The organism is Bacillus sp. DB-2, from assembly GCF_003315125.1.
Taxonomy (GTDB): domain Bacteria; phylum Bacillota; class Bacilli; order Bacillales; family Bacillaceae_G; genus Bacillus_A; species Bacillus_A mycoides.
Genome location: NZ_QNRN01000003.1, coordinates 374690 through 432360, shown reverse-complemented (window position 1 = coordinate 432360; position 57671 = coordinate 374690). Strand labels below are relative to the sequence as shown.

General features: G+C 38.0%; 58 protein-coding genes, 1 tRNA gene, 1 other RNA gene, 1 pseudogene and 1 riboswitch (1 of these 62 cut by a window edge). Of the genes and pseudogenes, 16 read left to right on the top strand and 45 right to left on the bottom strand.

The genetic code is table 11. The annotated features are described in order from the left end of the window. Positions 1-1174 carry the 5' portion of a DUF4077 domain-containing protein gene (locus DET63_RS07640; RefSeq protein ID WP_088040404.1) on the bottom strand. The gene continues 329 nt to the left of window position 1, outside the view, so only the first 1174 of its 1503 coding nucleotides appear in the window; the start codon lies at positions 1172-1174; its stop codon lies off the left edge, out of view. Between the two features lie 34 nt (positions 1175-1208). After that, on the bottom strand, positions 1209-2267 hold the full coding sequence (locus DET63_RS07635; protein WP_002068235.1) for an endonuclease/exonuclease/phosphatase family protein: 1059 nt from the start codon (positions 2265-2267) through the stop codon (positions 1209-1211). Positions 2268-2486: 219 nt separating this feature from the next. Further along, a riboswitch (Fluoride riboswitch) is annotated at positions 2487-2546 on the top strand. A 54-nt stretch (positions 2547-2600) separates the two neighbouring features. Here DET63_RS07635 and crcB (DET63_RS07630) point away from each other — a divergent pair. Together crcB (DET63_RS07630) and crcB (DET63_RS07625) are read left to right on the top strand one after the other, a co-directional pair. Next, on the top strand, positions 2601-3005 hold the full coding sequence (crcB, locus tag DET63_RS07630) for a fluoride efflux transporter CrcB (protein ID WP_002143706.1): 405 nt from the start codon (positions 2601-2603) through the stop codon (positions 3003-3005). After that, positions 3002-3358, top strand: coding sequence for a fluoride efflux transporter CrcB (gene crcB, locus DET63_RS07625; RefSeq protein ID WP_113936297.1), 357 nt, complete (start codon positions 3002-3004; stop codon positions 3356-3358). Before crcB (DET63_RS07630) ends, crcB (DET63_RS07625) begins: the two co-directional genes overlap by 4 nt. A gap of 199 nt (positions 3359-3557) precedes the next feature. Here crcB (DET63_RS07625) and DET63_RS07620 read toward each other — a convergent pair whose 3' ends face one another. From DET63_RS07620 to DET63_RS07585, 8 genes and pseudogenes are all read right to left on the bottom strand, one after another. Further along, complete coding sequence (locus DET63_RS07620) at positions 3558-3782, bottom strand: DUF3947 family protein (RefSeq protein WP_113936296.1); 225 nt, start codon at positions 3780-3782, stop codon at positions 3558-3560. 100 nt (positions 3783-3882) lie between these two features. Then, positions 3883-4116 carry a DUF3955 domain-containing protein gene (locus DET63_RS07615; RefSeq protein ID WP_078204922.1) on the bottom strand — a complete coding sequence of 78 codons (234 nt, stop codon included), beginning with the start codon at positions 4114-4116 and terminating at the stop codon, positions 3883-3885. Between the two features lie 156 nt (positions 4117-4272). Continuing rightward, positions 4273-5466 carry an MFS transporter gene (locus DET63_RS07610; RefSeq protein WP_113936321.1) on the bottom strand — a complete coding sequence of 398 codons (1194 nt, stop codon included), beginning with the start codon at positions 5464-5466 and terminating at the stop codon, positions 4273-4275. Continuing rightward, a complete protein-coding gene (locus DET63_RS07605) occupies positions 5459-7021 on the bottom strand; it encodes an ABC-F family ATP-binding cassette domain-containing protein (protein ID WP_113936295.1) in 1563 nt (520 codons plus the stop codon). The genes DET63_RS07610 and DET63_RS07605 overlap by 8 nt, the downstream gene beginning before the upstream one ends. Before the next feature lie 434 nt (positions 7022-7455). Then, entirely contained in the window at positions 7456-7971 is a 516-nt protein-coding gene (gene speG / locus DET63_RS07600) for a spermidine N1-acetyltransferase (protein WP_113936294.1), read from the bottom strand. A 137-nt stretch (positions 7972-8108) separates the two neighbouring features. Next, positions 8109-8312: pseudogene (locus DET63_RS07595) on the bottom strand (phosphate-starvation-inducible PsiE family protein); the annotation flags it as partial. Positions 8313-8503: 191 nt separating this feature from the next. Further along, complete coding sequence (locus tag DET63_RS07590; RefSeq protein ID WP_002139191.1) at positions 8504-9097, bottom strand: DUF4367 domain-containing protein; 594 nt, start codon at positions 9095-9097, stop codon at positions 8504-8506. 29 nt (positions 9098-9126) lie between these two features. Further along, complete coding sequence (locus DET63_RS07585; protein WP_113936293.1) at positions 9127-9624, bottom strand: hypothetical protein; 498 nt, start codon at positions 9622-9624, stop codon at positions 9127-9129. A gap of 230 nt (positions 9625-9854) precedes the next feature. Between DET63_RS07585 and DET63_RS07580 the strand changes: the two genes are divergently transcribed. Next, complete coding sequence (locus DET63_RS07580) at positions 9855-10328, top strand: DUF4362 domain-containing protein (RefSeq protein ID WP_113936292.1); 474 nt, start codon at positions 9855-9857, stop codon at positions 10326-10328. Between the two features lie 99 nt (positions 10329-10427). On the opposite strand, the gene psiE is transcribed toward DET63_RS07580, so the two are convergent. The 3 genes from psiE to DET63_RS07565 all read right to left on the bottom strand — a co-directional run bounded on the left by psiE (position 10428) and on the right by DET63_RS07565 (position 11679). Further along, positions 10428-10832, bottom strand: coding sequence for a phosphate-starvation-inducible protein PsiE (psiE, locus tag DET63_RS07575; protein ID WP_113936291.1), 405 nt, complete (start codon positions 10830-10832; stop codon positions 10428-10430). A 71-nt stretch (positions 10833-10903) separates the two neighbouring features. After that, positions 10904-11215, bottom strand: a complete 312-nt coding sequence (locus DET63_RS07570) for a winged helix-turn-helix transcriptional regulator (RefSeq protein WP_113936290.1) — start codon at positions 11213-11215, stop codon at positions 10904-10906. A gap of 32 nt (positions 11216-11247) precedes the next feature. Beyond that, positions 11248-11679 (bottom strand): Lrp/AsnC family transcriptional regulator, encoded by a 432-nt coding sequence (locus DET63_RS07565; RefSeq protein ID WP_002016035.1) that lies wholly within the window; start codon positions 11677-11679, stop codon positions 11248-11250. Between the two features lie 167 nt (positions 11680-11846). Here DET63_RS07565 and DET63_RS07560 point away from each other — a divergent pair, with 167 nt between their 5' ends. The 3 genes from DET63_RS07560 to DET63_RS07550 all read left to right on the top strand — a co-directional run bounded on the left by DET63_RS07560 (position 11847) and on the right by DET63_RS07550 (position 14320). Further along, positions 11847-12428 (top strand): beta-class carbonic anhydrase, encoded by a 582-nt coding sequence (locus DET63_RS07560; protein ID WP_113936289.1) that lies wholly within the window; start codon positions 11847-11849, stop codon positions 12426-12428. 34 nt (positions 12429-12462) lie between these two features. Continuing rightward, on the top strand, positions 12463-12912 hold the full coding sequence (cynS, locus tag DET63_RS07555) for a cyanase (RefSeq protein ID WP_113936288.1): 450 nt from the start codon (positions 12463-12465) through the stop codon (positions 12910-12912). Between the two features lie 127 nt (positions 12913-13039). Further along, positions 13040-14320 carry a purine/pyrimidine permease gene (locus DET63_RS07550; RefSeq protein ID WP_113936287.1) on the top strand — a complete coding sequence of 427 codons (1281 nt, stop codon included), beginning with the start codon at positions 13040-13042 and terminating at the stop codon, positions 14318-14320. A gap of 552 nt (positions 14321-14872) precedes the next feature. On the opposite strand, the gene DET63_RS07545 is transcribed toward DET63_RS07550, so the two are convergent. The 12 genes from DET63_RS07545 to DET63_RS07485 all read right to left on the bottom strand — a co-directional run bounded on the left by DET63_RS07545 (position 14873) and on the right by DET63_RS07485 (position 26789). Continuing rightward, complete coding sequence (locus tag DET63_RS07545; protein WP_002139178.1) at positions 14873-15625, bottom strand: iron ABC transporter ATP-binding protein; 753 nt, start codon at positions 15623-15625, stop codon at positions 14873-14875. Then, the gene (locus DET63_RS07540) at positions 15622-16686 is read right to left on the bottom strand and encodes an iron chelate uptake ABC transporter family permease subunit (RefSeq protein ID WP_002089519.1); all 1065 of its coding nucleotides are present in this window, start codon (positions 16684-16686) and stop codon (positions 15622-15624) included. The genes DET63_RS07545 and DET63_RS07540 overlap by 4 nt, the downstream gene beginning before the upstream one ends. Then, positions 16683-17699, bottom strand: coding sequence for an ABC transporter permease (locus DET63_RS07535; protein ID WP_044439322.1), 1017 nt, complete (start codon positions 17697-17699; stop codon positions 16683-16685). Before DET63_RS07535 ends, DET63_RS07540 begins: the two co-directional genes overlap by 4 nt. 19 nt (positions 17700-17718) lie before the next feature. Next, positions 17719-18732, bottom strand: a complete 1014-nt coding sequence (locus tag DET63_RS07530) for a siderophore ABC transporter substrate-binding protein (RefSeq protein WP_002089526.1) — start codon at positions 18730-18732, stop codon at positions 17719-17721. Positions 18733-19215: 483 nt separating this feature from the next. Further along, a complete protein-coding gene (locus tag DET63_RS07525) occupies positions 19216-19893 on the bottom strand; it encodes a response regulator transcription factor (protein ID WP_113936286.1) in 678 nt (225 codons plus the stop codon). Between the two features lie 382 nt (positions 19894-20275). Then, positions 20276-20630, bottom strand: a transfer-messenger RNA (tmRNA) gene (ssrA, locus tag DET63_RS07520). A 125-nt stretch (positions 20631-20755) separates the two neighbouring features. After that, positions 20756-21223, bottom strand: coding sequence for an SsrA-binding protein (gene smpB / locus DET63_RS07515; RefSeq protein ID WP_002034685.1), 468 nt, complete (start codon positions 21221-21223; stop codon positions 20756-20758). Between the two features lie 214 nt (positions 21224-21437). Next, positions 21438-23858 carry a ribonuclease R gene (gene rnr, locus DET63_RS07505; RefSeq protein WP_395921855.1) on the bottom strand — a complete coding sequence of 807 codons (2421 nt, stop codon included), beginning with the start codon at positions 23856-23858 and terminating at the stop codon, positions 21438-21440. Between the two features lie 222 nt (positions 23859-24080). Further along, on the bottom strand, positions 24081-24821 hold the full coding sequence (locus DET63_RS07500; protein WP_162836430.1) for an alpha/beta hydrolase: 741 nt from the start codon (positions 24819-24821) through the stop codon (positions 24081-24083). Between the two features lie 161 nt (positions 24822-24982). Further along, positions 24983-25216, bottom strand: coding sequence for a preprotein translocase subunit SecG (gene secG / locus DET63_RS07495; protein WP_002016062.1), 234 nt, complete (start codon positions 25214-25216; stop codon positions 24983-24985). A gap of 506 nt (positions 25217-25722) precedes the next feature. After that, a complete protein-coding gene (locus tag DET63_RS07490; protein ID WP_113936283.1) occupies positions 25723-26415 on the bottom strand; it encodes an LrgB family protein in 693 nt (230 codons plus the stop codon). Further along, the gene (locus DET63_RS07485; protein ID WP_002016064.1) at positions 26412-26789 is read right to left on the bottom strand and encodes a CidA/LrgA family holin-like protein; all 378 of its coding nucleotides are present in this window, start codon (positions 26787-26789) and stop codon (positions 26412-26414) included. Before DET63_RS07485 ends, DET63_RS07490 begins: the two co-directional genes overlap by 4 nt. Positions 26790-27073: 284 nt before the next feature. On the opposite strand from DET63_RS07485, the gene DET63_RS07480 reads away from it, so the two are divergent. Further along, a complete protein-coding gene (locus DET63_RS07480; RefSeq protein ID WP_113936282.1) occupies positions 27074-28024 on the top strand; it encodes a nucleoside hydrolase in 951 nt (316 codons plus the stop codon). A gap of 50 nt (positions 28025-28074) precedes the next feature. Here the strand turns inward: DET63_RS07480 and eno are convergent, their stop codons facing one another. The 16 genes from eno to DET63_RS07390 form a co-directional block, all read right to left on the bottom strand. Beyond that, a complete protein-coding gene (eno, locus tag DET63_RS07475) occupies positions 28075-29370 on the bottom strand; it encodes a phosphopyruvate hydratase (protein WP_000103948.1) in 1296 nt (431 codons plus the stop codon). A gap of 30 nt (positions 29371-29400) precedes the next feature. Then, positions 29401-30930 (bottom strand): 2,3-bisphosphoglycerate-independent phosphoglycerate mutase, encoded by a 1530-nt coding sequence (gpmI, locus tag DET63_RS07470; RefSeq protein ID WP_002129880.1) that lies wholly within the window; start codon positions 30928-30930, stop codon positions 29401-29403. Then, on the bottom strand, positions 30927-31682 hold the full coding sequence (tpiA, locus tag DET63_RS07465; protein WP_002159914.1) for a triose-phosphate isomerase: 756 nt from the start codon (positions 31680-31682) through the stop codon (positions 30927-30929). Before tpiA ends, gpmI begins: the two co-directional genes overlap by 4 nt. A 32-nt stretch (positions 31683-31714) precedes the next feature. After that, entirely contained in the window at positions 31715-32899 is a 1185-nt protein-coding gene (locus DET63_RS07460; RefSeq protein WP_113936281.1) for a phosphoglycerate kinase, read from the bottom strand. Positions 32900-33038: 139 nt separating this feature from the next. Beyond that, positions 33039-34043, bottom strand: a complete 1005-nt coding sequence (gene gap / locus DET63_RS07455; protein ID WP_002016071.1) for a type I glyceraldehyde-3-phosphate dehydrogenase — start codon at positions 34041-34043, stop codon at positions 33039-33041. Between the two features lie 26 nt (positions 34044-34069). Beyond that, positions 34070-35098: a gapA transcriptional regulator CggR gene (cggR, locus tag DET63_RS07450; RefSeq protein WP_044738071.1), complete on the bottom strand. Its 1029-nt coding sequence runs from the start codon at positions 35096-35098 to the stop codon at positions 34070-34072. A gap of 135 nt (positions 35099-35233) precedes the next feature. After that, complete coding sequence (locus tag DET63_RS07445; RefSeq protein ID WP_002089547.1) at positions 35234-35479, bottom strand: glutaredoxin family protein; 246 nt, start codon at positions 35477-35479, stop codon at positions 35234-35236. A 9-nt stretch (positions 35480-35488) separates the two neighbouring features. Then, positions 35489-36796, bottom strand: a complete 1308-nt coding sequence (gene rpoN / locus DET63_RS07440) for an RNA polymerase factor sigma-54 (RefSeq protein WP_113936280.1) — start codon at positions 36794-36796, stop codon at positions 35489-35491. Between the two features lie 259 nt (positions 36797-37055). Next, positions 37056-37131 (bottom strand) — tRNA-Arg (locus DET63_RS07435). Positions 37132-37492: 361 nt separating this feature from the next. Continuing rightward, positions 37493-37693 (bottom strand): hypothetical protein, encoded by a 201-nt coding sequence (locus tag DET63_RS07430; protein WP_002129884.1) that lies wholly within the window; start codon positions 37691-37693, stop codon positions 37493-37495. Positions 37694-38009: 316 nt separating this feature from the next. After that, positions 38010-41315, bottom strand: coding sequence for a phage tail tape measure protein (locus tag DET63_RS07425; protein WP_235661765.1), 3306 nt, complete (start codon positions 41313-41315; stop codon positions 38010-38012). 107 nt (positions 41316-41422) lie between these two features. Further along, on the bottom strand, positions 41423-42511 hold the full coding sequence (locus tag DET63_RS07420) for an SU10 major capsid protein (RefSeq protein ID WP_113936279.1): 1089 nt from the start codon (positions 42509-42511) through the stop codon (positions 41423-41425). A gap of 62 nt (positions 42512-42573) precedes the next feature. Further along, positions 42574-43173 carry a hypothetical protein gene (locus DET63_RS07415; protein ID WP_113936278.1) on the bottom strand — a complete coding sequence of 200 codons (600 nt, stop codon included), beginning with the start codon at positions 43171-43173 and terminating at the stop codon, positions 42574-42576. Next, complete coding sequence (locus tag DET63_RS07410; protein ID WP_113936277.1) at positions 43170-43658, bottom strand: hypothetical protein; 489 nt, start codon at positions 43656-43658, stop codon at positions 43170-43172. The genes DET63_RS07415 and DET63_RS07410 overlap by 4 nt, the downstream gene beginning before the upstream one ends. Further along, positions 43658-43909, bottom strand: coding sequence for a transcriptional regulator (locus tag DET63_RS07405; RefSeq protein WP_113936276.1), 252 nt, complete (start codon positions 43907-43909; stop codon positions 43658-43660). Before DET63_RS07405 ends, DET63_RS07410 begins: the two co-directional genes overlap by 1 nt. 787 nt (positions 43910-44696) lie before the next feature. Then, complete coding sequence (locus DET63_RS07390) at positions 44697-45335, bottom strand: helix-turn-helix domain-containing protein (RefSeq protein ID WP_113936274.1); 639 nt, start codon at positions 45333-45335, stop codon at positions 44697-44699. A 1395-nt stretch (positions 45336-46730) separates the two neighbouring features. On the opposite strand from DET63_RS07390, the gene DET63_RS07385 reads away from it, so the two are divergent. Further along, positions 46731-47339, top strand: coding sequence for a recombinase family protein (locus DET63_RS07385; RefSeq protein WP_113936273.1), 609 nt, complete (start codon positions 46731-46733; stop codon positions 47337-47339). A 2007-nt stretch (positions 47340-49346) separates the two neighbouring features. Here DET63_RS07385 and DET63_RS07380 read toward each other — a convergent pair. The 4 genes from DET63_RS07380 to DET63_RS07370 form a co-directional block, all read right to left on the bottom strand. Beyond that, positions 49347-49733, bottom strand: a complete 387-nt coding sequence (locus DET63_RS07380; protein WP_113936272.1) for a hypothetical protein — start codon at positions 49731-49733, stop codon at positions 49347-49349. A gap of 84 nt (positions 49734-49817) precedes the next feature. Further along, complete coding sequence (locus tag DET63_RS07375; RefSeq protein ID WP_103945293.1) at positions 49818-50054, bottom strand: hypothetical protein; 237 nt, start codon at positions 50052-50054, stop codon at positions 49818-49820. Between the two features lie 112 nt (positions 50055-50166). Then, positions 50167-50343: a hypothetical protein gene (locus DET63_RS30155; protein ID WP_172452018.1), complete on the bottom strand. Its 177-nt coding sequence runs from the start codon at positions 50341-50343 to the stop codon at positions 50167-50169. Between the two features lie 843 nt (positions 50344-51186). Then, entirely contained in the window at positions 51187-52155 is a 969-nt protein-coding gene (locus tag DET63_RS07370) for a tyrosine-type recombinase/integrase (protein ID WP_113936271.1), read from the bottom strand. Between the two features lie 584 nt (positions 52156-52739). On the opposite strand from DET63_RS07370, the gene DET63_RS07365 reads away from it, so the two are divergent. From DET63_RS07365 to clpP, 8 genes are all read left to right on the top strand, one after another. Next, positions 52740-52946: a DUF1657 domain-containing protein gene (locus DET63_RS07365; protein ID WP_000216167.1), complete on the top strand. Its 207-nt coding sequence runs from the start codon at positions 52740-52742 to the stop codon at positions 52944-52946. Positions 52947-53052: 106 nt separating this feature from the next. Continuing rightward, entirely contained in the window at positions 53053-53541 is a 489-nt protein-coding gene (locus DET63_RS07360; protein WP_113936270.1) for a YhcN/YlaJ family sporulation lipoprotein, read from the top strand. A gap of 28 nt (positions 53542-53569) precedes the next feature. Then, positions 53570-54046: a stage V sporulation protein AC gene (spoVAC, locus tag DET63_RS07355; protein ID WP_002034730.1), complete on the top strand. Its 477-nt coding sequence runs from the start codon at positions 53570-53572 to the stop codon at positions 54044-54046. Further along, entirely contained in the window at positions 54047-55063 is a 1017-nt protein-coding gene (spoVAD, locus tag DET63_RS07350) for a stage V sporulation protein AD (protein ID WP_002089557.1), read from the top strand. It abuts the gene before it with no gap. Further along, the gene (gene spoVAE, locus DET63_RS07345) at positions 55060-55410 is read left to right on the top strand and encodes a stage V sporulation protein AE (protein ID WP_000575919.1); all 351 of its coding nucleotides are present in this window, start codon (positions 55060-55062) and stop codon (positions 55408-55410) included. Before spoVAD ends, spoVAE begins: the two co-directional genes overlap by 4 nt. Before the next feature lie 9 nt (positions 55411-55419). Next, on the top strand, positions 55420-55626 hold the full coding sequence (locus tag DET63_RS07340) for a DUF1657 domain-containing protein (RefSeq protein WP_113936269.1): 207 nt from the start codon (positions 55420-55422) through the stop codon (positions 55624-55626). Positions 55627-55646: 20 nt separating this feature from the next. After that, entirely contained in the window at positions 55647-56516 is an 870-nt protein-coding gene (locus DET63_RS07335) for a DUF421 domain-containing protein (RefSeq protein ID WP_113936268.1), read from the top strand. Between the two features lie 240 nt (positions 56517-56756). Continuing rightward, positions 56757-57338 (top strand): ATP-dependent Clp endopeptidase proteolytic subunit ClpP, encoded by a 582-nt coding sequence (gene clpP / locus DET63_RS07330; RefSeq protein ID WP_001049163.1) that lies wholly within the window; start codon positions 56757-56759, stop codon positions 57336-57338. Positions 57339-57671: the final 333 nt, after the last annotated feature.

Genomic DNA, 57671 nt, shown 5'->3' with positions numbered 1-57671 from the left:
GCACTTCTACTTTACTTGCTTGATTACTAAACTCCTTCAAAATCCCTTGAATTCTCCCCGCAGAACGATTCGATTCTTCAGCAAGCTTTAATACTTCATTCGCTACAATAGCAAAACCTTTTCCATGCTCGCCTGCCCTTGCAGCCTCAATATTTGCATTTAAAGCTAGCAAACTCGTCTGACTTGAAATATTCGTGATTACATCTACAATTTCATTAATTTGTTTCGATTGTGTCATTAATTCTCTAAATATCGTTCCTGATTGTGAAACAACATCATTTAAACTTCTCATGTTAGCTTCAAAATTTCTTAAAGTATTTACACTACCCTTTGAGATTTCCAAACTTTTATCAACACGCATCGACGCATTTCTTACTTGAGAGATGATTTGGTCAATATTTCCCTCCATATCATTCAATACTTCTACTGAACGTGACATCATCTCTGATTGCGATTGAGTTCCCACTGCTACTTCTTCAAAAGCAAAGTTAATTTCACTCATTGACTCCATCGATGTATTCATATTTTGTCTTAAATGATTGAAATTACTATCTAACTTCACAACAGTCTCCTCAATAAGCCTTTGCGTTTCTTCTAACTCCTGAGCTTTCTTCATCACCGCTTGCTTCTCATCCCTTAAACGAGCCAAAAGATTAGAACCAATCTTTGTGACACCCCACATAGCGATCGTTACAATCGCTAACAAGCTTGCGAAATTTGCAGCTTCAGATGACGCTGTATACGCAAAAAATTGATTTGGCCAATAACTACAAAGTATAAATGTAACAACAACTGCTACCCCGCCAAGGATTAAAATAAGACGTTCACTCAAATAAATAAGTGAAACCGCTAATGTAAAATAGATCATTTGAAATACAGCTGGGCTTTCATTAAAAGCTTGTACCATAATGAAAGACATAATAAGTAGCATACATGTCATGATGTATTTATACATTGCTTCCATACTTTCTATAAAAGTAAGCAGCGTTCCAAATACTACGATAGAAATACCACACATCCAAAATGCTATTGCTCTCTCTGTAAAAATATATCCGTAATACCCAATCGCGATTATCCCAAGGAAGAAACTACAAATCGTGATAAACAACAATAAATGATTTTTCTGCGATTCTTTCTCAAGGTTAGAAAAACAAGTTCTCTTTAACCACTCCATATATGAAGCCCCACCTTCTACTCATACGTATCGATTACTTCAGCTTGAATACCGCACTCACTGGGTTATGATCGCTATTTTCAAACTTCAAATCTTTCCCTTGTACATTTACAATTTCAACATTCGGTGAAACGATAAAGCCATCAATAATCGTGACAAAGTTTTCACCTTCCACGTATTTCTTTACATCATCTCTCACAGTCATAACAGACGGATCTACAGCCCACTTAAAGCCACCATCAGTAAAGTCCTTCGGTAATTCTACTAACCACTCAGGACGCTCTTTCACAAACTTAGGATCGCTTAACTGAACGTTAGAAAGTAATTGATTCCAGTCTCCGCCCATTATGACATAATCACCATTTTCATAATGCTTGTTCATATATTTTTTTAAATATTCTACTTGCTGTTTTCTAATTTTCCCGCCTTCATCATAAGCAGATAAATGTAGATTTACGAGTCTAACAAATTTCCCATTATTAACAGGTATTTTATGTTCAACAATCGCTCGGTCTAAATCAAATAAACGCTTTGGCCACGGCTCCATTCCAGGAAGCTGAAATCTCTTCGCTGTTTGAACCGTATATTTAGAAAATGTACTTAATCCAGCTTCAGCATATCCCATTGGATTTGTTATTGGCACCGGAACCCATTTCGTATCGTAGTTCTTTCCGAATGACGAAGCATAATCAGGTAATCCTTTTTTCAAAAATTCATGCCCATTTACATCAAATGATCGCATTGATTTTATATCTGTTTCTTGTAATAGTGCAAAATCACTATTCTCATTTTGTAAAAACGAAAGCATATTCTTTAAGTTAGTTTCCGTTTGTTCTTTACTACTTGAACCAGACCCTTTTCCCCCATCCATAAAGAAGTCTTGATCCTTATCTAGTCCAGCATATCCAATATTAAATGTTGTAACTTTAAATTCATTTCCAGGCGCAATTACGCGCTCCTTATTGTTTTCCACCTTCAAGCTTATAACATCAGCCGGCTGTTCTTTTGTAAGTGTCATATACGCTAAAAACCCACCTACAACTCCCACCCCTACTAAAATACATATAAGTACTATTTTTAATAATTTTTTCAAACAAACGACTCCTTTTCTAAAACATACGATTTTACTTTTCTTTATTTTCAGTTAAATAAAAAAATGACAGACATACGAAACATTTTATCACACCGAAAACCTTATATCACTATATTTAGTTTATAAGTAATGATTCCTTATCTTAAACTATTATATAAATACAAAATGCACTAACTTCTCCACTGGAAATTAAACGCAATGTTTAGTACACTATATGTAATAATCATAGGCGATGGAGTTCGCCATAACCGCTGCTTAGCTAATGACTCCTACCAGTATAACTACTGGTAGGAGTCTATTTTTTTGAGCAAGCTATTTAAAGAGGTGAGAAAATTGATTTATATTATCGTTGGCATCGCCGGCATATTAGGAGCCCTTTCCCGCTATTATTTAGGTCTTACTATTCATACATTTTGGCATCATTCTTTTCCATTAGCTACATTACTCATTAACTTAGCCGGCTGCTTCTTATTAGCATGGCTAACTACGTATATCGCCCGGCTAAACATCTTACCTTCAGAGGTTATCACAGGCATCGGGACTGGATTCATCGGTTCCTTTACGACGTTTTCAACATTTAGTGTAGAAACTGTGCAATTAATCAATCATTCTGAATGGAGCACGGCTTTCTTATATGTATCATGTAGCATACTTGGCGGTCTCATTATGTCTGGACTTGGCTATACACTAGGTGATTTCTTAATTAAGAAGTCACTTACGGAAGGTGATCACTTATGATGGAAGCTTTATTAGTAGCAACTGGAGGATTTTTCGGTGCGATTACACGATTTGCAATTAGCAATTGGTTTAAAAAAAGAAATAAAACATCCTTTCCAATTGCTACATTCCTTATTAATATAACAGGAGCGTTTTTACTCGGGTATATAATTGGCCGCGGAGTCTCTACAGGATGGCAATTATTATTAGGTACTGGATTTATGGGCGCATTCACTACATTTTCAACATTTAAACTAGAATCCGTTCAGCTCTTCAACCGTAAAAACTTTGGCGTACTATTTATATATATAAGTACCACTTATATAATCGGTATCGCCTTTGCATTCCTTGGAATAAAGATAGGCGGAATATAAAAAAGAAAGCGACTGATAAGAGTCGCTTTCTTTCATAAAAAGTATGTCCCGCCATACGGAATGGAAAATAAAGTGAAACTTTAATCAGTGGGGGTTTTGTTCTTACCCACTGATTATTAGCCTTCACCAATCGGGCGTTTACGGGCAGCCCAACTCCCACCTAACTTCTTTTTTCCTGCCGAATTTTGAGGTGGGAGTTTTACTGCCCGTTAATGCGGGATAAACCAGCTGGATCCACATCGTAATGTACAATTTGCATCGGAAGCTGTGAATACAGCATATACTGACTTTGCATCATTTGTGCAAGCTGTGCTTGTTGCTGCATTTGAATAACTTGATTCGCAGCATGAATGGTCCCCTGTGCCCCGGCTAGCGTTATAGCTGCCCCTACTTGTCTACCATTATAAAAATAATGATTCATCATTATTCAGCTCACTTATTATTTTTCTTCCATATGGTATGTTTCTATTTCATAGTGCGTATTTTGTCCCGATTGATGAACCCCTCACTAATTAAACTTCACTTTATCTATTACTTTTTCTCAGCTTTGAAGTAATAAATCCAAATAGTAATACACCAATACCACTAAAGAACAATACATAACTTATCGGTACTAGGAAAAAGAAAGGTTCTTCAAGAAATCCATCCGCTCCTACTTTACTGTTTGAAGCATGTATAGTTAAAGAAATAATCGCTAAGATCATGAAAGAAATAGCTACTACGTATTTATTTTTCATTTTACATTCTCCTCTATTCATATAATTCTTCTTAATTAACATCATATTATCCAAAATAAAATCATTAGTCAATAACAATTTATCGTTTTACAATAAATTGTTATTGACTAGAATAAAAACAAAAGGTTTATGAAGCATCTTAAATTGCCTCACAAACCTTTTATAGACAATAATTATTTACACTTCAAACTTCCTGCTTAATACAACATACATTGAACACAATAATACGAATATCCCAGCATAAATTAACAAAACCTCTACACTAAACACATCAGCCAAAGGACCAAATATTATCATCCCTAAAGGAAGCGCGCATGAGTTAGCAATTTGCACAAGGCTAAACATCCGCCCGTGCATAGAAGGTTCTACTTTCTCCTGCAATAACACAGTAACTGGCGTATTAAAGCATGGCATTGTTATACCAATTAAAAAATTAAAGATTAAATACATAATAAATATCGGTGCAATTCCTAGTCCTATCATAAGCAGACCATATAAAGCACAGGCTAGCGCTGTTGTATGCATACGATTACGGAAGCCACCCCACGCTGCAATTAATACTCCACCAGCTGCTGCACCAGCACTAAATGTCATCTCACTAGCAGTAAGTCTCCACATCTCCGCCCCGTAAGAACGAGTTACCATTAACGGTGTTAAAAAGGCAGCTGGACTTATTAAAATCATGACAATGATTAATAAAACGAGTAGCCTTTTAATAAATACATTTTCTTTTAAATAAGCAAATCCCTCTTTTATCCCTTGTAGATTAGATTTTTGCTTACTCTCTGCATTCACATGTCCTTCCACTTGAATAATAAACATCATACTAATTCCGATCATAGCCGTAATAACATCAATAAAAAATGTTGTTTCAATGCTAGCAATAGAAAGAATTGCGGCACTTGCCGCTGGTGAAAGAAACATAATTAAAGATGTAATACTGCTATTTATCCCATTTACTTTCATAAGGTTTTCTTTCGGAACGATTTGTGGAATTAACGCATTCACAGCTGGCGTTTGCACCCCTGTACCAGCTGAGCGAATGAGTAGTACTATAAAAAGTAACCAAATACTTTTATATCCTGTTAAAAATAAAATTGCCAAAACTAACGTAGCAATTGCTATAATCCCATCCGATAACATAATCATCTTTTTACGGTCATAACGATCAATCCACACACCTGCAAACAAAGATATCGCAATTTGTGGTAGGAAACCGCAAACAGTTGAAATGGTCAACATCACTCCTGATGATGTTGTAAGGGTGATATACCATATGATCGCGTACTGTACGAGAGATGAACCGAACAACGAAATCGTTTGAGCGGTCAAAAACATTATTATTTTCACTTTCCAATCATTATCATTTATCATCTTTTTTACTCTCCTCAATTAAACCGCTCTCTATGTTGAAAATACTATCTGTCCAATCAAGATAAAAACTCGCTTCGTGAGATACGAGTATAATGCTGCCCTTAAACTGCATTAATGCCTTTTGCAAAGATTCCTTCGCTTCTGCATCTAAATGATTCGTCGGCTCATCTAAGATTAAAAAATTACACGGTGATAATAACAATCCACACAGTTTCACCTTCGATTGTTCACCACCACTTAACGTACGAATTTCTTGCGAAACATGAGTATCTTTCACACCACACGCAGCTAAATGATGACGTATTTCCTTCATATTCAGTTTAGGAAACTGTTCTGAAATAATTTGAAGTGGCGTTAAAGAATCATTGCTCCAATTTAAATCTTGCTCATAATATCCAATCTTTATTTGCTCTGAAAATTGAAATTCTCCAGAAATACTAGAAATAGTGCCAACGATTGTTTTTAATAAAGTAGATTTCCCTACTCCATTAAATCCTGTAATAACAAATTTTTGTCCTCCTACTACCGAGAAATTCAACTTTGGTAATAAAGCAAACTCATATCCAACCTCAAGGTCATTTACTGTCAAAACCGTCTGTGCTGAAATTGAAAGCTCACGAAAATGAATAGATGGTTTATGAGTAAAATTCGGAGGTGCAATTCTTTCCATACGCTGTAGCTGTTTTCTGCGTCCTTGCGCTATTTTTGAATTCACTCCAGCAATATTTCTACGAATATACTCTTCCGTTTTTTCAATTTTCTTTTGCTGTGCATCATATTGGCGAATATAATCTTTTCGCAAATGCTCCTTTTGTCTTACAAAATCTGAGTATTTTCCGTAATACTTCTTCACCGTTCCAAACTCTACATCACATATGCAAGAAGTCACTTTTTCTAGAAAATCAAAATCATGTGACACTACAATAAACGCTCCTTCAAAACTCATTAAATAATTAGCAAGCCACTCAACATGCTCTTTATCAAGGAAGTTCGTCGGTTCATCTAGTAATAAAATATTAGGCTCTTCTAATAAAAGCTTCGCTAAAATTACTTTTGCACGTTGTCCCCCGCTTAGTTCAGCGATTATACGATTCATGCCAATAGCATCAATACCTAAGCCAGCTGCAATTTTATTAATTGTGCTATCTAACGAATAAAAATCACGAGCCTCAAGTTGTTCTTGATATGCGGCCGCTTTTAACAATTTGTCAGGATCACCTGTCATAGCACTTTCTTCATACAATTTGTTCATTCTATCTTCCATTTCAAACAAATCATGAAAAGCTCTCTTTAAATATTGTGAAATGGTATAATTTCCATCAATTTCTGCATATTGATCAAGATGCCCAATTTGAATATTAGGCTGCCACTTTATGTCTCCCTTATCAGGAATTATTTCTTCAATTAATATTTTCATTAACGTACTTTTCCCTGCACCATTCTGTCCAACAATCCCCATATGTTCTCCTTTATGCAAATCAAAAGAAGCATTTTCATATAAGGCTTTATCTATAAAGCTATGTGATAAACTTTCAACTTTAAGTAAACTCATCCGTATTCCTCTTTTCCTGAAATTAAAAAAAGCAGAGAGATAGCGTCATTCGACACTAGCCCTCTGCTTCGTGGTTTTTTCCTATACTACTCCAATTTTTGTAAATCTCATTGGAATAGCATACACAAAGGGCCATAGACAAAGCATTGTCTATGGCCCCTTAATCTATTTTATACATCAGCTAAAAACCATAACCAAATAAGCATAGATACACTATACTTTTCAGAAAAGTTATTCAGCCGATGAATATAGGGACTTTATGCCCCATGATTAAGCTCCGTACAACGCTTCACCGTATACATTTGTGCGGAGCAAAGTTTTCTAATGAGTTTTACAAATTTTATATAAAGCATATTCTGCACCTTCCTTAATACTTAAAAGGGATTTTAGCATACGTTTTTATGAAGCGTCAACATCAATTACAAATCATTCAACTACTTCTTTTCAAAATATTGCTTCTGAAACATACACATTCTTATCGCATTATGGTAGTTACCATCAACGAAAAATTCGTCTTGTAACTCACCTTCCACGATAAATCCCACCTTTTTATAAACATGTACAGCCTTTTCATTCTCTTTATCAACAACTAAATAGAGTTTATGCATATTTAATACAGAAAAAGCGTAATCCATCGCTAAACGCGTCGCTTCCGCTGCATAACCATGTCCTTGATAATTCGGATCAATAATAATCTGGAATTCAGTTCTTCGATGAATATAATCAATTTCCACTAACTCAACTAATCCAACCATCTCATTATCTTTCTCCAGGATAAAACGGCGTTCACTTTGATCGTGGATATGTTTATCATATAAATCCTGTAGTTCTACAAAAGCCTCATACGGCTCTTCAAACCAATAAGACATAATATGTGCGTTATTATTAAGTTCGTGCACGAACTTTAAATCTTCCCGTTCTAAAGGACGTAACTTTAATTCCTGACTCATTTCTATAACCTCCAAGTAAAATAACCTCTTCACTTAATTTCTCAATTTTTTTCGATTTCAAACGCCCTAATTACATTGTAAACCTTCAAGTAACTTGAAGGTCAAGGTACAAAGAGTAGTGCAAACTTATGTCTGCATTACTCTTTTCTCAAATCTCTCATATTCGATATGTATAAATCAATGACTAAGACAAGAATGGACCTCGCATATAATAACGTCTCCATCGGTTCCTCATAAGATACAATAATTAATCGAATTAATGCCGTAATTCCAATATAAATAAAATAACGTAACGGAAAATGATAATTCGATTTAAAATACTTAATAATTAACGCGATGAATCAATACAAACGAGAAATTTAATTGAGCTGTTAGAAAACCCATATAGATTAGACCACTTTTAAATTACATTTCTACGGACCTTCTCACTAAAAGGTAATGCTTTCTTATAAAAATAGAGATCCCCCGAATTATAGGACTTTTTAAAGCACCCACAATCCAGGGTATTCTTTCTCTATTTTGTTTCTTTTTATTATTCTATCGAGTTAGCAATTTCAATCAATTCTTCAGTAGTAAACTTACCTACATCTTTTTCACCTATTAAAGCATAATATAAATTATCTTTTGGATTATTGAATGCCAGGACTTGAGCTGCATCACCTTCTGCATAGGTTGCTTCTATACCATTACTCAATCTTACAATTTTTGTATCATAATCTGTTGTATCAATGTTTGTTTCAGTCCCTATTACATTAAAAGTTACTCTTTGAGAAGCATCATCATTTTCATATCTATGAGTATAAAATTTTGTGCCCTCTGAAGACTCAGATAAAGATGTTGCTACATAGTCTCCAGCTTTATTATCCATAAAATTAGTATTTTTAATACCATAAGTTGTTTCGCCTAAAATACCTGTACTTTTTTGGTCGTCTCTAAAGATTACTTTCTTAGGAAGTTTTACATCTTTAGATACCGACTTATATAATTCTCTATCTGTATTTAAAACATATGCTTCTACCTTTTCTTCGCTAGCCTGTACTTTTTCTTCCATTCCACTGGCTAAACACATACTAGTAGCTAATCCGCCAAATAAAATCACAGCTAGTAACTTTTTATTAAATTTCATTTAGGTCCCCACCTTTTCATAATATAAATTTAATATTTAAAGATCTGTACATATCTGTATTGAACTCCATTACCAGCTCCAGAACTACGAGCATCTGTATTTATATGCAAGTTAACTGATGTTATATTTGGTGAATTAGGTCCCCAAAATGGGTCTGGATTATTTCGTAACATTTTATTATAGACGCTTAAAGGATAGTGCACATTAGAACTAGTTTTACTTTGCGCCCAAAAACTTTGTATATAAGGGTCACCAGAATCAATACTGGTGCGTAACTTTACCCCTATTAAACGTTTGTCTTTACTAATAGTACTTGTCATTGATAAATTCCCACTACCACCACCGCCAGAAAAACCGGCACTATTTGTATAAGAACCACCACTAGATCCAACATTATACTGCTTATACTTATCTACATAACTACCTGCACTAACTGACCCTAAAGACGAAAAACCTATAAAAGTTGCTAATGCTCCAATTCCACAAATCTTTTTTGCCTTTGGATTCCCAAAAAACTTGTTAAACATGAATCACATCACTCCTTTTTAGATTTTTGTGTTACAAAAACATCATAAACTACTATAAAAATTTAATGTCGAAATTTACAACTTATTAACGAAAAAATGAAAAAAATGCAGATATTTACGGTAAGTTAATAAAAAAATAAATTATGCTTAATCTAGGCTAACTCTATGTAAGATAAAATATTATTACAAATATAATTTATTGCTAAAAATTAAGAAAAGGGGCTGAATTTATGAAAATACAATATAGAAAGTATGCGTCACCTTTAATCTCGCTAGCCTTATTTACTCTCATTGGTTGTGCTAATAATGAGAAAAACAACAATAAAAACGAGACATATACTTTTGAAGCTTCCAAAAAACGTGGTGATATTATTGAAAAAGACGATAAAGTTTATAGCATAGAGAAATTAGATACTTTCGTAGAAAACTATAATTTAAATAAAGACGATTCAGTTAGAATCACTAAATTTAATAACAAGAACGAGCCTACTATCATTGATTTAACTGTAAAAAAAGAAAAGGGATCTACCTCCATTTATTATGATGTCGACTACACAAAAACAAGTGAGAAACATAACGAAAATAAAGATATTCAGTATTCAAATAATATATGTCAAAAAATAAAGAAAGATATTGAAGACAACAAAGTAACTTATAAATTAGAATGTCCTGACATTATCAATTTGATTACAGCCTCAAAATAATATCCAATCTCCTTAAGGGATGGCTTTGCCATCTCTTTTCTGTTCCAGCTTTCCTACATCAAACTGCAAATAAAAAAGTAGTGCAAACTTATGTCTGCACTACTCTTTTCTCAAATCTCTCATATTCGATATGTATAAAGCAATAACTAAAACAAGAATGGATCCTGCATATAATAATGTCTCCATCGGTTCCTCATGAGATACAATAATTAATCTAATTAAAGCCGTAATTCCGATATAAATAAAATAACGTAACGGAAAATGATAATTCGATTTGAAATACTTAATAATTAATGCGATAAACTCGAAGTATAAGAAATAGACGATAATACTTTCAACTAATTTATATGATGTGTACTTCTTCGTCGAAAATATGTATTGAACAAAAGTAATCGTTTCATTAATTAAAAAGATAGATAAGACAATGGATAATATGATTAGAGCTATATTTAATATCCACTGCAAGATACTAGCAATAAAATGATCGATGTTAAATGATTTCATTTTCTCTTTAAACTCCCCTTCGTATAAGTACTTGTTCATTATAACAAACTTACAATTATAGGAGTGTTAAATCAAATATGATCGTCCTCTTTCACTAGCACTTCACCATTAGGATATTTATGCTTAATATAGTCGCTTCCCCAATCGCAAAGTACTTTTAAAACTTCTTTTAATGATTGTCCCTGTTTCGTAAAAGAATACTCAACTTTCGGTGGTACTTGATTGTATACTTTTCTAGACACAAGCCCATCTTTTTCAAGCTCTTTCAATTGCTCAGTAAGCATTTTTTGAGTAATACCAGTGACCAATCGTTTTAACTCGCCCGTTAATGCGGGATAAAAATCAAACGACTTTATTATCTCTATACAAATAGAAATTAGCAAATAATGTTACTATAACCTCAAAAAAAGAAATCTTATTTTAACTTTCCTATCGATAGGTTAACACGATAATTCCCATACTTTAATAGTCGCCCCAGAAAGTTATCCAATTCTTCATTAGAAGCAAAATGTGTTTTTAATAAATAACATCCCTCACCACTTATACGGTCTACTTCAGAAATCCCTTCTTCTTTTTGAAAGAAATTCATAAACTCTTGATGATTAGCTGTTGTTACGAACAAAGTTACAAATGCAGTCACTACTTGTCCTAATTTGATTCGGTTTATTGCGATTGTGTATTGCTCAATAATCCCTAAATCCTCTAACCTTCGAATTCGATTTCCTACAGCCTGCCCCGTCATATGTATTTTCTGACCAAGTTCTTTCCATTGTATTCTTGAGTTTTCTCCTAATAATTTCAGTATCTCAAAATCTGTTTGATCAATGATATAAACCAATCCTTTCACCGTGAAAGTAGAAAGCCCGAAAGTGTTTCGCCAACTTATTCTGCTTATCGATACAATTCACTATACTTAGTTTATCCTCTTACATCACATTATTTATCAGTTATATTTACTTATAACATAGAGGACGTAACAAAAAAATACATCTAGATTTAAAGGAGGTTACAAATATGTTATTACAAGATATTCTATCGTTCAATGAACAATTTGTAGAAAATAAAGAATACGCTCCTCGTGAAGCGACAAAAATGCCTAAAAAACGTATGGTTGTTGTTTCTTGCATGGATGCTCGTTTAATTGAGCTACTTCCAAAAGCTTTAGATATACACGATGGTGATGCAAAAGTTATCAGAAATGCAGGTGGTAAAATTGCTTCTCCTTTCGATAGTGTTATGCAAAGTGTTGTAGCATCAGTATATGATTTAAATGCAGATGAAATCTTCCTTATCGGACACCATAGATGTGGTGCGAGTCAAACTAATCCAAAAGGAACACTTCAAAAAATATTAGATCGTGGAGTAGCTTCACCCGAAATTTTATCAGCGATTGAATATGCTGGTGTTGACCTTAAAAAATGGTTATTTGGATTCGATGATGTCAACGGTTCAACTCAAGCTAATGTTGATTTAGTAAGAAATCATCCACTTATTCCAAAAGATGTTCCTGTACATGGTTTAGTTATTGATCCTCACACAGGTAAATTAGATTTAGTAGTTGATGGATATAAAGCATTAAATGGTATGAAAAATTAATTATTATTACTTAAATGGAAGGAAGTTATTAGATATGAATAGACAAGAAGCTACGCAAAAAATTATGGAAGCAAAAATTGCAAAAGGTTTAACATGGGAAGAAATTTCAAAGGTAAGTGAAAACTCTGAGACTTGGGTTGTAACAGCGTTATTAGGACAAGCTACAATGACACGTCCAGAAGCAGAAAAAATCGGTAAACTATTAGAATTAGATGCAGAAGTAGTTCAAGCATTAACAGTAGTTCCACTTAGAGGTCAAGTAATGCAAATGCCTCCTACTGACCCAATCTTATATCGATTATATGAAATGATGTTACAATACGCACCAACTCTTAGAGAATTAATTCTAGAAAAAGCTGGCGAAGGTGTAATGAGTGCAATTAACTTCAATCTAGGTGTGGACACACAAGAAGATCCAAAAGGTGGCGACCCTCGTATCGTGATTACACTTAACGGGAAATTCTTACCGTTCCGTACATGGTAATTAATTAAAAATCCATCTATATAATTAAAGTAATTTTATAGATTTACAAAATCCATCCTTTTTAATCTAGCTGTGTAGAAAGGATGGATTTTTACTATGAAATTCTTTTTCGGCAAAGGAGACTAATATGAATAAAAAATACTTTGATACGAGCTTTAGTATTCTACAGTGGTTTGTGTTTTTATTAGCAAATGCAATTGCATTGCCTATAATTATTGGTGGCATATTCCATTTATCAATAGAAGATATCTCAACATTAATGCAACGAACTTTTTTAGTTGTAGGAGTAAGTTCATTTATACAAGCATGGTTTGGGCATCGCTATCCCATAGCGGATGGGCCAGCCGGTTCATGGGTAAGTATATTTGTCATATTGGGACAAGTCGCTATGCATCAGGGACAAAGTGCAAAGGATGTATTACAACTTTTAGAAGGCGGATTAATTATTGCAGGTATATTACTCTTCGTCCTTGGTATAACAGGGCTTGTTCATCGAATTCTACGTTTATTTACACCCTTGGTTACAGGCACTTTTCTTTTAATATTATCTCTTCAGCTTAGTGGTGTGTTACTAAAAGGAATGATGGGATTACAAGGAGCTGTAACTCATCCTGATTATACAACGGCTACTATTGCGCTCTTTGTTTTTGCCCTTATTACTTTCTTATCAATTAAAGGGAACGGATGGATGAAAAGTTACGCTGTGTTACTTGGAATTTCATGTGGTTGGCTTTTGTATGCTGTATTAGGAAAATCATCTCATATGCCTTCACACACACCGTTAGTTAAGTTACCAGAGCTATTTTCTTGGGGCACACCTAGATTAGATATTGGAATGGCTCTAACTGCAACTTTATTTACATTTCTTTTAGTTGCAAATACAATCGCTGCTATTTCGGCTGTAAAACAAGTGGCTCCGTCATCTAAAGAAAATGAAAAGCAAATACTGAACCGCAGCGTGTGGGCCGGAGGTATATCGCATATTATCTCGTCGTTGTTTTCTACAATTGGAATTGTACCATTACCTGCATCAGCAGGATTTATTCAACTAACAGGACAAAGAAAAGTGAAGTCGTTCCTTATAGCAAGTCTTATATTAGCAGGAATTTCTTTTATTCCTTCAATTGTAAACTTTATATCCTTGCTACCAGGTCCTATTGCTAATGCCGCACTTTTAGCAACATTTGTCCAAGTAATAGGCATTTCATTTCAATCCATTTTACGTGAAGAATTAAATCAACGCCGATTAACTATATTAGGAATTTCATTATTAATCAGTTTGGGAATAATGTTTCTTCCAGAAAGTGCATTTAGCGGAATTCCTTCTTCCTTACAATATGTTTTAAGTAATGGATTACTTGTGGGTACCATGCTTGTCATTCTATTGGAACAGTTTTGGAAAGAGTAAAATTTGTGACTAAGTAAAAAAGCGCCCTGTTTACAGGGCACCTTTTTATACCTAATGACTAATACTAGCAGTTGGGTATAATGTTGTTCCTCCAATTGAAACTTTTATTTCATTTGTTAATGGAACATTTTGTTCATTTTTTATTGCTACGAAAATGTGATGTATCTTTATGCCCTCATTATAGTGACCCCTTACACTTTTATCAATACACTCTTATATGCAATATTACATACAAAAAACAAGCTGAATTCTTATAAAAAGTTATACAGAGATAAATCTTTTTGTTTGGTAAATACTTGAAAAGGTGAAGCATTCCTTTGCATTTTATGAGTAATTTACAAGTTTATTGTTGGAAGCGTCGCAGGACTAGAAGTAATGAAATACATGCAGGACTGTTACGAGCATCCAGAAATATTAAGAGTCCTCATGGGCAATCACATAAAAAAAAGCTGCTGCCTATAAAATACAGACAGCAACTTCAACTAGAGTAGCTGGCATGATTTACGCAAGCTACAGTATTTTTTTGACATACTCATTTTTTACACTTTGTAACTAATAAACAGCGATTGGCCCATAAGGACCATTGATAATTTCTATTTTTGTTTCAAAAATATCTGTCAAAATTTCCGGGTCCATAACCTCTTCTACTGTTCCAAAAGCAGCAATTTGTCCATCTTTCATAGCACAAATTTTATCAGAATATTTGGCTGCAAAATTTATGTCATGCATAACAGTCAAAATTGTTCTTCCAAATTCATTAGCCGCACGTCTCAAATGCTCCATCATTTGAACAGAACGAGCAACATCAAGATTGTTCAGAGGCTCGTCCAAAAGTACATATTCAGTCTCTTGGCACAACACCATCGCTACATATGCCCTTTGTCTTTGACCACCAGAAAGCTCATCTAAATATCTATTCTCTAAATTAGTTAAATCTAGAAAATCGATATATTTAGAAATAATAGCTTCATCCTCTTTAGTTAATCTTCCCTTTGAATAAGGAAAGCGCCCAAATCCAACTAATTGTCTAACAGTAAGCCTAGTTACAAAATGATTTTCTTGTCGCAATATAGTCAAAACTTTTGCTAAGTCTTTTGATTTGGATTCAGAAACATCCATATTTGCTACCTGAATTTGGCCTTCATCCATATCTAAAAGTCTTCCAATCATCAATAGTGTCGTTGACTTTCCAGCGCCATTTGGTCCAATTAAAGAAGTAAAGCCCGCTTTTGGTATTTCAATATCCAAAGGTCCTATTTTCACCTTATCAGTATAGAACTTTTTAACATTATCAATTTTTATCATAAAGCCCTCTTCCTTAAAACTATAGTTAAGAATATTATTCCACCAAATAATTCAATAATAACTGAAACTACACCTTGAGCATGGAATACATGATACATTAAAAAGTATGCACTCGTCATTATCAAAAATCCTATTGCAAAAGCCATTGGAAAAATATATCTATGATCATAAGTTGACGCGGCCTGATAACTCAAAGTTGCTACTAAAAAGCCGTAGAAAGTAAGTGGCCCAATTAGAGCTGTTGAAATGGACATCAAAATAGCAACTAATACAAGCGTATAAATTACACTAGGTTGATATTTAACTCCAAAAGAAGTAGCAACATCCTTTCCTAGTGACAAAACATTCAAATTCTTAGAATGAGCAAAAATTAATACTGCTACAATTATGATCATAGGAATTACAATAGGAAAATATGCAGGATCTGCGTGATTAACAGAACCAAATAATTTCGCTTGTAAAATATCAAACTCTGAAGGCGCAAGTAGCTTTCTCATAAAAGTTGACACGGAATTTAGTCCGGTACCAATAATAATTCCAACTAAAAGCATAAGTTGTAAATTCCCGTATTTACCGGAAAGTAACCATCCATAAAGTATCAAACTCATGAAGACCATAACAACAACTTGGAATACAAACGATCCAATTCCATTAAAGTTTATTAATGCACTAGCACCAAAGAAGAATATTGTACTCGTATGAATTGCTGAATAAAGTGATTCGAAACCTAAAAGCGAAGGAGTAATAATCTTATTGTTCGTAATAGATTGGAAAGCAACTGTCGACAAGCTATGGCAAACTGCAGCAATAATCATCGCAACAATGGCTATTATCCTTCTCTTAACAACTGGGATAAAAGAAGGTGAATCTATCGGAACTGGATTGTTATAAACTAAAAGTCCATATGAAGAAAGGAGACCTAAAGCGATCAATGTTATTAGTACAATCCAATAACGTCTTGCTTCCTTCTTAGAACGAAAAGCGCTAGCTGATCTACTTTCATTATGAAGGCTAGAATCGATTTCGACATTTTCTTTATTTCTATAGTCTAATGTGATCATCGCAGCCTCCTTGGTTTTCTTTTTCTCAATAAAATAGTAATAAATACGACTGCTCCCACTGTTGCAAGTATTAAAGAAACAGGTACTTCAAAAGGCTTTATAATTGTTCGAGAAATGATGTCACAGGCAGTTATTGTCCCCATTCCGATCACACATACCCAAGGTAAATTACTCCTAAGATCATCTCCCCTAAACATTGAAACAATGTTTGGAACAATTAATCCCAAGAAAGGTAAGTTTCCAATAACAGCTGCAACAATTCCAACTGCAACAGAGATAAGGCCAGTCCCAAAAAGAACAATTCTATTGTAATTCACTCCAAGGCTTGTTGCGACATCTTCTCCTAGTCCAGCTAGAGTCAATCTATTAGCATACATAAAAATAAGCACAGTAACGATAACAATCAGCCATAAATATTCATATCTTCCCACCTGAACGGTAGCAAATGAACCTACGAACCAAGTTTCAATACTTTGCGTCATTTGAAAAAGGAGTCCCAAAAAAGTAGACACTGCAGAAATAACTGCTCCAAGCATCAATCCAATAATCGGAACAATTAAAGACGAACGAAGTTTAACTCTTCTTAAAAATAGAAAGAAAATCATAGTTCCTATAAAAGAAAAAATGATTGCACCAGTCATTCTTTGAACTAACGTCGGGGCAGGAAATAATAAATATACAAAAAGCAGGCCTAAGCCTGACCATTCAATAGTCCCCGTTGTAGTAGGTTCAACAAAACGATTCTGTGTAATTAATTGCATTACGAGCCCTGCCATCGCCATTGCAGCTCCAGTAAGCATTAATGCAACTGTTCTCGGAACACGAGTGATGAAAAACATCTCCATTCCGTCCTCTTGTCCACGTATATCATAAACTCCAGTAAACAGTGATATAATCCCTAAAATTATAACAACTATAATCGCTATTATAAAAGGTTTTGTCCATATTTTATTGTGATTATAAAACTGGGGTTGAGAAATATTCTCAACCCTAGAAATCATATTTTTTGACACTGTTTCGTACTCCTTTACACTACTTAGCTAAAGTTTTTGCGATATTTCCAAATAACTCTATATAAGTCTCAATTGATTCATTTGTGTAAGTATCTGCTGGTGCATAAACAATTTGTTTTTTAGAAACAGCAGTTGTGTTTTGAAGAGCAGGTGATTTAGAAATAACATCCTGAGCAGGAGCTGAAGTAGCAGCATCAGATGTTGCAGCATCACGATCTAATACGAAAAGCCAATCAGGATTTGTTTGTGCAATAGCTTCAACAGAAACGTCATCACCTTTATGACCTGCAGTAGAATTAGACACTTCTAGTGCTGGAGCCCAACCGAAAATCTCATACATTGGTCCCCAAACGCGACCAGAGTGAGGAGCAGCAAAACCAATATTCCCACCAGTAACGATAACACTCATAACTTTATCTTTTCCATTATAAGCAGATTTTACATTTTCAATAGATTTATCAAAATCAGCTACTAATTTTTTAGCTTCTTTATCTTTATCAAAGATTTTCCCTAAAGAAATTGTAGAATCTTTAAGTCCTTTTACTAAGTTTTCTCCAGGCTTAGTAGCTTTCTCAGAAACATCAACATTAAGATCAATAACAGCTGCATTCGGCACTAATTTTTTGATCTCTTCGTAATGGCCAGCAAATCTTTGACCAACGATTACAAGGTCAGGGTTTGCCGCTGCAATAATTTCAAGATTTGGTTCGCGGTGATTTCCAATATTTTGAACTTTACTATCCTTTACATATGCTGAATCTGCAGGCATTACATCCTTTGGAGCAGCCGCTAATTTAATTCCCCAATCAGCTAAAGTTTCAAAAGTTCTATTATCCAAAGCAACTACATTTTTTGGATTTACAGGGACTTTAACAGTTCCATGTGCATCAGTGATTTCAACTGTTTTTGGCTTATCACTACTATCACCTTTATTAGCTTTCGAAGTTTCCTTACTTGAATCCGAGCAAGCTGCTAACATTAAAGTGAAAATTGCTAAAATACTTACTAATTTTAAAAGCATAGTTTTTTTCATACGTATACTCCTTATAATGTAATTTAGTTCGAAAATGATAACGTCCATAGATTAAATTAGATAGTAACCTTTATGTATCTAAATTGCTATTGATAATCATTTTCATTTGAATATCCTGTTAATAAGTATAGTCATTAATTATGTGAAAATCTTGTGAATGGTGGGAGTTAATAAAATTAAACATAAATTAGATACAGTCTCATCTAATGCGCACCAGAGTCCTCCCCCACACGTACTAATCAATAGATTGGGCACCTTATAAACCATGATTTCTACTGCAAAAAAAATGCCCATTAATAGCTGATTTTTTCATAATCCATTGCCTGGTATCAATCTTCTTTTTATAGTTTCCGTCTTTTAATATTTCACAGAAACTATTTGATTATTAGGTTTAATAGAAAAAAATGAGTAAAACTGTATGAAATAGTTTTACTCGTTTTTGCTATTATGACAAACTGTACTTTACCTATTATCTTATTTTTATCATTCAACCATTGAATAGCCTCTGCCATGTATCGTTTGAATATATCTACCTTTCTTCTCGCACTTTAACTTTTTTCTTACATACCCAATATATAAATCCACTACATTGGGATTGACTACTACGTTATATCCCCAAACCTGGTTCAAAAGCATTTCACGGCTCAATATTGTATTTTTATTCTTAATTAAAAATACAAGTAAATCGTACTCGCGCTTAGTAAGCGTGAGATTTTTACCACCTTTTTTCACAATATGGCTAGATGCATCAACAAAGAGATCTTTAAACTGAAAAAAGTTTGTCTCATTTTGCTGGATACAGTCACTTCTCCTTAAAATAGCTTGAACCCTTGCTACTAATTCTTCTTTCACAAATGGTTTTCTAATATAATCATCTGCTCCTGCTTGTAGCCCTGCTATGCAATCCTTGCTAGAAATATTGTCGGTCACAATAATTATCGGTGTCGTTTTAACAAGTCGTATTTGTCTACAAATTTCTGGCCCCGATATACTTAATGAATCCCAATCCAATATGATAATATCCCAATCTTGTTCATATACTATATTTAAACCTTGGTTTTCATTGTGAAGTTTTAAAATGAAATAGCCCTCTTGCGTTAGACCGCTTATGATTTTCTTTGCAAAAGACCGTTCATTCTTAATTACTAACACCTGCTTCACCGATGGTTCACCTCTACTTCAATATAACTTAGTTAGATAAAAAATTATCCCAAAAAAATAATTTAAGATTTATAAATATTAAATCCCTAAAAAAAGCCATTATAACAGCTTATTAGGAGAACTCTATATAATCTTACAATAGATATGGATAAAAACACAAAATATATGAAGATTTAAATACATATTATTTAATCATTAAGAGCAACTATATTATCTAGCTGCTTATTATCAATAACGATTCCCTCAGTTTCTGTTTCAAGGGTACCGTCCTCAACTTAAGCATTTTATCAAACCACAAAACAAAAAGAACCATAACCCCGCCAACCTGGCAAAGTTATGGTTCATATCATACAAAATAAAAAACCACCAAACAGTTATGTATTGGTGGAGACGGTGGGAGTCGAACCCACGTCCAAAAATATCGGCACTTAAGCTTCTACGAGTGTAGTCGATATATTAGCATTTCGCGAACTCTTCGGCCTATCGACAGGCTTCCAAGTTGCTAGTCTGATTGTTCTCTTCCTTCGCCCTCAGACGGCGAACTCCGGCGTAGTCCACTTAGTTTGAGTCCCTTACCCTACCACATGGACGATGGAGGGAGGAACCTTTAGTGCAATTAAGCAGCTAAAGAAAGATTGTTTTGTTTGCCAATTATAGGCTTTGACGTTTTAACGAGGCCGATCCCCTCGACTCGCAACCTAAGCTCGAACTATCCCTGTCGAATCCGTAACGTCCCCATGATAAAAATGGAGCATACGAAGAAATATCGTGATAGCTACTAAGAGCTGTTTTTCAATGTGCAACAATCTTACATAAGTTATTATATCATACGCGCGCCGTTTTACAAATGTAAATATCTGTATTACATCTTTTGACGATCACGGAACACGCGTGCAATTTCACGTTTAGCTTCTTTCTCTTTTAAATCGTGACGCTTATCATATTGCTTCTTACCTTTTGCTAAACCAAGTGCCATTTTCGCAAATCCATTTTTCAAATAGATTCTAACTGGAACTAATGCATAACCTGTTTCTTTTGCATAACCTGCTAGCTTATCAATTTCTTTCTTGTGAAGAAGTAACTTTCTTGTACGAAGCGGATCGTGATTAAAACGATTCCCTTGTTCATATGTATTAATATGCATATTATGAACCCATACTTCACCGTTATGTATACGTGCAAACGCGTCTTTCAAGTTCACGCGTCCAGCGCGAATCGACTTAATTTCCGTTCCTTGAAGGACAAGCCCTACTTCGTATGTTTCTTCGATGAAATAATCATGAAATGCCTTTTTATTTTGCGCAATAACCTTACCTGTACCCTTTGGCATATAACGTCCCTCCTCTATTTTTACCATTGTAACAAATGTAAACCAAAAGCGAAAGTGGCTCGCTCAGAATGTAAGGTGGATGGAGCTTCTGGCCTTGAGGCGCTCTTTGCCTCCTGGGAAGAAGCGAAGCCACCAAACATTCTAGCCACTGTAGCTGGATTCAATAAAAAGCGAAAGTGGCTCGCTCAGAATGTGAGGCGAAGCCACTCTTCTCTTACTTGCGCTTTTTCTTTTTCTTCTTGAATCCTGGTACATTTTCAAAGAATCCTTTTTTCTTCTTACCATTACCATTACTATTACTATTTCCATCTTTTTTCCCTGGCTGACTAGCGGATGTGGATGCTGATGCTTTTCCTTTTCCACCACGATCAAACTTTCTTCCTGTGCCGCGTTCACCACCGCGCTCATTACTACGTTCGCTACGTCCACCGCGTTTCTTTCTGCCTGTTCTTGGCTGTTCAATCACAACTGGACGATCTTTGAACTTACGACGAGGTGTGCCTTTCATGCCAACGATTTCAAAGTCGATTGCGCGCTCGTCTTTATTTACGTTAATAACACGAATTGTAATTTCGTCACCGATGCGGAATACGTTACCTGTACGTTCTCCAATCATCGCAAAATGTTTTTCGTCATAACGGTAGTAATCATCTGTTAAATAGCTAACGTGTACAAGACCTTCAATTGTATTTGGAAGCTCTACGAATAAACCGAAGTTTGTTACAGAGCTAATCATACCGTCATACTCTTCACCGATCTTATCAACCATATACTCTGCTTTTTTCATTTCGTCTGTTTCACGCTCTGCTTCAACAGCGCGGCGTTCCATATTAGAAGAGTGCTCTGCAATCTCAGGTAAGTTTTCACGCCATTTCGCTTGCGTTTCGTTGTCTACTTTACCATTAATGATGTATTCACGAATCAATCTATGAACAATCGTATCTGGGTAACGACGAATTGGCGATGTGAAATGCGTGTAGAACTCAGTTGATAAACCAAAATGTCCTAAGCTGTTCGAATCGTAACGTGCTTGCTTCATAGAACGAAGCATAACTGTTGAAATGACTATTTCTTCCGGCTGACCTTGAACCATTTCAAGAATTTGCTGCAATGCACGAGGGTGTATTTCATTCGCACGTCCTTTTACTGCATATCCGAAGTTTGTTACAAACTCGAAGAAACGCTCAAGCTTATCTTCTTTCGGATCTTCATGGACACGGTACATAAACGGTACGTTCATCCAGTGGAAATGCTCCGCTACTGTTTCGTTCGCAACAAGCATAAACTCTTCAATTAACTTCTCTGATACAGAACGATCACGCATTACAACATCAGTCGGTTTTCCTTCTTCATCTACTAGTACTTTCGCTTCTTTAAAGTCAAAGTCAATCGCACCACGGCGCATACGTTTTTCACGTAAAATTTGTGCTAACTGCCCCATTTCTTTAAACATTGGTACTAGCGGCTCGTAGCGTTCAATTAGCGCTTCGTCTTCATCTTCTAAAATGCTTCTTACGTCAGCATACGTCATACGCTCTGTCGTTTTAATTACACTTTGGAAAATCTCGTGTTTTACAACATCACCTAGATTGTTGATTTCCATTTCACAAGATAGTGTCAGACGGTCTACTTTCGGATTTAATGAACAAATACCGTTTGATAAACGATGCGGAATCATCGGAATTACACGGTCTACAAGATATACACTCGTTGCTCTCTCTGCTGCTTCAACATCAATTGGAGAACCTTCTTGAACATAATGACTTACATCCGCAATATGAACGCCAAGCTTATAGTTACCGTTCTCAAGCTTCGTTACTGTAACAGCGTCATCTAAGTCTTTCGCATCCGCACCATCAATTGTAACAATCATTTGATCACGTAAATCACGACGATCTTTTATATCTTCTTCTGAAATCGTTTCTGGTACACTGTTTGCATGCTCCATCACTTCTTCAGGGAATGCTAAAGGTAAATGATGTTTATGAATGACAGATAAAATATCTACTCCTGGGTCATTTTTATGACCTAGAATTTGAATAACTTCACCTTCTGCGCTTAAACGGTTCTCTGGGTAGCCCGTAATTTTCACAACTACTTTATGGCCTTCTACAGCGCCCATAGATGCACTTTTCAAGATAAAAATGTCACTTGTCCAGCGTTTATTATCAGGTATAACAAATCCAAAGTTCTTTGACTCTGTATATGTACCAACTAGTTCCTTCGTTCCACGCTCTAAAATACGAACAATCGCGCCTTCTTGGCGTGATCCACTTGATTGTGCGCTAACACGTGCTAATACTGTATCACCATGAAGTGCACCATTTAATTCTGTCGGCGGGATGAAAAGATCATCATCTCCTGTTTTCTTCTCTTCTGGAACGACGAACGCAAAACCACGTGCGTGCCCAATTAATTTACCGCGTACTAAATTCATTTTTTCTGGAAGACCGTAGCGGTTACTACGTGTGCGGATAACAAGCCCCTTCTCTTCCATCATTACAAGTGCCTTTACGAAATCTTTAAAGCCCTCAGAGCCTTCGATTCCAAATGCCGATTCTAATTCTTGTATCGTTAACGGTTTATACGCTTCTTCCCTCATAAATAATAACAACTTATCAATATGTTCTTGCATGATTTCTTCCAAGCAGAAATACCTCCTTTAAACCCTTATATTATTTAGTGTATCCGAAAGATGGGGGATGTATAAAGTGAAACTTTAATCATCTCCCAATGATTTTTTACAGCTTTCATAAAGTGTAACTTTAACCAGTAGTTTTTTGTCCGTCCCCACTGATTATTAGCCCACAAATAGCGGGATAAAAATTCCCTTATGAAAAAAAGAGGCAACTAGACCTTACCAATCTAGTTGCTCCAAGAAGTTATATACATCCTCATGTAGCACATCACGTTCTTTATCAAGTGTAATGACATGCGTAGAGTCTTCATACCATTTAATGTCTTTTAACGTAGATTCTACACCGTTATAAATAATGTTAGCACTATCTGTATTAATCATCTCATCATGACGTGCTTGTACAACGAATGTTGGAGCATAAATCATATCAACATTATTGCGTACGTCACGAATCAACTCCTGTAATGCTTTTAATGTATTCATTGGTGTCTGTTTAAATTCAAACATTTCCTGCTCAATTCGTTCTGGTGATTTTTGCTCACGCTTTTTATATTCGCGGGCATATGCCAATATACCTTGGTACATAATTTCTTCACTTTTAATGTACATCGGTGCACACATTGGTACAACACCTAAAATCGGTAATGTATAAGCAAGTTTTAATGAGAATACTCCGCCTAATGATAATCCAACCGCAGCTATTTTCTCGTAACCTTGATCTTTTAAATGCTGGTAGGCATTCATTACATCTTTCCACCAGTCTTCAGGGCCTGTATGAACAAGCTCTTCTGGTGGTACGCCGTGTCCTTTATAAATTGGCGCATGACAAGTATAGCCTTTCTTCTCTAAGAAACGCCCTAGCATGCGTACGTCAGCTGAGTTTCCTGTGAATCCATGTAATAATAAAACAGCGCGGTCTCCACCTTCAAATGTAAATGGTTTCGGAGATGCTAATTTCATCATGTACTTCTCCTCTTTCTCTTCTGTAATCTAGTCGTATTCTTTCTATTCTTAGTGTACCATATTTATAATTCTATAATCTAATTAGAAACTTTTTTTGAATAACAAATCAAAAAAAGAAGAACCATTAGCATAATCCGCTAACGCTTCTTCTTTTAATTTTATAAATTTAAGTACGTAACACCAATTGTTAGTACGAAGAATAGTACAGCTAAGACAACTGTAACACGGTTTAATACCGCTTCAATTCCACGTGCTTTTTGCTTACCAAACAATTGCTCTGCACCACCTGAAATAGCGCCTGAAAGGCCTGAGCTATTACTAGACTGCATAAGTACCATAACAATCATTAAAATCGATACAATAATAAGTAAAACTGATAATAACGTATGCACTTGGCGTACCTCCTACAAAGATTCAGTTATTTTAAATGTAGCATAAATCCTATAGAAAAGCGAGAGCTATAAGGTTGCTCTCGCTTTTCTTCCATTACGGAATTTATAATGCGGGAAAGCCCACGCAGGACTTTAGTCCGTCTTTAAAAGTGGGATGAACGCATCGTTTTTGCATAGCCAAAAATGGTATACTTTATTTATAGTCATGCAAAAGACTCTAAAACGACTGTTCTCTGAAAACAGAATACATATGAGGTTGGAGTAGCAAATTCTTCTACTCCGTAAAATGTATTAAGTCGTCAAGAAAAAGACGTAAAAACATTTGAGAACAAACAATCTGTACGGTATGATCACAGTACCGTAGCCCACGAACCTATATGGTCTGTTGTGGGAGTGGTGATGGCACACCGCAATCTTGCACGTCAGCGATACCAGAAATGGACTTCGCCTTTGGTAGCGAGAATCTCACTGACATTAGTCAGCTTGCCCCTTTAGGGGTGGGAGTGTCAAATGAACATCATTGCGAATAACGGTCCAAGCAAACATGTCAAAATTGCTGTTAATGTCATTGTTACCGATCCAATAACACCTTCATGCTCATTATTTTTCATCGCTCTCATAACACCCATAATATGAGACGCACATCCAAAGCCAATCCCTTTACCAACTGAGTTTGTAACACGGCTCCATTTTAATAAAATTGGTCCTGAAATCGTTCCAGTAATCCCTGCGATAACGACGAATGCTGCTGTTAAGGACGGGACACCACCAACTTGTTCAGATACACTCATCGCAACTGGCATTGTCACTGATTTTGGTAAAGAAGATAAAATTAAGCTTTTATCTGTTCCCATAAGTGTGGCGATAGCAAAATCACTTGCAATAGCAACTGTTGTACCTACTAATACACCACCAGCAATTGGTACAACATATTTTTGCAGAACATGACGTTGTTTATAAAGCGGGATTGCAAATGCTACAACACCTGGTCCTAGTAGCTTCGCAATCCAGCCACCACCACTTTCCATATAATTTTGATATGGTATATCAAGCATTATAAATAAGAAAGCCATTAATCCTGTTGCAACAAGCATTGGAATGGTAAATGGTGTTGGAAATAATTTGTAGATTTTTTTAGATAATTGATATAATAGCACCGTAAAAAGAACCCAACCGATTCCGATTAATATTTGGCTCATTGTGTCTCTTTTTCCTTTCTATTCGCAAGATATTGTCCTGTATGTCCTGCGACGATAATAATTAAAAACGTACTCGCTACAACTGTAATGAAAAGGGAAATTCCTTTACTCATAAAAAAAGCACCGTAATTCATTAAGCCAAGCGTTGGCGGAATTAATAAAAACGGCATAATAGCAACGAGTGTTTCTGCTCCTAAATCAAACCATTTCACTGGAAGTACTTTTAGGCTAAGCAAAACAAGTAGGAGGAACATCCCAATCAAACTTCCTGGAATCGGAAGATTCAACATTTCTTGCACCCAATTTCCAACCATATAAAATACATAAAGAGCAGCAATTTGGACAAGAATCTTTGTAAGTTTCATGTTCATCATCCCTCATGTTTATACGATCTTCTGTTAATATCCTTATCATAGTATAAATTGTAAAAACCTGCAATTTATCAAATCAACAACGAAAATCCACTATATTATACGCTTACACCCTTGATATGACTGCGTTTCCTAATGTGATTTACGTCAAAAACCTTGACCTAATATATAAAGTTTATATTTTCTGAATTTTGATGGTTATTATTTTAATAAAACAAAATCCTTCACTCCATTTTTATTCTGTCTTCTCTCTAGCACACATATATATAAAGATAGGTGGTGAACGCATGTCTAAAAAAATTCTCATTTTTTGTGATCCTGGAATCGAAGATGCGATAGCCCTCCTCCTCGCATTCTTTATCGATGAAATTGAAATTGTTGGGATTGTCGCTGATTACGGCAATGTTCCAAAAGAAATGGCCGTACAAAATGCTCATTTTCTTAAACAAAAATCAAGAAATAGAGATATGAAAATATTTGGTGGTTCAGACCGTCCTCTCAATGGAGGTCCACCCGCTTTTTTTACCAATATTCACGGTAAAGAAGGGTTAGGGCCAATCATCCCAAATGAAAAGTTACAAAACGGAGAAATGGAGAATTTTTTTGAAGTTATCCCTCTTATCGAGCAGTATAAAGACGAACTAATCATCGTAAGTTTAGGGCGACTCACTTCCCTAGCTGTTTTATTTATTTTATGTAAAAACTTAATGCAGCAAATTAAATCTTATTATGTAATGGGTGGTTCCTTTCTGCACCCAGGTAATGTAACTCCCGTATCAGAAGCGAATTTTTATGGCGATCCAATCGCGGCTAACATTGTATTACAATCTGCATCCAACATGTACATATACCCGTTAAATGTAACTCAGTATTCCATCGTTACACCTGATATGGCTGAATATATTGAGGCGAAAGGAAAGGCTTCTCTCGTCAAACCTCTATTCGATCATTACTACTATGGATATTACGAAAAAATTTTACCACAATTAAAAGGCTGCCCTTTTCATGACACGATACCGATATTAGCTTTACTTGATAATTCTATGTTTACCTACTACAAATCACCAATTACCGTCATGACCAAATCTTACGCTCAAGGAGCAAGCATCGGTGATTTCCGCTCTTTAGTAGGATCAAGTCCATTCACCAATCGGCCCTCGCAGCAAATTGCTATCGATTTTGATTATAATCTCTTCTTTAAATACTTCATGTCACTTATGACAGACGAACAATTTTAACATAAAAAAACAGACCGTGATTTCTCACGGTCTGTCGTTATTTTCTACAATTATCGTTTGATGTTGTAGAAAGATTTGATACCATCGTAAACAGCGATTTCGCCTAGTTCGTCTTCGATGCGTAATAATTGGTTGTACTTAGCAATACGGTCAGTACGGCTCATAGAACCAGTTTTGATTTGGCCAGCGTTAGTTGCAACTGCGATGTCAGCGATTGTAGCATCTTCAGTTTCACCAGAACGGTGAGATACAACTGCTGTGTAACCAGCACGTTTAGCCATTTCGATTGCTTCGAAAGTCTCAGTTAAAGTACCGATTTGGTTAACTTTAATTAGGATTGAGTTAGAGATACCTTTTTCGATACCTTCAGCAAGTTTTTGAGTGTTAGTTACGAATAAATCGTCACCAACTAATTGTACTTTATCACCGATACGCTCAGTTAATAATTTGTGACCATCCCAGTCATTTTCGTCTAAACCATCTTCAATAGAGATGATTGGGAAGTCTTTGCAAAGCTCTTCGTAGAAATCAACCATTTCTGCAGAAGTTAAGCCAGTACGGCCTTCGCCTGCAAGGTCATATTTACCAGTTTCTTTATTGTAGAACTCAGAAGAAGCAACGTCCATTCCTAAGAATACGTTCTCGCCAGCTTTGTAACCAGCTTTTTCGATAGCTTCGATGATTACTTCTAATGCTTCACGGTTAGAACCAAGGTTTGGAGCGAATCCACCTTCGTCACCTACTGCAGTGTTAAGACCTTTGTCATGTAATACAGCTTTAAGTGCATGGAATACTTCAGCACCCATACGGATTGATTCTTTGAATGTTGGAGCACCAACTGGTAAGATCATGAACTCTTGGAAGTCTACGTTGTTATCAGCGTGAGAACCACCGTTGATGATGTTCATCATTGGAGTTGGTAATTGTTTTGCATTGAATCCACCAAGGTAACGGTATAATGGAAGACCTACGAAGTCAGCTGCTGCGTGAGCTACTGCCATAGATACACCAAGGATAGCGTTAGCGCCTAGTTTACCTTTGTTTGGAGTGCCATCTAATTCGATCATAGCACGGTCGATACCAGCTTGGTCAGTTACGTCGAAACCAACGATTTCTGGAGCGATTGCTTCGTTAACGTTGTTTACTGCGTTAAGAACACCTTTACCAAGGTAACGAGATTTGTCACCGTCACGTAATTCTACTGCTTCGTGCTCACCAGTAGATGCACCACTTGGTACGATAGCGCGTCCGAATGCGCCGCTTTCTGTGTAAACTTCTACTTCTACAGTTGGGTTACCACGAGAGTCAAGGACTTCGCGAGCATAAACATCAATAATTGTTGACATAATAAATTCTCTCCTTTTTATATAAGCAAATTATTTAATAATTGTTTTACCTGTCATTTCTTTCGGTTGTTCCACATTTAAAAGTGTAAGCATTGTTGGGGCGATATCTCCTAAAATACCACCTTCACGAAGCTCTACATCATTTTTTGTAACGATGAAAGGAACCGGGTTAGTTGTATGAGCTGTCATTGGTCCACCTTCAGCAGTTAACTCCTGATCGGCATTACCATGGTCAGCAGTAATAAGTGCTACACCATCTTTTGCAAGAATCGCTTCTACAACTTTTCCTAAACATTCGTCAGTTGCTTCTACTGCTTTAATTGTTGGTTCCATCATCCCAGAATGGCCAACCATATCACAGTTTGCAAAGTTAAGAATGATAACATCATGTTTATCATTTTCGATGTCATTTACTAAAGCGTCCGTTACTTCATAAATGCTCATTTCAGGTTTCAAGTCATACGTTGCAACCTTCGGTGAGTTAATTAAAATACGCTCTTCTCCTGGGAATTCAGCCTCACGACCACCGCTAAAGAAGAATGTAACGTGCGGATACTTTTCAGTTTCCGCGATGCGAAGTTGCTTTAATCCCGCTTGCGCAACAACTTCACCTAATGTGTTATCAAGGTTCATTGGCTTGAATGCCACGTAACCATCTACAGTTTCACTGAAATGTGTCATACAAACGAACTCAGGAATGTGAGGTACTTTTTCACCACGATCGAACTCACGGAAGTCTTCGTTTGTAAATACACGAGCAATTTGAATTGCACGGTCTGGACGGAAGTTATAGAAGATAACTGCATCATCATTATTGATTGTTGCAACTGGCGTGTCATCTTCGTTAACAATTACAGACGGCAATACGAATTCATCATGAATACCATTTGCATAAGAGTCTTCTACACACTCTTCTGCTGATTTATAAGTAGGGCCTTCACCATTCACCATAGCACGGTAACATTTTTCTACGCGATCCCAGCGCTTGTCACGGTCCATGGAGTAATAACGACCAGAGATAGTCGCGAATTGTCCTACTCCTGTTTCTTTAATTACTTCATTTGTTGCATCGATATAACCTTTTGCTGTTTGTGGTCCAACATCGCGGCCATCTAAGAATGCATGGATATATACTTTCTCCACGCCTTCTTTTGCTGCTAAACGAAGAAGAGCAAACATATGGTTCATGTGACTGTGCACACCACCATCAGAAAGTAAACCGAATAAATGAAGAGCAGTACCTTTTTCTTTCACGCTTTTAATTGCATTTTGGAAAGTTTCGTTCTGATCGAACTCACCTTCACGAATTGCAACGTTTACGCGTGTTAAGCTTTGGTATACGATGCGGCCAGCACCGATATTTAAGTGACCAACCTCTGAGTTACCCATTTGACCTGCTGGAAGACCTACTTCCTCACCAGAAGCTGTAAGCGTTGTGTGAGGGAATTTGTTCCAGTAACCATCAAAATTAGGTTTCTTAGCTTGTGCTACAGCATTCCCGTAAGTTTCTTCACGTAGTCCGAAACCATCAAGAATGATTAAAGCTGTTGGCTTTCTCATTTTACCGCCCCCAGAAGACCTAAGAACGAAGCAGGCTCTAAGCTAGCACCGCCAACTAAAGCGCCGTCGATGTCAGATTGTGCCATATACTCTTTAATGTTTTCTGGTTTTACGCTACCGCCGTATTGAATACGAACAGCTTCTGCAGCTTCTGGAGAAACAGCTTCTGCAACAACTTTACGGATGTGCGCACATACTTCATTTGCATCTGCAGAAGAAGAAGATTTACCTGTACCGATAGCCCAGATTGGCTCATAAGCGATAACAGTTACTTTAACTTGCTCTTCTGTTAAACCTGCAAGTGCTTTTGTTACTTGACCTGCTACTAGATCAAATGTTTTTCCGCTTTCGCGCTCTTCTAAAGTCTCACCACAACAAACGATTGGTGTTAAACCATGTTCAAATGCTGCAAGAGTCTTTTTGTTTACTGATTCGTCTGTTTCAGCAAACATTTCACGACGCTCAGAGTGGCCAAGTACTACGTAGCCTACTTTTAAGTCGCTAAGTGCTACTGGGCTAATTTCGCCAGTGAATGCACCATTTTTTTCGAAGTGCATGTTTTGTGCACCTACTTGTAAGTCAGTTCCTTCAGCCTTAGCTACTAAGCGCTCTAAGAATAGAGCTGGCGAACAAACTACTGCATCAACAGCTGAAGCTGCTGGGATTTGACCTTTAACTTCCTCTACGAAGCTAACTGCTTCAGCTAGAGTTTTATTCATTTTCCAGTTACCTGCGATAATTGGTTTACGCATGCTTTGCACCGTCCTTTTTCTTTGGCTGCTACTTATTTGTCGTTAAGACAAACTACACCTGGAAGCTCTTTACCTTCCATGAATTCTAATGACGCACCGCCGCCAGTAGAAATGTGGCTCATTTTATCAGCCATACCGAATTTTTCAACAGCTGCTGCAGAGTCACCACCGCCGATAACAGAGTATGTATCTTCTGCATCTGCTAATGCTTGCCCTACTGCTTTTGTACCTTCTGCGAATGGAGTCATTTCGAATACACCCATTGGTCCATTCCATACAACAAGCTTAGAGTTTTTAATTACATCTGCATAAATTTCACGTGTTTTAGGACCGATGTCCACGCCTTCCCATGTAGAAGGGATAGAATCGATACCAACGATTTGAGTTGTTGCAGTTTCAGAGAATTCCTCTGTGATTACAACATCAACTGGCATATAGAAGTTTACGCCTTTTTCTTTTGCAAGTTGCATAAATTCTTTAGCTAGTTCAACTTTGTCGTTTTCACATAGTGATTGACCAATTTCATGACCTAAAGCTTTAACGAATGTATAAGCAAGTCCGCCACCGATGATTAAGTTATCTACTTTATCTAATAGATGACGAATTACACCGATTTTATCTTTTACTTTCGCACCACCGATAATAGCTGTGAATGGACGTTCTGGGTTAGAAAGTGCTTTACCTAATACATCTAACTCTTTTTCCATTAATAAACCAGATACTGCTGGTAGGTAGTCTGCGATTCCTGCTGTAGAAGCATGAGCACGGTGAGCTGCACCGAATGCATCGTTTACGAAGATATCAGCAAGAGCTGCAAATTCTTTCGCAAGTTCTGCATCGTTCTTTTCTTCGCCCGCATAGAAACGTACGTTTTCAAGAACTAATACGTCGCCTTCGTTCATTGCTGCAACCATTTCTTGTGCAACTGGTCCGAATGCTTCGTCCGCTTTTTTAACATCTTTACCAAGAAGCTCGCCTAAACGTGCTGCTACTGGAGTAAGACGTAATTCTTCTACTGCTTGACCTTTTGGACGGCCTAAATGACTTGCTAAAATTACTTTCGCACCTTGCTCTACTAAATATTGAATTGTAGGAAGAGCTGCACGGATACGAGTTTCATCTGTAATTTTGCCTTCTTTCATAGGTACGTTGAAATCAACGCGGCAAAATACACGCTTACCTTTTAAATCTACGTCACGAATTGATTTTTTGTTCATTGGATTTCCCTCCGACTACTAGTTAGGATTGACAAAACCCATTCAAAAGCTTAACACATTTGCTTCTAAAACGAAAGAAGAGAGAGAGGGAACAAACCCTCTCCCTCGTTTTGTCATTGATTGCTTATATACTTAAGAATTAAAGACCTTTAGAAGTCATGTATGCAGCTAGGTCTACTACGCGGTTAGAGTAACCAGTTTCGTTATCGTACCAAGAAAGTACTTTAACCATGTTACCTTCCATTACCATTGTAGATAATGCATCGATTGTAGAAGAAGCTGTACATCCGTTATAGTCGATAGATACTAATGGCTCTTCGCTGTATCCAAGGATACCTTTTAATTCGCCTTCAGAAGCTGCTTTGAATGCTGCGTTTACATCTTCAACTGTTACTTCTTTGTCAAGTTCAACAACTAAGTCAACAAGAGAAACGTTAGCAGTTGGAACACGTACAGCGCCGCCGTTTAATTTACCTTTAAGTTCTGGTAATACTAATGCTACAGCTTTAGCAGCACCAGTAGATGTTGGGATCATGTTTTCAGCTGCTGCACGAGCACGACGTAAATCTTTGTGTGGTAAGTCTAAGATTTGTTGGTCGTTAGTGTAAGAGTGAATTGTTGTCATCATTCCGCGTTTTACGCCGAATTTTTCGTTTAATACTTTAGCGAATGGAGCTAGACAGTTTGTAGTACAAGAAGCATTAGATACTACGTTGTGGTTAGCTGCATCGTATTGTTCGTGGTTAACACCCATAACTACAGTGATATCTTCGTCAGAAGCTGGAGCTGAGATGATAACTTTCTTAACTGATCCACCTAAATGTTTCTCAGCGTCTGATTTTTTAGTGAAACGGCCAGTAGATTCTACTACTACTTCTACTCCGTAGTCGCTCCATGGTAATTGAGCTGGGTCACGCTCAGCGATAACTTTAATTTCTTTACCGTTAACAACGATGCTGTTTTCGTTAGCAGATACTTCTGCATTTAAAGTTCCGTGAACTGTATCATATTTTAAAAGGTGAGCTAATGTTTTAGCATCTGTTAAGTCGTTGATTGCTACTACTTCTACCTCAGAGTTGTTAAGAGCTGCGCGGAATACGTTACGTCCGATACGTCCAAATCCATTAATACCAATTTTAGTCATTTAAATTTCCTCCTTGGGGGATTATATTAAAGGGTAATACCCTTTGTTAATTGTTTTGCTGCACCTTCATCTGTAATTAGAATTGAAGTGTGCCCTTGCTTTATTACAGCCTGTATTGCTTTTGCTTTTGAAGAACCTCCAGCGACTGCAACAACGTGAGATACATTTTGTAAATCTTCAAGTTGCATACCAACCGTTCTTACTTTATGAACAACATTTCCTTGTTCACTAAAGTAGTAACCGAAAGCTTCGCCAACTGCTTCGCTTGCCTGAATCTTTAACCAATCTGCTTCTGAAGTATTTCTGCGACGTGCCATTGTTAACGCATCACCAATTCCATGAATGACGATATTGGAAGATCGAATCAACTCAAGAACTTCTTTCACGGAGGGCTCTGTTACAATAGACGCATATGCTTCGCTACTAACGTGATCTGGAACATACAATAAGCGATAATTACTCATCGTATTTTGTGCCATTTTGGCGCATATGGTATTGGCTTCTAACTCGACGCCTTCTCCAATTCCACCACGTGCTGGGACAAATAGCATATGTAAATCTTTGCAATCAAGTTGCATCATGTCCGCAGCAGCAGCTAGCGTAGTTCCTCCAGCCACAGCAACGATATTATTCACTGTCAGACGGTCTTTTATACAAGTCACACAAGCACGGCCCATCTCCAGTTTGACCCAAGGTGATTCATCACTATCACCAGGGACAACGAAAACTTCATCCAAGTCTAATGTTTCCTTAAGTTGTTTTTCTAAAACCTTTAACCCGGAAATTTCTTTCATAAAGTCTTCCAAAGCAAGAACTAAAGCTGTTCCTTCTTCTGTCAAAGTCATTCCAGAAGAAGCGACGTGAACTAAGTTTTGTTCTTTCAAAACTTGAACTTCACTTCGCAATACTCGTTCTGTCATACCGAGACTTGCAGATAAGTTTCTTCTTCCAATCGGCTGCATAAGCCTAATGTACTGAAGCACTTGCATTCTCGTTTGCATAACAGGTAGCAGATCAGGTAATAATTTTTTTGTGTTCTGAATCCATGAGCGCATATCTTTTCTCCTCACTGCATCGGTTCATTTCCCTTCGTGGTCACTTTATGTCCCGTAGTGACATTTTGCGTCCCACTTAGGTTAAAAAAATAATCCCTGCTACGTGTATTATTGTAACAGGAGACAGAAACTTATTCAACTCTTAACTGCATTGTTTATATAGTTTATTATGACACCTTTGTGAATGTTACCATATTCTACTTGTCTTCCGCCTATTTCTACAACAGGAATCATTAGATGGTATTTCTCTAAAAGGTCATTATCTTCATATATATCTATTTCCTCAATTTGAAAAGAATATTCATATTGTACTTCTTTTAAAACTTGTTTCGCCTTCACGCAAAGGCCACAATCTTTTTTTGTATATAGTACAACCTTCATCTTCTTCACCTATCCAATTGTTTTTCTTAGAGACGAAGCAGGAATATGCATTTGTTCCCTATACTTCGCAACCGTTCTTCGAGAAATAACTATTTCATGCTCTTCTTCTAATAATTTTGAAATCTTTTGATCCGAAAGTGGCTTTTTCTTATTTTCTGCTCCAACAAGCATTTGAATGAATTGTTTCACACGCTTTGTAGAAACCGCCTCATCTTCCGTCGTAGAAATAGAATTACTAAAGAACGATTTCATCTCAAATAAACCGTGCGGCGTTTGCACATATTTATTACGCGTTGCGCGACTAATTGTAGACTCATGCACACCTAACTCTTCCGCCACCTCTTTTAAAGCAAGTGGTTTTAAATACTCTGGACCTCCCCAGAAGAAATCATGCTGTTTTTCCATAATAATATTCATCACTTGTAAGAGTGTTTGTTTTCTCTGTTTCAAACTGCGCATAATCCATTGCACATGCTGATACTTCTCCGATACGTAAGAAGCCACTTCACTTTCACTATTATTTAGTAACGCACTATACTCAGAGTGAATTTCAATTCTTGGCATATTTCTCTCATTCATCTGTAAAACGAGATGATCGCCATCTTTTTTTACCGCCATATCAGGCACAATATAAAGTGGTTTATCAGAAGAAAATGCAAGACCTGGTTTCGGCTGCAATGATGTAATACAGTTCACCGCATCCTGTAATTCCTCGTTAGTACACTTCAACACTTGAACGAGCTTTCGCCAATCTTTCTTAACGAAATAATTAAAATGATCATCTATAATTTCTTCCGCTAACCCATTCCTTCTTTGTAAGCGCTTCAATTGGATTGATAGACATTCCTGAATATTACGCGCACCTACCCCTGCTGGCTCTAACGATTGAACAAGCTCCACGGAACAGTCCACTACATCAATTGGCGCAGAAAGAAGCTCTGATAACTCTTCATTTGTTTCTTGTAAATAGCCATTTCCATCCATGTTCATAATAATGAAAGAAGCTGCTTTTCGCTCTTCTTCATCTATTTTATAATACTGTAGTTGATTTAATAAATGTTGCTGAATCGTTGTAGAATCCACACTGTAGATTTCCATTTGATTCTCGACTTGTTTTCGGGTACTTTTACTTGTGTTAGAGCTCTTTTTCTTCTCCCTCTCAAAACCACCTAACTCAATAAGGGGATTCTCTAACGATTGCTCATACAAAAACTCCGATAATTCTTGTACATTATACTGGAGCATTGTAATCGCTTGCCTTAACTCTTGTGTCATTGCCAAACGTAAGCTTTGTTCTTGTAAAAGACTTGCCTTCAAACTAATCTCCCCCTTGTTTCTATTGTACAATAAGTTTGGTAAAAGGAGAATCCTATCGCAGACACCCATTCCAAAATATTATTAATTTATATGTATTAATGAGATTTAGATCTTACAACCGAAATTTGAATAATATTGAAAGAAAGTAATAACGCATAAAAATTATTACCACATACTAATAGTAAATCTTATAACCAGATATAACAAGAAAGAAATAAAAAAAGGTCCTAACTTACAAATGTAAGTTAGGACCTTTTGACGCGCCCAGAGGGATTCGAACCCCCGGCAGACGTGGTACCGGAAACCACCGCTCTATCCGACTGAGCTATGGGCGCATGAGATTATGATAATATCAACGGTTTGCCTCCGTCTTCTTCCGATTTGTTCTTACCGAAAGTTAAACGTAGGATACGAACACCAACACGTAGACGTTCGCTTCTTTACATATATAATATTATATCTCGACGTTAGCCTAATACGCAAGTACAAAAACGCCTTCTACACTAGCGCTATCGCATATTTTTCCTTCTTTCGTTTCCCTCTTAATCTAATTAAATCGAAATAGAACGCATATAGGCGCAAAACTGTTCATCACATTAAATCTAATCGTCTAGAATTGCGTCTCTCGGCATCGTAATTTCCGCATATAGTCTATAAAAAGAAAGACAGACGAAGTGATGCCCGCCCATCTCCGCACTATTTTATATATTTTGATCGCAGGCTAAATATATCTTCGCCTTCACGAATGCCCGCTGATCCCTTCCTCACATTTTTTACGACAGTCCAATTCGGGTTAGTTTCATCACCGATGTTCTGTACTGTAAAGTTGCCATCACCATATTCTCGGTGACCTTCTGCCAATTTCTCCGTTAAATCATTCTCTTTTGATCTCACCATCTTTGCGCCATCTCCCTTTTTATACAACCCTCTTAAACTGTCCAACCGATCACACGTCCAGTCAATTGGAGATCCTCGCTTTCCGCTTCGATTAATTGTAACACACTGTCGGGGATAAGTTCCGATAACGGCTGCGTTTAGTACGGTAATCCAGTCGTTATCCGTCGCCTGCCGTTACCTCTTCGCTTACTATGTTTTTAACTTCTTCGTTTATCTTCGTCATTTTTCATCGCTCCAATTCGCTTTAGTACGGCAATATATGCCTCCAATTGAAACCGCTGGGCTTCCCTCCTTTCTGCGTTCCCACATTTATTTATTAGATTCCTCTGGCTCGTTGTTTGGATCGCTCTAAGTACGCTAACTCTTGTGCTATCTTCTCGATGTCCTGATCGTCGCGTACGTTCATTTCCGCAACATTAATAACAACATTCTTGGTAACGTTCTCGCCCTTTTTTTCGTCCTTGTTGCCGAACAATGTACCTGTGGTACTCGGGCGATTTGCCGTACGAAGTTCATTGAATAGATTCGCTTGCTGCGCCTGTGTTAAGACCATTTCATTTTTTAGTAACCTTGCGTCCACTTCGTCGAATTTCGGTCGGTGCGCTGCGAGTCCTAAAGGCGATCCACCATTGTGATATTTTGGTTTCTTCGTTGTTTGACTCAACGTACCGCCATTGTGTCGCTTTTCCGCCCCTGAGAATATTTCCGATACTGTACGTTGTATCGACTCGAATACGCGAATGTATACGGGCTTCTCTTCGGGCTTCGTCGCTTCTTTCTTAATTTCCGCGAGGCGTGCTTTCGCCTCTTTGTCGTTCATGTTTAGATTTTTCGTAACTTCCTCTTTCATTTGCCTTTCAGCGTCGGCATTCTTCGCCTCTACGTCTGCGATATCGCCTTTCGTCTTCTTCGTGTTTTCTTTCTTCGCTTTTTCATCGGCTGCGGAGTTTTTTGAATCGAAGTCCGCCGTATCACCCTTCGTTTTCTTGACGTTCTCTTTCTGCGCCTTTTTATCTGCTTCCGCATTCTTCGCATTAACGTCGCTAGTATCGCCTTTTGTTTTCTTGACGTTCTCTTTCTGCGCTTTCTTATCAGCTTCTTCGTTTTTTGCATTAACGTCGGACGTATCGCCTTTCGTCTTCTTATTTGCATCGCGTTCTAAGTTTTCTTGAAGTTCGTCGCCTTTCTTCTTCTCGTCGTCGATATTCGTAGTTACCTTTTTATCGGTCGGCTTTTCTAAATCATCGTTAAGGCTTCTCGCTATATCCTGCGTCTGATCTAACGAATTGTTAAACGCTTCGTTTTCACCTTTAGCCGTTTGTATAGCTCCTTTAGCTTTTTCTAATTCGGTTACGGTCTTTTGAGCGCCGTCTAATTGGTTTTGTTGCTCTTCGTTAAGTCCGCCCTGTTCCGTCTTTGCTTGTCCTAACGCATTTATTATTTGATTTTGTGCGTCTAGTTTTTCTTTAATCGCCGCTAGACCGTCGCCTTCCACTTCTGATAAACCTACCGCCGCTTTCTGCTGCTCGATCTTCGCTTCTGTGATTTCCTTTTGCTTCCCTCGGTTTATTTCTAGCTGACTCGCATCTTTCTGATATTGTTGCGTAATTTTAACGCCTTCTGCGTATTCTTTACGCTTTTCCTCTAGATTTTCCTTTGCCTTCGCTAGATGCTTGTTAGCCATATCTAGTTTGCCTTTATCGCCTTCCTTCGCTATTTGGTTAACAGATTCGGAAAGACGTACAACTTCGATTTGTGCTGCGGTATGATCGCGCTCTAGCTGCGGCATTTTACTCTTCCATTCCGCTGCCTTCTCCGCAGATTTAACGAGATTATCCATATGCTTTACGTTGTTTTCCATTAACTTCGCTTCTTGCATTGAGAGTTCCGCCGCTTGCATACGCTTATACTCTTCGGACAACTTCTTCGCTTGTTCCGCAGTTTTAGCGATCGCATTTCCTTTACTGTCGAAGGCTTGTTCGGTTGCGGGTGCTTTGGCTATAATATCGTCGTTTATATTCATATACTCTTTCATTTCATCTTTTGTAAGTCCCGACGCCTTACCTAGCTTTTCCCATTCTGCGATTAACCTTTTCTTCTCGTCGCCCTCTTCCGCTTTAGCGATTTGGTTTTGTAGATCTTTATATTTAAGTTGTTCCGCAGTAGTTAATTTCATTTTTCCTTGCAGCTCTTCGAACCTGCTCGCCGTCTTCGATAGTTCTGCCGACTTCTCGCCCATTTCTCGATACGCATCTAAGGAAACGTCGTGGAATTCTTTTGTTTCTTTCTTACTAGTCATGATAACGCCTGTTAGAATTCCGATACCTGCCGCCGCTAATGCGATACCTGCCGTAATTGGATTACCTAGAATCGCTGCACCTAATAGCTTTAATGCCGTAATAACCTTCGTAACACCTACAGCTACGCCCGCAACTGCTGCCGTCGTCGCTATCGATGTCATAGTAAATGCTACGAATTGCGGATCTACTGACGCCATTGCTCCGACTACTAATGTCGCTGCGTTAGCGATTCCAGTAAACGCAGGTAGTAGCGCTTCGCCGATTTGTATCGCCAGTCCTTCGGCTGCTGATTTAACTTGTGTCCACGCTCCGATTAGCGTTTCTTGCATCGTCTTCGCCACTCGTTGCGCAGTTCCGCCCGACTCTTCTAACGACGTTTTATACGCTTGTAATGCGGGCTGTCCCTGTGCTAATAGCGCTAAGAATCCCGCTGACGCTTCCGTTCCTACTAATTGCGCCGCAGTTACGGTTTTTTGTGCGTCCGTCATGCCTTCCATTTTCGAGCTAATATGTCCGATCAATTCGGGTAGTGGCTTGAATTCCCCGTTCGCATCTATTACGGAAATTCCTAATTTATCGAACGCTTTCGCAGTTTGTCCCGTTGGATTCGCTAACGATAATAGCGCAGCCCTAAGACTCGTGCCCGCTTGGCTGCCCTGAATTCCTGCGTCAGACATTTTCGCGATTGCCGTCGCTGCATCTTCGATATCCCAACCTAACGCGTTTGCTACGGGCGCCACATACTTCATCGCCATACCTAATTGATTCATATCGGTATTTGCAGTCGTGAAGGTCTTCGCTAGTACGTCCGTCGCGTGTCCCGTATCTTGTGCAGTTAGTCCAAACCCAGTCATTATGTTTGAAGCTATATCCGCGGCACTACCTAGATCGATAGCCCCCGCAGCAGCTAAGTTTAATACCGACGGTATTGCGTCGATACTGTCTTGTGCTTTGAAACCTGCTAACGATAGGAAGGCGAGTCCGTCCGCTGCTTGCGAGGCGCTAAACTGTGTCGTCGCTCCTAAATCCTTCGCAGTTGCCGTTAATTGCGTAAATTCAGAATCTGTCGCACCCGATATCGCCTTAACCTTCGCCATTGATTGTTCAAAATTCGCTGCACTTTTAACAGTCGCGCCAATTGCTGCAACCATCGCTACGCCACTAACGGCGGACGCTTTACCGAGTGCCGTCATACTTTCCGACGTATTTTTAGAACCTTTTGAGGTTTTTTGCATTTCTTGTTGTGCTTCCTGCATCCCTCGTTTGAATTGAGCATTATCGAGGACGAGTTTCGCTTTTATTTCACCCGCATTTGCAATCATTTAATCACGCCCTTTTTTCGTTTTTATGTAAGACAAAAAAGACACCACTCATAATGAGCAGCGCCTTCGCCGTTTCGTTATATTTATTTATAAACTTAGTTGGTACACTAGGAGGCAAGTCCTACTATTTTAGCGTGTGCCGCTTCTTGTAACATTTCTAGCGTGTACTCGCCGACTAACATTCCTTTCATGTAATCGCCTTTCTTACCTAAGAACTCGTGAGCGAATTCGCGAGTACGTAGCGGACGTATTGATAAACGATTCGCATCGATCACTAAGATTTCACCCGCAGGCATGTTGTTGTTTAGTAAAATCTCAGCGTTACCGAAGTCAGAAACGTAATGATCTACTACTTGACCACGCCCGTTATCTTCGCGAGATAATCGAATTAGAGCGTTGTCAAACGCGGAGATTGCGATCTTTTGCGTAGCTCCTACGATAATCTTGTAGTTACCTCCTACAGTGGATCCACCCTTTTCGAAAATTTGACGGAATGCTTCAATAAGGTGCTCGTCCGCAATACCTGCGCCACCTGCATTAATTACGTTAGTTTCGATGAATGAGCGAATACCACGCATCATACGAACATTGCCTTTCTCGTAACGTACGCCGTTAACTAGCGCCTTCTCTAGTTGTAGCGCTAATTCTAATTGTTTCTTTTGCTTCTCTTTCTCGTACTCGTTATCTACGCCGTACTGAGCAATAGCCATTGACGTACCCGTGATTTCTACGGTTTCGTCGAAGATTTGCGTGATATTCGATACGCGCTTACGCGGCTTGTAACGAGAATCGCGAGCGTCTGAACCTTCATGACCTTCTACGAACATTACTTCGATAGTTGAACCTGCTTCGTGTGCTTCCACTTCTGTTTCCGCATATCCACGAACTACTGTTAACTTTTCACCTTCTACTTTCATGATTAGAATTAGCTCTTCGCCAATTCGGATCACTTGTTTAGGTCGGAATGCGTCTGTTTCTTCCACATCGATAAATGCCGCGTCAACCGTTAAAGCCTTCGCTAACGCACCTTCTTGTGCGAACATTTCATCTTCGAACCAAACGTGCTCGACGTTCGTAACTGGATCTCCGAAACCTAACAGATTTAACATAGGCGTTTGAAGTGGATTTAATAATAAAAACTCGTCTGTTACGGATTCTTTTACACCGATAAGATTATTAGAATATATATTTGTCATTTTATTTCCTCCTTATAATTAGAAAAAGCCACCTGATTAAATAGGTGACTTGACATTTTAAACTATTTATTTTTAAATCTTGCGGGTACTTGCCCGTATTTTACAATGTTGTACCAGTCTTGATCCGATGGATGTTCGGGAATATCCCCAATACCTGTGACGCCTAGTAGGATGTGTGTTGCGCCCTTACGTTTTCTAAGTTTTTCATTGAGTTGCTCACGCACCCACGTATGATCGTCTTCTATACGAAGTATTTCGTGGACTGCAGCATAGTAATCCTCTAATCCTTGTTGCGCTTTTTGTCTAAGGGGATCCACTTTCTCCCTACGCACCGTTGGTACAACATTGTTACGCCAGTCATTCACGAGATCGTCGAGGGTAATTGTTCCCGATAGATTCGCGATGGCGTATTCATGTGCCTTACTGTGTTCCCCTTCGGCGACTTTTACCGTAGCTTGTACCTTTTCGATATTATCTAGTGCTTTCTGCTTCTCTGCTGGCACGTCCTCGCCCGAAAACTCCCGTTGTAGAATTGTCTCGTATGCCTTTGCAGCAACCGTTACTTTTTCTTTTGCAGCTTGTACCTTTTCTTGATATGTTGCGATAAATTCGTTCGCTTCCTTGTCTTGAACCCTGAATTTATTGTATAGTTCCCATTTCATATTTTGTGCCCCCCTAGTTTCGTTTGTAATCTCATCGATAAGTTATTTAGTCCGCACGCAATCTTGAGTAGAACTGCTATTAATATCTTTTCCACTCTGTTCGGCTCTTTAATCTCTTTTGGTAGTGTCGCAGGATCTATCAAGTTATATAGGTCGATTAACGTATCACGTACCATCTTTGTCTCGAATAAGCGCTTAGTTTCGCATGTTTCTTCGGCAGATGTGATATGACCTGATAACCTACTATCGCCCAATGTCGATATATATACGTATTCCGTAGATGTCATAACTTCAATAACTTTATCGCATTCATAGCCGCTTTCTGTAACATACTCACGATATCTTTCGTTAAGGTTCGTGATATCCTCTTCGGCTTGTAGGTATTCATTAACGCGTTGACCATCGACGTATAAGACTGTTAGGAAGAACTTCTTTCCATGTAGTTCGTGGCAGTTAGACACTAGAAGTTTTTCTTGATTGCTCATTATAACCGCTCCTTTAATCGTTTTTTGAGATCCGCTGCAATCACTTCATTCGATCCCGCTTGTGCTTCGAGTAGGAAAACGTTATGCTCGCCTATGAGATCAACGAGTGATTCGTAATGCGTATACTTCATTTCATGTATTCCCTTTGTCCAATTGAATACGGTCGCTTGCGATACGTTTAACATCTTCGCTAGTTGATGTTGTGTGATTCTCGATAATTGCAGGAATAATAGTAATACTTTAGGATTCATTCTTTTAGCTCCCTGTCATTGATTAGTTTTACTTTTTAAAAAAAATGATCCGCCGTTACGCTATCGTGCAGGAAGGCGAATACGTAACGGTAGATCTTCGAAGAGTTACTATCATAAGGTGGCGTCTGGCAAACGCCCAAAAGAGGGGTAACAGGGGGAAAGTTCCTGTCACCTAATAACTTCACATGTCTTTATCATTTCTAATTCGGGAATCAGAAGAATTAGTACGTTTAGAGCGATCATTGTCTTTCTTCCTTCATACTATCTGTACCCCTAATCGACCTAATATTGTACTAGCAATCTAATTTTTTATTATTTAATTTCCTTTTAGCGCCTTTAAAATAGCCTTACCTTTACGAATTCTCGCGTTATAGCACATTCTGCATCGTGGTTCAAAGCCGCCGCGTCCGTTTCTGTAAAAACTGGTTAGCGGTAGTATATCGCCGCAATCTTTGCATTCTCTGTGATCTATAATTTCTCCGTTAACTTCGACCTGAATAATTGGCGTCCGTTTATTCGTTGTTTTTGAAGCGATATTACACGGTTTACAGCGTGATTGCAGTCCGTCGTAGTTCCCTTTACATTCGTGAAAATCTTCTAACCACTTAACCTCTCGACAGTATGAACATTGTTTTTTATTTCTCATTTTTAAAAGCCTCCAATTAGTTTTTATATTTTTGGTTGTTATGTAGTGGGATTCTTATACCACGATAGATCGAACATATCAGGAGTTTTTATACCTCCCGATCCTTTCGGTGTTTGTCATTTTTCATTTCTCCTTTTTTCGTTAGAAACTCATATCTTCTAGATCGTCTGATGCCACTTCTGTCTTCGTACCTGCTGCATGAGCCTTCGCCTTGCGTCGTTCCATGCGCTGCATGATCCCGTTTTTCTTTTCTTCATCATTCTTGCGGATCTTTTCGACTGCTAGCGCCTGTTTGTAGTAACGTTCCTCGGCTTTTGGGAATCGTTTGAGTAATTCGTCTAACGTTAGCGGCAATAATGGAATATATTCGTTGCTGCGTCCGATCCCACGACGCTTAACCGCTACTAATCCGACGTTTTGCAGGATTTTTATATTATGGTTAATAGTTCGTATAGATTTGCCCGTTTCCATTGCAAGGCGATATTGTGACGGGAATGCTTTCTTTTCCTTCGCATTGAAAAAATCGATAATGATTTGATATAAGATCAACGCGCTTTCTGTTACGCCGTAGTCCTGCATGTATGAGTAATAACGCAGATTGGTCGGCATTTTAATAAAGTCTAGCGTATGATCTTTTTCTTTAGGATTGATAGATTTATCGAACATCGGCTGATTGATCATATCCTTTTGGATCTCCACCGCTGACTTAGCGTAATTCTCGTGATTCTTGATTTCTTGTAACGTTTCTTCTACTTGTTGGACTAGATTTTCTGTTTTCATTACCTGATCGCTCCTTTTCTATTTAGCGGTAAACTGCGTATGAGGCAATGAACTGCGTATGAGTTGGCGGTAAACTGCGTTTCTCATAGGAAGTACACTGCGTTTCTAATATGCAGCCCACTACAGGTCAACTAGATTTACAAGAACTAAAGAACTATAACTAAAAAATATAACTACGTTCTTTTTTGTTCTTCTATTACGCATAAGATAAGGATATAAATAAGAGCGTACAAGACATTTAAGTAATATCCGCTATCTCTCTTCTTTCCCTTACGCGTATATAAACGCGAACTTTTCTAATATCGGTGAAGGCTGCGAGACTATTCTTGAAAACATTGGCGCAATGACTAGATATATTGGGCAATAACGCCTTGAGTTTAAAAACTGTGGGCGAATTTTTTACGAAGTGTGGGCGCTGGAATTTTGGTAGCGTTGGTGAAATCGATAGACTTCGTGAAATCTGCGTATAAACCCTATGGGATTTTTTGCGAGCGCGCTAGGTGAATACCGTTGCTGCGGGGGCTTCGGCGGGTGGCTTGGGGGTCACGGGATTTTTCGTTTGAAGGGGCGGCGACGTGTCGTGTCGTGCTCTCGACTCTTCCGACTCGCTGCGATGCGTTCACGACAATCGCTTCGACTCGTTCATTCGCTTGTTACAAGTCTTTGTTAATAGTTTTGTTAATTCGCTTGTTAATCGAAGAGAGAACAAAGAAAGAAGTTTAATTAAATTCTTTTATTCTTTTTAATAGAAGAAAGATGAACGAAGATACTCGAATCATTCCGAAGACAACGATCAAAGAGAACGAAGACAAACGTTTTATAATTCTTCTCACGATTCCTTTACGCAGCTTTTAAATAGATTCGAACACAAATACATACGGAAGGCGCAGCAGCCGTTACATGACGTACAACGAACGTATAACACTATGGTATGATGTCGTGTAAGTATGCAGCATATTCGTGTAGACATGTCGATCTATTGGCGTGTAGTCTCGTGACGTTAGCGCATCGAAGAGAATAGTAGCGGGAATTATAGCGAGCAGATAAGGCAATATATAAAGGCTATTTGCGCGGACATATAGCGGGCTTGTTATATAGTGGGGTATTCGAGACATAATGCGGGCTATTACGGAAACATACACCGCCCTTGTGAAATATACATACTGCGGCGTGTTCGCTAGAAAACACGGTACATGGTGCGCCCTATTTGATATACTATGCGTCTCGTGGGTAGTAGTCTAAAAAGGTACACGTTTGTAGACGCTAAAAAAACGATCATATACCAGTCTATTAATCATTAGTAATAAACCTTTATGGACGTCTTTTAAACAATTGACCTTTATAGACTATCGGTGTATATTTAGGTTAACGATAAAAAGAAACGGGGTTTTCATTATGACAATTAATTTCGCATATCTGAGAGTATCATCGAACGATCAGAATCTTGACCGACAATATAAAGCGGTGCAGCCGTATGTAACAGATGAGAAATATATCTATACCGATAAGGCAAGCGGAAAGGATATGGATCGCGAGGGCTTTCAGAATATGCTTAAAGCGATGCGATCAGGGGATACACTCTACATTAAATCTATCGATCGTTTGGGTAGAAACAAGGCGCAGATAAAAGAGTACTTAGAATACTTCAAACGAGAAAAGATTCGCGTTAAGATCATCGACCTTCCTACGACAATGGCAGACGTTCCCGACGGTCAAGATTGGGTAATCGATATGATCAATAATATTATTATCGAGGTTTATACATCGATCGCAGAACAAGAACGCCGTACGATCAAAGAGCGTCAACGCGAAGGAATCGACGCAGCAAAGGAAAAAGGAAAGCACATCGGACGCCCTGTTATGGTGCTTCCTGCGGACTGGGATCGATTATATAGCGATTGGAAAGCGAAGAAGATCATGGCAGTCGAGTTTATGGCAGCGGTCAATATGAAGAAAGCGACATTTTATAAGAAGGTAAAAGAGTACGAGGCATCTGCGAAATAACGTCGGTGTCTTTTTGTGCACCGAGATCGAAGCCCTTAGATAGCTACGACGCAATAAGTTGTATGACTTTCATAAATTAAATTAAGATTATGCGCAGGAAATCGCAACCCCCTGAGTTCAAAGTAGCTCTCTCCATACACCGCCGTGCTGATGTAGCGAAGAGAAATGCGAAGATAATCCTACCGATCTCCACGAAATACTACACATATGTATCGATGTGCATCGCCCGCTATACGCAATCTATCACAAATCACTAGCGATATACACGAATTACTACCGAAATGTAGTGAAATGTACCCCCTACGAGTTTCGTATATATGTATACGCACGTAAACGTATTTATGCTTAATCATGTGCGTGTGACGTCTACTCTCGCAAGGGGATTCGATTACTTGACCTTTAATTATCAGATAATTTACATTAACAACCATATTCTATTTATACGATATATTGTATAAATAAAAAGGCGCTGCGATATATCCAACGTGATTACTTTAGATTTATCCCTAATAGTTTCAAAACAAAACACAACACATAGGATAGGCATATTTTTTTTGTATAGAAAATAACTTTTGGAATCTATAACCAAGATAGGTTATAATACGAATATACGAAAAAAGCCCGTCGTATTGGTAGTACGACAAGCTTCGTAAGGTGGTGAGTAAAATGCACGAAACAACTATTCTTGCGGTCTGCGCAATGTTTAGTGTTGTACTAGGCATGATGTCATTGGTAGTGACTGTCCTAGTAGCATACATAAACTCTAAAAAGTAATATTTTATCGAAAGTCTTTCAGTGTTGGTAGCACTTGAGAGACTTTTTTCTTTATATAGTATTCCACATCTAATGCAGAATATTACTTATAAACCTGTAGTTTACTAATTAGGTATGCAAAGTCTTCATTTTGAGAACATTTAGCTCATCGTTGCCCCTAAGGCAACATAAAGGGTAAAAAGTTGCTCCCTATGAAACCTACACCCCAAAAAATTAAGCTGACAAGTCAACTTAGAGTAAACTTTTATAGCCTAAAAACGAATTCTTAGACCCTGCGCCGTAAGAATCATATATGATAACTTTTGTATCATAATGGATACTTTTAGTATCCTTATAGCAACATTATAACTTGACTCTGGGTTAAGTTACAAGCGGATTAAGCTAAAAAGTTCACTTAAAGCAAACCCTTCCTCCCCATTTGACGTTCACTTTAGGTTAACTTTTTAGATTTAATTTTGATGATAATTTTTGTATCAATCTAACCTCTTCCACTTCCCAAAGAAACGTACTACACTTTGGGCACGATCACTTACGAGTCTCCTTCCTCCTACGCATAAAAACGACTATCATATGTGAAACGAGCAGTCTTGCGAGTGAATATTAACGAGGATTTAACATTACAGGCTAACGTAGGCAGAGAGTTTATGTCAGGCGATCCAATGATATGCAAGATATGAGATACTCCGAAATTTATAAACACATTAAAAAGACGCTAGATTTCGGGTGGTTAATCCGATTCCTAGCGCCGTCTATTTAATATGGTGAGCGATTCAGTATTCAGTTATAGTGTAACCTCGTTATATAGGCGAGTGGTGTCCGCCATATGTTCGTGCATCCAATGTGGCAAATGGTGAAGATCGGTTTCCGTTCGTTTATATACCGCTCTTTGCCGCGTATTTCTTCGTAATATCTTTGTATTAAATTCCATACTCTTGTGCCTTCGTTTTGTGCGGAATTACGTGTGGTTTCACGTGTGGTGATCCGCATTAATATCGTTGTGGTGAATGGTATCTTGCGAGTATTGTGGATCTCCACTGTTTCGTGTAATTACTAGTAACTGACGCGTCTTTTATTTACTACACTTATTATATTATCATCATTTGTTTCGTATTGCAACATTTTTATATAAAAGAATAGCTTTTTCATTTTGGCGCTAACTTCTAATAAAAAAGACTTACACTAATTAGTATAAGTCAGACACACCACTCTATAACAGAAAATATGTACATACAACTATTCTTTATCATCCTTGTTTGTATCACTTCGATGTATTGATCTACACGCCTTACATACCGCCATATATCCCGTTTTCGCGTGGGTGTCTACGTGATACTCGCTAAAAGATTTTAATATATGGCACGCCTTACATTTCCGACCTCTTACGAACGATCTTACCGATCCACCTTCCAATCCTTCTACACGAATTAGCTCAACTTCGACTGGTGGTGCGCTTCCTTCGCTGCGTGACGAACATATTCGGCATTTACTGGCAGCACCGCCTATCCCACGCGCATTTTTATAATATAAATCTAACGGTAATAGCTTTGAACACCCTCGGCACATTTTAGCCGCAGTTATGTCGCCATCAACTTCGATATACTCTACTTTAATCTTCGCCATGATCTCAACCTTTCGCGTCATGATATCGTTAGCAGTATATAGAAATCCCGTTAACATGACAAGTCTGCGATATCAAATTCGATTCTATTCCGATTCCTTCCGTTTACGAATACGTTTGCCTATCATTTCAGTTATAAACGCAGCCGCCACCGCTAGAGCTAAAACCACGCCTAGCCCGCCGATATAAACGTTACCTGTAGCGATCGTAATCGCCTTAGTCACGTAAAGCATAACAAATGTACCAATTAATACGAATCTCCTTTTATTGCGCTCAGTTAGTTTATTATTATCACCGTTGTTATCGTTCTTTCTGTTCCTCATCTTCGCGAATCCTCCTTCTATCGTTCTTCCATTATCGCATATCTACGTTTATCCTAAAGAGAAAATCGAAGAACCTTGTCGCCTCCCGCTATGGGCGCGTCTGCCCTAACATTTAATTAATTTCCCCCCTCTTTAAATCTGGTATATATGTATGTTTCCTCTCGATGAATATCTCATATATTAACTTTACGCAAAAGTCTAATGTATCCTCATCATTTAACATTTCCACTTCAAACTTCGCATTCTGAAATTCCTTTAATTCTTGTATCATTTCCTCTCTATTTTTCATCTCTACGCTTCTCCCTCATATATAGATACTTTACTTATTGGTTAGATTTCTTCTGCTATCTTAGCTAGTGGTAGTTTTCTATATCTTCCTCTAGCCGTAGTTAGTGGTAGTAATTTCTTTTAAATCTTTTGACCTTTGAGGTTTTCGGTTTTTATCATGGCGCAGCGAAGTTAGGAAAACGGCTGCTAGGCGGATTTATCCCCTAGATTTCGAAGTTAAAAAATAACTAAGAAAGCTAGAGAGATAAGCGACTTTACGGTTAATAACATGGCTTGCTTCGTCAGTGTTCCGTATGTAGACCCTATTCACTCAATGACTTTCATCATACGCACCCTTTAACGTAGGCTTGTCCGTGTAATATCGTCCCTACACGACAAACTGAATGCGCTCCCTGTAGCCGTAACTACAACGATAACCTCCCGAACCTTTTAGACTATAACGTCTAGGCAAGTTCTCGCCTTCCCGCACCATACGAATAGGAATACAATGCGGGGCGCTATCCTTGTAAGAGTATACGCGTACTCTCTGCACGACCGATAGCAAGCCAAGCCGTAATTATCACTGCGTTATACGTGTCCATAATTACGGTAATCAGTTTTTTACGTGGTTTACAGGCAGTTCCACGTTCGGAATTACCGCACACCAACGCTTCCAATTGTCTAAAAAAGACAACAAGAAACTAAACCCCTTGCATTATATTTTTGAAAAATTTATAATGGGGGTACTGAATGACGGTAATATCCGTTATTTAATTGTTACTGAATATGCGGTGATTTCCGCTATTTAGTTCTAAGCTGAATTGTTTTGGGTCGTACGCTGCAACGTACGGCTCTTTTATTTGCTTTAAACCCCGTAGTCGTTCTTAGCGGCTACTTTTTCATATTGTTCTTTTACTGCTTCATCATTTAGACGGACATATCGCATAGTTGTCGTAATGTCCGCATGTCCCATAATTCGCATTAATGCGTTAACACTTCCACCATTCCGTAAAAAGTTCGTAGCAAAGGTATGACGTAAACTATGCGGCGATGGGCGGCATTCTTTTGAAAGCCCCGCTAACTGTCCATAGCGATACATACGCTTACGCAACAAATCATTATCTATCGAATTTCCATCTTGCGTTAGGAAGACGTTTGTCGTGCCTTCAAAATACTCCCGACTTTCATCGATAAGCATTCGTAACTCTTCCGCTAGTTTCTTCGTCATAGGTACGGCTCTAGTTTTACGATTTTTATTCTTAGCGCCCGACAACATGATCGTCAGATTGTCAAAATCCAAATCGTTAGCCTCTAACTGATTAACTTCATTCACACGTAGACCACAATGTAACATAAGCAACATAGCGCAGTAATCTCTATATCCTGCGTAGGTAGTCTTATCTACAACACAAAAGAGGCGCTTGATTTGATTGTTATTTAGCGTAAAGATCGGCGATTCATCCGTGCGCAATTTCACGAAGTCCACCGCAGGATTACTTTTGATATATCCTTGTTCATTTAGTCGCTTAAAAACTGATTTTAATGCCGATATACGAATATTTACAGTAGCGGGCGCTAACTCCCGACTAATCAATTTATTAATATACATTTGCACATGTTTCACGGTAATAATCTCGACTTTATCAATGTTTAACTCTCGCATAAAATAACGAAAGAGCTTTGTGTAATCATCGATAGTGCGCTTTCTAAACCCTTCCGCTTGAAATGCCTGCGTAACGATTCTTATCACCATTTCTGTGTTCAATTCTTCGGTAGCATCAATAAAATCGACTATTTCTCTTCTTCTTTTTACAACTCTCCTATTTTTTAACATAATAAAAAAGAGCCCCCTATCTGAAATTTTTCAGACGGAAGCTCTCCGTAAATATATTATCGTTATCCTCATTTAACAGTCCGTAGTACATCTTAACTATGCGACACTAACTCGCTAATGCCTTCGTAGGACAATTGCGGTTTGTTCTCGCTCAAGTTAAGCGTCAAAAACACTACCAAACGGCTTTATATAGCGCCTAACCCTCGATTAGCTTCCTTATTCATACCAGACGTGGTACCGGAAACCACCGCTCTATCCGACTGAGCTATGGGCGCATGATAAAATTTTATAAACCGTTTATTATCAAGGTTTTAAGCCTTCTTCTATTCCGCTTTTCCACATTTAATTTCTTGCGAAAAACCTCTAATAGAAGTGAAATACAACAAGTAAATACCTGCTTATTTTCTTCTCATAATAATAGCAATAAAATCCATCTAAATCAATAAAAATATCCCCTTAATCCTTTATATACCTTAGCTAGGAGCCTATAAAACATATCCTTCCCCTTAATTTTCCAATCATAAATTCACCCCAACTCACAAATTATAATCTTTGAATTGATATTCCAAAGGGGGCTTCATTCAATGACTGTAATTACAAAATTAAAGCAAACTGTTTCTGGATTAAAAAGTGCACAAGCTAGCTTAGAGGGATTCGCTCTTGATACGGATAACCAACAAGCAAAGCAACTTTTCCAAACAGCTGCGCAGCAAACACAAACAATTATCGATTCTTTAAACCCGCGTGTTGAAGAAGTCCAGCAAGAAGAACCACAATACACACAGCAATAACCAAAAGTGCCATTTCATCTAATGGTACACAATTTGAGAAAAAGGGTGATATGCAATCATCCTTTTTTCTCAAATTACATAATGCAATAGAAATGGAATGATTATAATGCGAAAACTCGGAATCATAACCGCGTTATTTATGCTCCTATTCGGTTCACTTACCGGATGTGATAATAGCCCGTTAGATAAAAAGGTAAAGAAAGAAGAAGCTAAGCGAACAGATGAGAAAAAGGGCCCTAAATTAACAAAAATGAGTACAGAATCCTTTAATCAATCTATATCGCAAGACGCTAAGAAAAAAGCTCTCACTATAGAGGGAATTACAGAAGCTACCGCAGTTAATACAAATTTAGATCTTTACATAGCCATCAAACCTGAACATCACGAAAGATTTGGTTTAAAACCTTTACGAAGTAAATTAAAAAAGAAGCTAAGTGATGAAAACCCTACTTTCGATATTCGTGTAAGTACAGACAAAAAGATTTTTATGCTCATAGAAGAACTTGAAAACAAAATTAAGAACAAGAAAATAAGCAAGGATGGCATTAAAGATCAATTGAAACTCATTCAATCAGAAATGGGATCTAATATTTAAGTTTTCTAAAAGAGAAGGAAGGATTCAAATGTCTAGTAAAGATAAAAATTTAACACCTGTGCAACAAGAATATAAAAAATTCGAACAACAGCGCGAACCGAAGCGCCCCGTTTTAAAAAATTGTATAAAAGCTTTTTTCGTCGGGGGATTAATTTGTCTAATAGGTCAACTGATTTCCACCTTTTATATTACCTATTTTGATTTCACTGAACGCTCTGCCGGGAACCCTACTGTTGCAACTCTTATTTTTATCTCCATGCTACTGACGGGATTTGGCGTCTACGATCGCCTTGGGCAATTTGCTGGTGCTGGTACCGCAGTTCCCGTTACTGGATTTGGTAACTCTGTTATTGCCGCATGTATTGAACATCGGACAGAAGGATTCGTTCTCGGCGTTGGTGGTAACATGTTTAAACTAGCAGGATCGGTCATCTTATTTGGCGTATTTTCAGCTTTTGTCATCGCTCTTATTAAAACAATTCTCTTTCAATGGGGAGGGCTGTAAATGTTACAAGGACACCGAACATGGGTATTCGAAAACAAACCAGTTATCATCTCAACAGGTGTAGTCGGCGGCCCATTTGAGGCAAATGGAAAAATCCCTGAAGACTTCGATACCCTGCATGAAGATTTATGGCTCGGACAAGATTCTTACGAAAAGGCGCATAAAATTTTATTTGAAGAAGCTTGTAGCCGCGCTACCGAAAAGGCGCAGCTCCGTAAAGACGATATTCAATTCGTACTCGCAGGGGATTTAATTAACCAAATAACTCCAACGAGCTTTGCATGCCGCACACTCGGAACACCTTATCTCGGTTTATTCGGCGCCTGTTCTACCTCTATGGAAGGCTTAGCACTCGGCGCAAGTATCGTAAATGCAAAAGGTGCAAAGTATTTATTAACTGGGGCATCAAGTCATAACGCTGCGGTAGAAAAACAATTCCGCTATCCAACTGAATATGGTGGTCAAAAACCTCCTACGGCTCAGTGGACAGTGACCGGTGCAGGCGCGGCTATTTTAAGCGACACTGGATATGGTCCACAAGTAACATCGGCCACCATTGGACGAGTTATTGATATGGGACTAACAGATCCTTTTAATATGGGTGGCGCGATGGCCCCAGCTGCTGTCGATACGATTGAAGCTCATTTACGCGAACGACAAATTGACGCCTCTTATTACGACTTAATCGTAACAGGTGACCTTGGACATGTCGGTCGCGAAATTGCTTACGACCTACTACATAAACATGGAACAAAGGTAAAGAGCGAGCAATTTCAAGATTGCGGAATCATCATTTATAGAGAAGGTCAACCTGTCATAGCTGGTGGAAGTGGTCCAGGCTGTTCAGCAACAGTCGTATACGGACATTTATTAAACCGAATGAAAAGAGGAGAATTCAAAAAAATACTTGTCGTTGCGACAGGCGCTTTACTATCTCCACTTACATTCCAACAAGAAGAAACGATTCCGTGTATCGCTCACGCTGTTTCGATTGAATTTGGAGGTGCAACGCAATGATTTTTTTCTGGGCTTTCGTCATTGGTGGACTCATATGCGTAATCGGACAGCTTATGTTTGATGTCGGCAAACTAACCCCCGCTCATACGATGGCAACACTCGTTGTTGCTGGAGCTATATTAGATGGATTCAATCTGTATGAACCATTAATCGACTTTGCAGGCGCTGGCGCAACTGTACCTATTACAAGTTTCGGTAATGCCCTCGTTCATGGCGCGATGGAGGAAGCAGCCAAACATGGCATCGTCGGCGTTATTACCGGCATGTTTAAAGTAACGAGTGCTGGTGTATCAGCTGCCATTATTTTCGGCTTCATTGGAGCATTGCTATTCAAACCGAAAGGATAAGGTGTTCGTATGACAGTTATCGCTAGCGTTAAAACCTGCCTTGCCAGTGTAAGGGGCGCTCAAGCAAGTTTAAGCTCCCTTTCACTAAATTCACAGGACGCGGAATCAAAACGTGTATTTCATGAATGTATGTTAGAAATGGACAGCATCATCACCGATTTACAGAATAGAATTTCAGTATTAGAACGTGAGGAACCTCAATATAAAGGGTTTTAAGTAGACTGGAGGAAATGACTATGTCTCACCTGCCGGAATGGACACTTGTCATTCTTCGCTCTGTATTCATATTAATTATTTTATTCGCTATTACGAAATGGTTAGGAAAAAGACAAATCTCTCAGCTCTCCTTTTTTGAATACATAGCCGGAATGACAATCGGTGACATCGCTGCCCAAGTATCTACAGGGCTTGATTCAAAATTTTTCCACGGCGTCTTTGCGATACTCATTTTCGCTGTGGTACCGTTTTTCACAGGAATCCTCTCTTTAAAGAACAAAACAGCTCGAGATTTTTTTGAAGGAAAATCTACCGTATTAATAAAAGATGGAAAAATACTTGAAGATAACTTAAAGAAAGAAAAGTATACAAGTGATGAATTACTTGAGCTTCTCAGAGGAAAAAATGCGTTCAGCATAGCTGATGTTGAATTTGCTGTACTAGAACCGAGCGGTGAATTAAATGTATTATTAAAGAAAGATCGCCAACCACTTACAGCAAAAGATATCAGCTTAAAAGTGCCAAACGAAAAAGAACCGCAAACTGTTATTATGGATGGAAATGTACTAGATGAACCTCTTTCTGCTAGCGGACATAATCGCGCTTGGTTACATTCTGAGCTAGAAAAACTCGGTGTTGTCATTGAAAATGTCTTTCTTGGTCAAGTTGATTCATACGGACAACTTACTATCGACATCTATAATGATAAACTCCAAATGCCTTCTCCTCAAAACAAGCCTTTATTATTTGCATCCTTAAAGAAATGCAATGCTGATCTTGAATTATTCTCTTTAGAAACGAAATCAAAATCAGCGAGTGATATGTATAGTAAAAATGCAAAACAAATCGAGAAAATCTTAAATAAAGTAACCTATCTGTTAAAAGAATAAAAAATGAAAGAACGCTTCTATACAAAAGGCGTTCTTTTGCCTTTTCCACACCATTAATCACGTTTAAATTTATGTAATTCGGTTATGATGTTGAAGATACATAAGCAGGGAATTTTAAAAACATAGCGAATAAATCATGATACAACTACATATTTTTTGATTTAAAGTGGTTTCGTTTGACCTTCATTGACCATAATTGTATTATAAGACTAAGAAAGCTTTTAAAGGAGGAAATAACAGATGAATTTAATTCCTACAGTAATTGAACAAACAAATCGTGGAGAACGCGCTTACGATATTTACTCTCGACTATTAAAGGATCGCATCATTATGCTTGGTAGCGCAATTGATGACAACGTAGCAAACTCAATCGTTTCCCAGCTTTTATTCTTGGAATCTCAAGATCCAGAAAAAGATATTCACATTTACATCAACAGCCCTGGTGGTTCTATCACAGCTGGTATGGCAATTTACGATACAATGCAGTTTATTAAACCACAAGTATCAACAATCTGTATCGGTATGGCTGCATCTATGGGTGCATTCTTACTTGCAGCAGGTGAAAAAGGAAAACGTTACGCACTTCCAAACAGTGAAGTTATGATTCACCAACCACTTGGCGGAGCACAAGGTCAAGCGACTGAAATCGAAATCGCTGCAAAACGTATCCTATTCTTACGTGAAAAATTAAACCAAATTCTTGCTGACCGCACAGGTCAACCACTTGAAGTTCTACAACGCGACACAGACCGCGACAACTTCATGACAGCAGAAAGAGCTCTAGAATACGGCTTAATCGATAAGATCTTTACAAATCGTTAATACACTTAAAAGCGGAGGCGGCTCGTTTAGAACAGGAGGAAGTTGGAACCCCTGATTCCGAGGCGCCTTTTGCCTCGAATGAAGGGGTGAAACGACCGACTGTTCTAGCCGCCTGGATACATCTAAAAGCAGAAGCGGCTCGTTCAGAATGAGAGGGGGATGGAGCTTCTGACAAAGAGGTGCTTTTTACCTCGACGGAAGAAGCGAAACCACCAACCATTCTAGCCGCTGGAGCTGGATACACTTAAAAGCAGAAGCGGCTCGTTCAGAATCGCAGGGCGTTGGAGCCCCTGATTCCGAGGCGCTTTTTGCCTCGAATGAAGGGGCGAAACG

Excerpts from the sequence above, each read along its gene's own strand:
- DET63_RS07445 (WP_002089547.1), bottom strand. The coding sequence starts at position 35,479 with ATGAAGGTTGTACTATATACAAAAAAAGATTGTGGCCTTTGCGTGAAG.
- DET63_RS07585 (WP_113936293.1), bottom strand. The coding sequence starts at position 9,624 with ATGTTTAACAAGTTTTTTGGGAATCCAAAGGCAAAAAAGATTTGTGGA.
- DET63_RS07360 (WP_113936270.1), top strand. The coding sequence starts at position 53,053 with ATGCGAAAACTCGGAATCATAACCGCGTTATTTATGCTCCTATTCGGT.
- speG (WP_113936294.1), bottom strand. The coding sequence starts at position 7,971 with ATGAGTCAGGAATTAAAGTTACGTCCTTTAGAACGGGAAGATTTAAAG.
- DET63_RS07415 (WP_113936278.1), bottom strand. The coding sequence starts at position 43,173 with ATGAAATGGGAACTATACAATAAATTCAGGGTTCAAGACAAGGAAGCG.
- DET63_RS07420 (WP_113936279.1), bottom strand. The coding sequence starts at position 42,511 with ATGACAAATATATATTCTAATAATCTTATCGGTGTAAAAGAATCCGTA.
- DET63_RS07560 (WP_113936289.1), top strand. The coding sequence starts at position 11,847 with ATGTTATTACAAGATATTCTATCGTTCAATGAACAATTTGTAGAAAAT.
- spoVAE (WP_000575919.1), top strand. The coding sequence starts at position 55,060 with ATGATTTTTTTCTGGGCTTTCGTCATTGGTGGACTCATATGCGTAATC.
- DET63_RS07485 (WP_002016064.1), bottom strand. The coding sequence starts at position 26,789 with ATGATGAACATGAAACTTACAAAGATTCTTGTCCAAATTGCTGCTCTT.
- gpmI (WP_002129880.1), bottom strand. The coding sequence starts at position 30,930 with ATGAGAAAGCCAACAGCTTTAATCATTCTTGATGGTTTCGGACTACGT.
- psiE (WP_113936291.1), bottom strand. The coding sequence starts at position 10,832 with ATGAAATCATTTAACATCGATCATTTTATTGCTAGTATCTTGCAGTGG.
- DET63_RS07580 (WP_113936292.1), top strand. The coding sequence starts at position 9,855 with ATGAAAATACAATATAGAAAGTATGCGTCACCTTTAATCTCGCTAGCC.
- DET63_RS07370 (WP_113936271.1), bottom strand. The coding sequence starts at position 52,155 with ATGTTAAAAAATAGGAGAGTTGTAAAAAGAAGAAGAGAAATAGTCGAT.
- cggR (WP_044738071.1), bottom strand. The coding sequence starts at position 35,098 with ATGCGCTCATGGATTCAGAACACAAAAAAATTATTACCTGATCTGCTA.
- spoVAC (WP_002034730.1), top strand. The coding sequence starts at position 53,570 with ATGTCTAGTAAAGATAAAAATTTAACACCTGTGCAACAAGAATATAAA.
- DET63_RS07385 (WP_113936273.1), top strand. The coding sequence starts at position 46,731 with ATGACAATTAATTTCGCATATCTGAGAGTATCATCGAACGATCAGAAT.
- DET63_RS07375 (WP_103945293.1), bottom strand. The coding sequence starts at position 50,054 with ATGAGGAACAGAAAGAACGATAACAACGGTGATAATAATAAACTAACT.
- rnr (WP_395921855.1), bottom strand. The coding sequence starts at position 23,858 with ATGCAAGAACATATTGATAAGTTGTTATTATTTATGAGGGAAGAAGCG.
- crcB (WP_113936297.1), top strand. The coding sequence starts at position 3,002 with ATGATGGAAGCTTTATTAGTAGCAACTGGAGGATTTTTCGGTGCGATT.
- DET63_RS07425 (WP_235661765.1), bottom strand. The coding sequence starts at position 41,315 with ATGATTGCAAATGCGGGTGAAATAAAAGCGAAACTCGTCCTCGATAAT.
- DET63_RS07410 (WP_113936277.1), bottom strand. The coding sequence starts at position 43,658 with ATGAGCAATCAAGAAAAACTTCTAGTGTCTAACTGCCACGAACTACAT.
- DET63_RS07590 (WP_002139191.1), bottom strand. The coding sequence starts at position 9,097 with ATGAAATTTAATAAAAAGTTACTAGCTGTGATTTTATTTGGCGGATTA.
- DET63_RS07405 (WP_113936276.1), bottom strand. The coding sequence starts at position 43,909 with ATGAATCCTAAAGTATTACTATTATTCCTGCAATTATCGAGAATCACA.
- DET63_RS07365 (WP_000216167.1), top strand. The coding sequence starts at position 52,740 with ATGACTGTAATTACAAAATTAAAGCAAACTGTTTCTGGATTAAAAAGT.
- DET63_RS07390 (WP_113936274.1), bottom strand. The coding sequence starts at position 45,335 with ATGAAAACAGAAAATCTAGTCCAACAAGTAGAAGAAACGTTACAAGAA.
- DET63_RS30155 (WP_172452018.1), bottom strand. The coding sequence starts at position 50,343 with ATGAAAAATAGAGAGGAAATGATACAAGAATTAAAGGAATTTCAGAAT.
- smpB (WP_002034685.1), bottom strand. The coding sequence starts at position 21,223 with ATGCCAAAGGGTACAGGTAAGGTTATTGCGCAAAATAAAAAGGCATTT.
- tpiA (WP_002159914.1), bottom strand. The coding sequence starts at position 31,682 with ATGCGTAAACCAATTATCGCAGGTAACTGGAAAATGAATAAAACTCTA.
- DET63_RS07340 (WP_113936269.1), top strand. The coding sequence starts at position 55,420 with ATGACAGTTATCGCTAGCGTTAAAACCTGCCTTGCCAGTGTAAGGGGC.
- DET63_RS07550 (WP_113936287.1), top strand. The coding sequence starts at position 13,040 with ATGAATAAAAAATACTTTGATACGAGCTTTAGTATTCTACAGTGGTTT.
- DET63_RS07530 (WP_002089526.1), bottom strand. The coding sequence starts at position 18,732 with ATGAAAAAAACTATGCTTTTAAAATTAGTAAGTATTTTAGCAATTTTC.
- DET63_RS07615 (WP_078204922.1), bottom strand. The coding sequence starts at position 4,116 with ATGAATAGAGGAGAATGTAAAATGAAAAATAAATACGTAGTAGCTATT.
- gap (WP_002016071.1), bottom strand. The coding sequence starts at position 34,043 with ATGACTAAAATTGGTATTAATGGATTTGGACGTATCGGACGTAACGTA.
- cynS (WP_113936288.1), top strand. The coding sequence starts at position 12,463 with ATGAATAGACAAGAAGCTACGCAAAAAATTATGGAAGCAAAAATTGCA.
- DET63_RS07490 (WP_113936283.1), bottom strand. The coding sequence starts at position 26,415 with ATGAGCCAAATATTAATCGGAATCGGTTGGGTTCTTTTTACGGTGCTA.
- DET63_RS07460 (WP_113936281.1), bottom strand. The coding sequence starts at position 32,899 with ATGAACAAAAAATCAATTCGTGACGTAGATTTAAAAGGTAAGCGTGTA.
- clpP (WP_001049163.1), top strand. The coding sequence starts at position 56,757 with ATGAATTTAATTCCTACAGTAATTGAACAAACAAATCGTGGAGAACGC.
- DET63_RS07500 (WP_162836430.1), bottom strand. The coding sequence starts at position 24,821 with ATGAAATTAGCATCTCCGAAACCATTTACATTTGAAGGTGGAGACCGC.
- DET63_RS07620 (WP_113936296.1), bottom strand. The coding sequence starts at position 3,782 with ATGATGAATCATTATTTTTATAATGGTAGACAAGTAGGGGCAGCTATA.
- DET63_RS07545 (WP_002139178.1), bottom strand. The coding sequence starts at position 15,625 with ATGATAAAAATTGATAATGTTAAAAAGTTCTATACTGATAAGGTGAAA.
- eno (WP_000103948.1), bottom strand. The coding sequence starts at position 29,370 with ATGTCAACAATTATTGATGTTTATGCTCGCGAAGTCCTTGACTCTCGT.
- DET63_RS07540 (WP_002089519.1), bottom strand. The coding sequence starts at position 16,686 with ATGATCACATTAGACTATAGAAATAAAGAAAATGTCGAAATCGATTCT.
- DET63_RS07335 (WP_113936268.1), top strand. The coding sequence starts at position 55,647 with ATGTCTCACCTGCCGGAATGGACACTTGTCATTCTTCGCTCTGTATTC.
- DET63_RS07380 (WP_113936272.1), bottom strand. The coding sequence starts at position 49,733 with ATGGCGAAGATTAAAGTAGAGTATATCGAAGTTGATGGCGACATAACT.
- DET63_RS07605 (WP_113936295.1), bottom strand. The coding sequence starts at position 7,021 with ATGAGTTTACTTAAAGTTGAAAGTTTATCACATAGCTTTATAGATAAA.
- spoVAD (WP_002089557.1), top strand. The coding sequence starts at position 54,047 with ATGTTACAAGGACACCGAACATGGGTATTCGAAAACAAACCAGTTATC.
- DET63_RS07480 (WP_113936282.1), top strand. The coding sequence starts at position 27,074 with ATGTCTAAAAAAATTCTCATTTTTTGTGATCCTGGAATCGAAGATGCG.
- DET63_RS07430 (WP_002129884.1), bottom strand. The coding sequence starts at position 37,693 with ATGGTGAGATCAAAAGAGAATGATTTAACGGAGAAATTGGCAGAAGGT.